Below are 57,163 nucleotides of genomic sequence, written 5' to 3'. Positions count from 1 at the left end.
GAAGACGATGTAGAGCAGGTAGGTGAAGCCCTGCGGCGAGAAGTAGTCCTGGCCGACCCAGCCGCTGAGCACGAAGATCCATACGCCGGTCCACTTGGCGCGCCAGCTCGCCCGCATATGGCGTACGAGGAGGAACATCGGGGCCAGGTAGAGGAGTTGCATGGCCGTCGGCCACCAGCGGATGACCTCGGTGAGGTCATCGACGCCACAAGCCTGCGCGACGAACGCGGCGGCCGCGAAGAAGCCAGGCCAGCTCCAGCGCGCGTCCAGGTCGGGCACGGCCGAACCGGTCCGGTCGATGTACTCCAGGAATCCGAGGTGCTGCCAGGCCGTCGCGAACCGCGGCTCCGTCTCGATCACCGCGGGCAGCGCGTGCAGTGACACCACGGTGGTCAGCAGGGTGACCAGGAGCAGCCCTCGGTGCTCGCGGTTTCGCCAGAGCAGCGAGGCGAACACCGTGACCAGCAGGGCGGCACCGGCCAGCGTGGGCACGGGCAGGACGGAGACCAGGCCGAGCCCGCCCATCCGGTCGAGATCCCGCTCGCCGAGGCCGAACACGGGCACCCAGTACAGGATGAGCGCGGCGGTCAGCAGACAGCCGAGGACGACGCCTACGCGGGTGGGGCGCAGCCGCTCCCACGGGGACGGGGAGGACGGGGCGGGGGAGGGGGCCGGTGGCGGTTCGGGTGGCGCACCGGTCCCGCGTTCCCGGAGTACGAGTGCGGAGGAGCCGGAGGACGGTGCCTCGGCCTCCGACGTGACCTCGGGCTTGGCTCCCGCCTCGGCCTCGGGCTTTGCCTCGGACGTGGCTTCGGACTTGGCCTCTGCGGCCTCTGTGGCCTCCGCTTCGGCTTCGGGTTTCGCTTCGGCCGGTCCCAGAGAGGCCTCGCTGCCCGGTTCTCGTTCCTCGACGGGCAGGCCCAACTCGGAGCCTGGCGCGGGGAGTTGGAGGGGTGCCTTGAGCGCCCAGGTGGGCCGATGGTCCTCCGGTTCATGGTCCTGCCCGTGCTCCGGCCGTTGGTCCGGTGGAACGGGCCACTTCACCGCCGTCCCGGTGGGCGGCGTCCCCGGCCCCGGTCGTACGTCCGGCCGTCGCTCCTGGTGGTCGAAGTCGAGGTGCACACCGAGCGCCAGAGTGTCCTGGTCGAGCCGATGCGCCCAGGCCGGGCCGCGGCCCTTCTTCGGCTCGCCCGTGGTCGGCGCGGGGACCTCGCGGGCGCCCAGGTCCGCCAGGTCGCCGTCGGGCGCCGCGTCCTCGGGCACCTCGGCCGGCGCGGTCCTGATGACCCGGTACAGCCTGGGCGAGGCGATCGCCACGATCACCGCGAGGGCGGCGACCTCCGCGACGCCCGCACCGGTCAGGCCCATGGTCGGAAGCAGAATCACCGTGAGGCCGAGCACCAGCACGCACAACAGGCCCTGCAGCCACGCGAGTCCGGCGGTACGGCTCTGCGCGCGCAGCACCGCGAAGTACGTCTCCATCACGACCCGCAGCACCCCGCCGACCGCGAACCAGCGCAGCAACGGGGTCGCCGCGTCCGCGTATCCCTGGCCGAACACGCCCAGGACGAACGGCGCCCCGAAGAACAGGATCGCGCCCACCGGCAGCATGATCCGCGCCATCCGGATCAGCGCGGCCCGGGTGTTCGCGGCGAGCCGAGCCGGGTCGTGCGAGCCTTCGACGGTGAGCGAGGCGCCCATGTTGATGGCCAGCAGGTTGACGGTGCCGCCGATGGTGATCGCGATGTAGAAGTACGCGTTGTCGGCGGAGCTGACCTGCGCGGCGACGATCACCGGGACGAGGTAGACCACGGCGAGCGAGAACAGCGAGCCGGTGTAGTCGCCCGCGAGGAAGCGGCCGATCTCCTTCATCGTCGGCGGCTCGGCGTGCTCCTCGGTCGCCTTCACATGCCGCGGCACCAGCCGCCGGAACACCAGCCAGCCCAGCGGCAGCACGGACACCGCGATGGCCGCGACCCAGGACACGAACACGCCCATGGTGGGGATCGCGGCGGCGAACAGCACCAGCAGCACCAGCTTGACCGCCGAGAACACCGTGTTGCCCACCGGCACCCACACCGCGCTGCGCAGCCCCGTCAGCACCCCGTCCTGGAGAGTGAGCACCGACCAGGCGACCACCGCCAGCACGAACACCAGTGCGTGCAGGGGATCGTGCAGGAAGCGGTAGGAGGGCCCCCACAGGCCCAGCGTCAGCAGGAACAGGCCTGCCGCCAGCGCCACGACCAGTGAACTTCCCGCGTACGTACGGAAGATCAGGCGGCCGGTGCCACGTCCCGCGACCGGGATGAACCGGGCCAGGGCGCCCGTCAGCGTCACCGCCGTCAGCCCCGCGAGGAGCTTCATCGCGGCGATCGCGGCGGAGCCCTGGCCGACCGCGTCCTCGGTGTAGTAGCGGGCGGCGGCCAGCCAGTAGCCGAGGCCGAGGACGGCGGAGATCCCGGTGTTGAGCATCAGGGCATAAGCGTTCCGGAACAGCGGGCTGCCTCCGGATCCCTTGGAACCCCTCCTCAGTCCGGGCAGCCTCAGCCGGCGGCCGGACTGCTTCTCGGGCGCCTCGGTCGTGGGCGTGTCGGGCTGGGCTGTGGTCGTGTCAGACACGGGTACGGATGGCCTTCCGGCGGATCTGGCGTGCTCTGCGGACCATGGCGTACCCCTTGGTGAGGGCATGGTCCTTGGCGAAGGTGCGGGTGATGGCCTGGCCTTCGACCAGCCGCTCGAACTCCTCGATGCGGGTGGAGCGGCGCACGGTGACGCGTTGCAGAGCGTACGGGCCCTGGCGGCGGTTCGACAGGCGGTTGCCGACCGCGAGGGACTGGGCGAAGCCCACCTCGCGCACCGTGCGGCGCACCCGGCGGCTGGAGTAGCCGTAGGGGTACGCGAACGAGGCGGGGCAGGTGCCGAGTTCGTCGGCGATGATCTCCTTGCAGCGCAGCACCTCGAACCACAGTGCCTCGTCCGTGAGCTGGTCGAGCTGTGGATGCGTATGGCTGTGGCCGCCGATCTCGACGTCCGCGCCCGCGAGTTCGCGCACCTGGTCCCAGTCGAGCATCGTGTCCAGGGCACCCCCGGTGTCGTACGAGCCGCGCAGCCAGCCCGTCGAGACGAACAGCGTGGCCGCGAAGCCGTGCTTGGCGAGCACAGGCAGCGCATGCCGGTGTACGCCTTCGTATCCGTCGTCGAAGGTGACGAGAACGGGCCGCTTCGGCAGCGGGCTCCCGAAGCGCCAACTGTCCGCCAGCTGGGCGGTGTTGACCGGCGTGAATCCGCGATCGTCCAGCAGAGCCATCTGCTCGGCGAACGCCTCGGGCGCGACGGACAGGGCACGAGTCGCCTCGTTGGGCACGGTGGAGACGGCGTGGTACATGAGGATGGGCACGGGGGTGTTCATGCGGAACCACCTCCGACCGCACGGCCGCGCCTGGCGCAGGGCGTCGCCGCGCCCCGCGCCGTCATCAGCAAGCGTCCCCTTCTCATGCTGCCGCCCCCTCGCGCCCGGGACTTTCCGCTATCTCGACCACCGAGAAAGTAGCGCCACCCCTGCGTGCCCGAACGCTCCCGAGTACGTACCCGCCCGCCGCCGTCACCACTCCGGCGACGATGGCGCCGGCCCGGCCCGCGCCGCCGGGGCGGGCGAGGAGGGCGTCGCGCAGGCCGCGGGCGACCCCGGCCGGCAGGACGCGTGTCGTGTAGCGGCGCTCGGACTCCAGGCCCTTGTCGGCGCCGACGCTCCGGGCGACCAGGGCCTTCGAGAGGCCTTCCGCGTACGTACGGGTGCGGAAGTAGGCGAAGTGCTCGCGCACCTCGGGCACCCGGTGGTGGATCACCGCGCGGTCGTCGATCAGCAGGATCGCGTCCGGCTGGGCGCGGGTGAGGCGGATGCACAGCTCCGTCTCCTCACAGCCCAGCGGCCGCTTGTCGCCGTCGCGCCCGATACCGGTCGCGAAGCCGCCCGCCACGTCGAAGGCGCTGCGGCGAAACGAGGCGTTGCCGCCCAGCACGTTCCGCACCTGTACGCGCCCCGGCGGCAGCCCCTTGTACGTACAGCCGACGACCCAGTCGAACTCCTCCGGGAACCAGGCGGGCCGGCGGCCCGACGCCCAGATCGGAAAGGTCCGCCCGCCGACGGCCATCACCCGTGGATCCGTGTACGCCTCGGCGAAGTGATGAAGCCAGTCGCGCTCGGCGACGGCGTCGTCGTCGAGGAAGGCGATGACCTCACCGCGGGAGGCCGCGATGCCGGTGTTGCGGCCCGCGGACAGGCCGCGGGGGCCCGCGTTGGCGAGCACCCGCACCTGACGCGTCTCCTTGTACTCCTTCGAAAGCCGGTCCAGGAGTGTCTGGTTGTGGTCCACGACCAGCAGCGTCTCCAGGGCGGGCCGGGACTGCGCCCGCACCGAGGAGACCGCCGCGAGGATGTCCTCCCAGCGGTCCTCGGTGTAGACGCAGATCACCACCGAGATGTCGATCGTGCTCAAGACACCTCTCCTCGCGTGGAGCTGAGCGCGACCGCGTGCGCACGCCGCAGCGAACGCCGGTTGGAGCGCTCCTTGAGGATCACCTTGAGCACTCGCAGCCCGTCCCGTACGGCCCGCAGATTGCTCGCGCCGTGGATCCGCAGATACTCGTGGCTCGGGATCTCCTGCACCTTCAGCCCGGCCTTGACCACCCGGATGTTCATCAGGGTCTCCACCTCGAAGCCGGTGCAGTCGAGGTCGATCTTGTCGAGGCAGTGCCGCCAGAACGCGTTGTAGCCGTAGCAGAGGTCGGTGTAGCGGGCGCCGAACTTGCGGTTGACGACCGTGCACAGCGCCCAGTTGCCCAGCTTGCGGATGGGTGTCATGTCGTCCGTGCCACCGCCGTTGGCGAACCGTGAACCCTTCGCGAAGTCCGCCCCGGAGACCAGCGCGGAGACATACGACACGATCTCGTTGCCGTCCGCCGAGCCGTCCGCGTCGACCATCACGATGATGTCGCCGGTGCAGGCCGCGAAGCCGGTGATCAGGGCATCTCCCTTGCCCTTTCCGATCTGCTTCACCACCTTGACGTCCGGCCACAGTTCGCGGGCCACTTCGACGGTGTTGTCGGTGGAATTCCCGTCGACGAGAACCACTTCGTGGATCCACGCCGGCAGTGTCTTGAACACGTAGGGAAGATTCTCCGCCTCGTTCATGGCGGGAATCACCACACTCACCGGTGGCGTGATCGCCAGGTGAGAAGAGATGGGCCGGTACTGACCGGCCGTGGACGGTTCCTGTCCCGAAACCGCTGGCTGCACAAAAGAACTCATGAGTCTGATCCCTCTCGTCCGGTGGACCGCCCGCCCCTGGGCGGTCCGGCTCTTTGTCCGGTTCGAAAAGGGGGTTCTCACTTACGGCATGCCGAAATGTATCTCCGTACATGTCGGGTGAGCTGGCAAAGCTGGCCGGCTGGATAAGCCGGTCGCGCGGCACGCACCCCGGAACCACTTGTGGACAGAGCCACTTGTGGACACCGGGCACGGCACCCCCCTACCGCGCCACGCACCGGAAACCATCGCGGTCCTTGAGCCCTCCCCTAGAGCCGCGAGTGATGGACCGGTGCGGGATGAAGACGTATGACGTTATTGACGATTGTGACGTTATGGCAAGACCTGGAACGAGACCTCACATTTTCTTTGGTTTGGTCGTTACCCGGCTCCCCGAACGGATTTGTCCCATCCGTTTGAGGAGTTTGTCGGCCGGCTCGAACAGCTCCGGCCGCGCCAGCACCGCATTCCGCAGCGCCCGGACCGGAGCGCGTCGCGCCCGGTGCCCGAGTGCCACCGGATGGCGGCGCGTCACCAGCCCTTCGGACACGAGGATTTCGCGTGTCTTCAGGGATTCCTTGTATTCCTTCTGCCCCCGGCCCAGATCCAGATAGGCGATACCGTCGGCGGCTGCCGCCTCGGCCATCCGCAGATGCAGGACAAGCCCGGGGGAGTATTTGGAGAATGCCGGATCGTACGCGGGGAACCAGCACGCCAGTACGCGCTCGGAACGCAGCCCGAAGTGCGCGGCGATCGGCTTGCCGTCCGCGTAGAGCACCGACAGGATCCCGGCGAACGACTCGGAGCGGCTGTGGAACAGCTGCCACACCAGCCGGGTGATCCAGTCGTGCGCGAAGCGGTCGCTGCGTCCGGTCCTGCGGTACTGCGCCGACTTCCACGCCATCAGCGTGCGCAGCGCCTTGGGGTCGCGCTCGTCGTGCACATAGCGCACCTCACCGTGGTCCCGGCCGAGCTTGCGCTCCTTGGCGAGCGTCGACTTCGTGAACTTCGGTGACTGGGCGCGCAGTTGGCTCAGATACGCCTCGTACCCCTGGTCGACGTCCATGACCGGGGACGGGAAGCTGCCGGTGGCCGCCGCCTCGAACGGCGTCTGACCCTCGGCCAGATGATCGAACTCCCACACCGCGAGTCCGCAGGCCCGCAGCAACTCCCGCGCGTCCCAGCCGAAGCCGGGCCGGTGCACCACGCCCTGGCAGTCCGAGACGCCGAGCCCTATCGCCCGGCCGACGCCACTCGCGCCGCGCTGGAACGGGAAGAAGGCCGCGGGCTCCCCGTTCTCCCGGACGACCGCTATCCGTACGCCCCGCCGGCAACGTCCTACCGCGAGCGCGAACTCCGGTGACAGGAACGGGTTCGCCAGCTCGGGCGAGCCGTTGAGGTGGGCCTTCGACTGCAGAGCCGACCACGCCACCCTGTCGGCGGCGCTCAGTTCGCCGGGGCGGTACACGCTGATGTCCACGTCAGGAAGCCCGTCTTCTCACCGTACGGCCGCGCAACCGCCGTACCACGACCAGCAGAAGCATGAGTGAGCTGAGCGCGGCAACGACCGCGATTCCGCCCCGGACCGACCACTGGTGGACCGCGAGCATGCCCTGGGCGACCAGGATGTTGACCGCTACCGCTGCGGACAAAGACGCCACGATGCGGCCGAACGGTTCCAGTCCGCGCAAATTGGCGGCAACCGCGGTCCCGGGCGCGGCCAGCAGGAAGAACAGCGTGAACGGCGCGCGCAGCGGTGAGTCGACGTCGACGAATGCCAGCACCGCACCGACCCCCGCGATCGCCGCGGCGGCCCCCGCGAGCAGTGGCAACAGGTCCCTCCCCGGATCCTGTCGCGACGGCCCGTCTCTGCCTGTGGAAGATGCGTCTGATGAAGATGGGTCTGATGAAGATGACTTGGTACGCATGGTCTGCATTGGCGTCTTTGCCCCCCGAAGCGCCGGATGCCGGGCTTCAATGTCGCTCAGCGGGCAGGGAGACGTCAAGATGCGGAAGCGCCAAGTACGAGTTCCCCGGAGGAAGGAATCCTCCGGGGAACTCGCGATCATCTGGGGTGAGTTGGGGCTACGGGACGAGCTTCAGCAGCTTGTTGGGAGAGCCGCTGCCGGGGCTGGTGACCACGTTCGAGGTCGCACCGGCCACCAGGGCCGAGGCCACCGCTGCGGGCGAGGCCGAGGTGTGGTTCGCCAGGTAGACCGCCGCGGCGCCCGCGACGTGTGGGGTCGCCATGGACGTACCGGAGATGGTGTTGGTGGCGGTGTCGCCGGTGTTCCATCCCGCGGTGATCGAGACGCCCGGCGCGAAGATGTCCAGCACGGAGCCGAAGTTGGAGAAGCTGGCCTTGGCGTCCGTGTTGCTGGTCGCGCCGACGGTGATCGCCGAGGCGACGCGGGCGGGGGAGTACGAGGAGGCGTTGGCGCCGGAGTTGCCGGCCGCGACCGCGTAGGTCACGCCGCTCGCGATGGAGTTCGCGACGGCCGTGTCCAGGGCGGTGGAGGCGCCGCCGCCGAGCGACATGTTGGCGACCGACGGGCCGCTGGCGTTCTCGGTGACCCACTCGATGCCGGCGACGACGCCCGCGGTGGTGCCGGAACCGGCGTTGTTGAGCACGCGCACCCCCACGATGTCCGCTTTCTTGGCGACGCCGTAGGTGGAGCCCGCGATGGTCGTGGCCACATGCGTGCCGTGACCGTTGCCGTCCTGCGCGGTCGTGTCGCCGTCCACGGCGTCGTAACCGTCCGCGGCCCGCCCGCTGATCTCGCCGTGCGTGATCCGTACGCCGGTGTCGATGACGTACACGGTCACACCGCTGCCCGCCGAGTCCGGGTAGGTGTACGTGGTCGACAGCGGCAGCGCGGACTGGTCGATGCGGTCCAGGCCCCAGGGGGCGTTGGACTGCGTGGTGTCGGCGAGTCGCACCCGCTGGTTCTGCTCGACCGAGGCCACGGACGGATCGGCGGCGAGTCTCTTGGCCTCGGCCGCCGTGAGCGTCGCCGTGTAGCCGTTGAGCGCGGTGTCGAAGGTCTTCTTCACCGTGCCGCCGTACTCGTTGATCAGTCCCTTGCCCTGAGTGGAAGCGGCCTTGAAGCCCGCGCTCTTCTTCAGCGTGACGATGTAGCTGCCCTTGATCGCGGTGGGGGAGTCCGCCGCGAGTACCCGGCCCTGGGCCGGGGCGGCCTGGGCGGGCAGCGCGGTGACCGCTGCCAGCAGGGCGGCGGTGGCGACGGTCGTGGTCGCGGCGATCCGGATCTTCTTGCTGCGCAGTTGTGCCATTACGAGGGAGTCCTCCTCTAGGCAGCGCGCGCCAGGGTGGGGGCGCACGTCTGTGGGGGGTGCGCGCGTGATCGCGCGCACAACCAGGAGCGTTGCGTTCCGCTACCGGCTGAGACACCAGCGTGATCCGAACCGCCGTGCAGCTCAAGGGAGTTGAGACTTTGTCATGTTTACGTCATGTGAAGGAAATGAAACGCAAGGTGATGTGCGGTGTGACTCCCAGTAAGTTCGGGAAAGTATTGGCATGGACACTTCCCGTCAACTGTGTGCGGTGGTACGCAAGTTGTGGCAGAGATCCTGCTATAGGGAGGTTCCATGAGACGTTCCCGACTTGCGGCATACGCCACCTCACTCCTCCTCGCCGCCGCTTCCGCCCTCACCGGGGCCACGGCGGCGCAGGCGTCCGAAAACGCCGCTGCGACCGGCTATGTGGCCCTCGGCGACTCCTACTCCTCCGGGGTCGGCGCGGGCAGCTACATCGGATCCAGCGGCGAATGCAAGCGCAGTACGAAGGCGTACCCGCACCTCTGGGCCGCCGCCAACTCACCCTCGTCGTTCCACTTCACGGCATGCTCGGGCGCTCGTACGGGTGATGTTGTGGCCGGTCAGCTGGGCCCGCTCGGATCCGGCACCGGTCTCGTCTCCATCACCATCGGAGGCAACGACGCCGGTTTCTCCGACGTCATGACGACCTGTGTGCTCCAGTCCGAGAGCGCCTGCGCCGCCCGCATCAACACGGCGAAGGCGTACGTCGACTCGACGCTGCCCGGCCGACTCGACTCCGTCTACTCGGCGATCAGCGCAAAGGCTCCGGCGGCCCATGTGGTCGTCCTGGGCTACCCCCGCTTCTACAAACTCAGCGGCAGCTGCGCGGCCGGCATGACCGAGGGCGAACGGTCCGCCATCAACAACGCCGCCGACTACCTGAACAGCGCCATCGCCAAGCGTGCCGCCGACCACGGCTTCACCTTCGGCGACGTCGTGCCCGCCTTCACCGGACACGAGATCTGCTCCGGCAGCCCCTGGCTGCACAGCGTCAACTGGCTGAACATCGGCGAGTCGTACCACCCGAAGGCGGCCGGACAGTCCGGCGGTTATCTGCCCGTGCTCAAGAGCGTGGCCTGACCGCCAAGTTGTGAGACGCGCCGCTTACGGCGTAGGGGAGGCCCCGTCCGTTGTCGGGGTCTCCGTCTCGCACGTCACCGAGAACGCCACCGAGTCGGACGTCGTATGCACGGGGCTACGGACCTCGACGCTCATCTCGTTCTCGTACGTACCGTCTTCGTTGTCCCCCGTCTCCACATGGTTGACCTGCTGGGACGTGTCGCCGTCGGAGAACGACAGCGTCTTCCAGCCCGGGTCCGAGGGTTCGCCGCTCTTCGTGACCCACCGGTAGTCGACCTCCGCCGGGGCGCGGCCCACCGTGATCGTCGCCGTGAACGTGGGCGCCTCTGCCTCCGGCGGCGGACAGGCGCCGCTGTACTGCGTGTTGTTGCCCGACAGCGACACCTCGACGGTCTGGGGAGGCGGAGAGCTCGTCCGGCCGCCGTCCGTCGAGCCACCGTTCGTGCCGTTCGTGCCCGAGGTCTCGCTGGTGGTCGTACCGCCGTCGTCCCCCCCTCCGCTCGTACCGCCGTTGTCACCGCCGCCGTTGGTGGAGCCGCCATCGCCGGTTCCGCCCGTGGCGCCACCGGTGGTGCTGCTGCTCTCTTCGCCCCCTCCGTTGTCGTTGAGCAGGGCGTACGTCAGTCCCGCGAAGGCGAGCGCGAGGGCGACCAGGCCCGCGATCAGGACGACCGTGGCGCGCCGCGGGTGTGCGGGCTCCGCGGTGGTGGTCGTGGAGGTCGGGGCACGGGACGGGACGGGAGCGGCGGGCGGGGTGTGCGGTGCGGGCGGGGTCGGCTGGGGGAGGGCCGCGACGGTCGGCGCGTAGGCGGCGGCTGCCGTGCGAGGCGTGCCATCCGCCGCGATGAGGCGCAGGTCCTCCTCGGCGGCTTCCCCCGAGAGCCGCTCGGCCGGATCCTTGCGCAACAGGCCCTCGATGACCGGGGCCAGCGGGCCCGCACGGCGCGGCGGCGGCAGCTCCTCGTCGACGACCGCGCGCAGGGTGCTGAGCGGGGTGTCCTGGCGGAACGGCGAGTTGCCCTCGACCGCCGCGTACAGCATCACGCCGAGCGACCACAGGTCCGACTCGGGACCCGGCGTGCGCCCCAGCGCCCGCTCCGGGGCGAGGAACTCCGGCGAGCCGATCACCTCGCCGGTCATGGTGAGCGCGGAGCTGCCCTCGACCATGGCGATGCCGAAGTCGGTGAGGATGATGCGGTCGTCGTTCGACATCAGTACGTTGCCGGGCTTCACGTCGCGGTGCAGCACCCCGGCCTCGTGCGCGGCGCGCAGGGCGGCCAGCACCTCGGCGCCGATGTGCGCGGTGCGCTGCGGCGACAGCGGACCCTCGGCGTCCAGGAGATCGTAGAGAGAGATGCCGCGGACCAGCTCCATCACGATCCAGGGGCGGCCCTCCTCCATGGCCACGTCGTACACCGTCACCACGTTCCGGTGCGCGACGCGGGCCGCGGCCCAGGCCTCGCGCTCCAGGCGCGCGTACATCCGCTCCACCTCGGGGGTGGGCAGCCCGGCCGGGGCGCGTACCTCCTTGACGGCGACCTCGCGGTGCAGCACCTCGTCACGGGCGCGCCAGACGGTCCCCATCCCGCCCTCGCCCAGCGGGGACAGCAGGCGGTAACGCCCCGCGATCACCCGTTCACTGCGTGCCTCATCCGACACGACGCCCCCATTCGCAAACGCACCATTCTGAACAAAAGTAGCTCAACCCAGTGCGGTTGCCGCCCCCTGGAGCACCAATCCAGCCCCAAGGGCCACGACGAGGCACGCGGAGCCGAGGGCGACGTTCCTGCGCACCAGCGCGGCCATCGGACCGCCGGTCCAGCGGGGGCCGTCGGCCAGCACGCGGCTGACCCTGCTGCCCAGCTTGACCACGGCGACCGCGGCCGCCGTCAGGGTCAGGGCGAGTCCGACGCCGTACGCGAGGACGAGCAGGAACCCGAACCAGGCCTTGCCGAGCGCGGCGGCCCCCACCAGGACGACGACAGCCGAAGGGCTCGGCACCAACCCGCCCGCGAAGCCGAGCAGGATCGTGCCGCGCAGGGTGGGCGCGATCTCGTGGGTGTGGGTGAAGCCGCCGTGGGTGTGCGTGTGGGTGTGGTTGGCGTGGGTGTGCTTGTGATCGTGGGTGTGGTCGTGACCGTGTGCGTGTTGGTGATCGTGTCGGTCTGCGTGCGAGTGGTGGTGTCCGGTCGTTCGGGGTTCGCTGTGCGCGGGGGCTTCCAGGAGCGCTGACGCATGGCCGTGCGCAGACGTGGTGTCCGCCTGGGCGTGTGCGAGCACGAGAGGTCGCTCGTGCCGCTCGGCGTGTTCGTGGGCGTCCCCGTGGTGATGGGCGTCGTCGTGCGCGTCCGTGTGGGGGTGGTCGTGCGGGCGCTCAGGTTCGTGATCGTGATCGTGGGTGTGGCCGTGTTCGTGCTCATGGTCGGGCACAGGAGGGTGCCCGTGCCCATGGGCCCGGTTCCGCCAGGCCTTTCGTACGAGCGTCAGGCCCGCCGCCGTCACCAGGACGCCGCTCGCGATACCCAGCCACGTCACCACCGAAGGAGCCGCTGCCGAGCCGGCCGTGACCAGCAGGCCCAGCGCGACCACGCCCAAGGTGTGGGTGACGGTCACCGACGCGGCCAGGGGCAGGACGTCGCGCAGGCCGGCCCGGCCGCCGCGTGCCGCGGCCGTCGCGGCCATCAGCGTCTTGCCGTGACCCGGCGCGAGCGCGTGCATGGCGCCCAGGCCCACCGCGATGACCAGGGCCAGCGCCGCGAAGCCCGTGCTCAGGTCGTGGCGGGCCACCAGGTCGTCCAGGGCGCGGGTGAACCGGTCGGCGCCGCGGGGCAGTACGGAGGAGGCGGGGGCGTCGGAGTTCTCCTCGGCGAGGGCGGGTCCGCCGGGGCGGGCCTTCAGGGACGCGGTCGCCGTGTCCTCCGGCGACTGCAGCAACTCCTCGGGGTAGCTGGTCAGTTCGCGGGACACGGACTTCGTGGGGACGTCCGAGGAGGTGAGGGTCATCCGGTCGCCGCGCGCGGTGACCTCACGCCAGCCGGGACCGTTGACGACGGAGGCGCGAAAGCCGACGGAGGCCTCTCCCGCCGGCAGCGGTGCCGTCCAACGGCACTCCACCCGGAGCGTGTCGAGCCCGGCCTGCCCGGGACGCACACGTACGCGGCTCTCGCCGACGTCCAGCGCGACCTCGCGCCCGGCCACGGTCACCCGGCTCTTCCCGGCCGCCGTCGCGCACCGCTCCCGGGCCCAGCTCTCCTTGCCCGCCTCCTTGATCCGGGGCTTGGCCTGGGTCGCCGGGATCTCCGCGAGGTCCTCCACGTGGTCGATCCGCAGCTTCTCGGGACCGATGACGAGTCCGTCGTACCGGTTGACGGTGAAGTTCCCGAGCGGGTGCGCGGCCGCGGTCCCCGTGGGGACGAGCAGCAGGGCGAGGGTGCCCATGAGAACGGCCACGCAGGCGGCGAACCGGCGACGGGGCAGCGAGTTCTTCAGGCTCTTGCGGCTCTTGAGGCCTGCGGCTGCGCTCACTTGGCACCGCCCAGCTCGTCCAGGGCCGTACGGGCCGCCTTCGCTCCCACCGGGGAGAAGCCCGGGTTGAGTTCCAGTGCCGACGACAGGCTGTCGCGGGCTTCCTTCTCGTTGCCGTTGGCGTGTTCGATCATGCCGCGGTGGTAGAGGAAGGTGGCGTCCCGGTAGCCGGTGGCCGTGGCGCGGCGGGCGTAGGGGAGGGCTTCCTCGTCGCGGCCGTTGACGTGCAGGGCCCAGGCTAGGGCGTCCGCGGTGTGCACGGTCTCGCGGCGGTCCCACTCCGCCTTCGCGGCGCGCAGGGCGGACTTGCGGTCGCCGTGGTCCGCCGCCGCGAGGGCCGTGTCGAGGTCGGCGTTGACGCCGTTCGCGCGGGCCAGCGCGGTCCACGCGTCGACCAGGGCGTACTGGTCGCGGGCCTTCGTCTTGTCGCCCTCGGCGCCGCGGGCCTCGTACAACTCGCCCAGCGCGACCAGCGGGCCGGGCAACGGGAAGCCGGCCACGACCTCCTCCATGCCGCGGATCGCCGCCGCCTGGTCGCCGCTCGCGGCCTGGGCGCGGGCGCGGCCCTCCAGAGCGGGGAGGTACGTGCTGTCGGCCCGCAGCGCCCGCGCGTAGTGCTTCAGCGCGGTCTCGTACTCGCCCTCACGCCAGGCGAGCTGGCCGAGCGAGGTCGCCACGTACGCCACGTCTCCGGGGGCGGTGGCACTGGTGAGCGCCTGCTCCAGGACGCGCCGCGCGGTGGGTACGTCGCCGCGCAGCTCGCGTACGTAGGCGTACCGGGTGAACACGGGGATGCCGGGGCGACGGGCGTCGGCCTCGTCGGAGGCCTTCGACGCCTCGTCGTAGCGGCCGAGTTCGACCAGGGCGTCGATCCGCGAGGACAACGCCCGCTCGTTGTACGGGTTCTGCTCCAGCGCGTCGTCCGAGTACCGCAGCGCCCCGGGGAAGTCGTGCCGCGCGGCGGCCAGCGCCGCCCGGCCCGCGAGCGCCGGGTCGTTGTCGGGCCGCAGCTTCAGCGAACGGTCCAGCGCGCGCTGCGCCTGCGGATACCGCGACGGGTCGCCGTTGGTGCGCGCCTGTTCGACGTACGCGACACCGAGCGTGGCCCACCCGCTGAAGTCCTTGGGCTGCGCCTTCAGATGCCCCTGAAGCGCGGAGATGCTGTCGTTCAGATTGCCCCCCGCCAACAACTCGGGCGCAGTCCCGGGCACGGAGGCCACGGCCCTCACCCCACCATCATCCCGGGACCCCATCACGACGGCTCCGGCGGTCATCGCAACGGCGAGGGCAACAGCACAAGCGGCCAGCCGCACCACCCGAGCCCTCCGCGATTCCGGCGCCGCCTCGGGGCGACCCGGGGCGGCGCCCGGTGTGGGCTCCTCCGTGGCTTGGGGAGTGTCCTCGCCCTCGGCGGGCGCGGAGGCATCGGTGGAAGCCGCCTGCTGGTCGGGCTCGGTGGCGCCGTCCTCGGTCTTGCGCGGGGACATGCCCTCTCCTCAATGTCCTGAAGGTGCGGTTGTACGGGGTGAAGGCGCGGCCCGCGCCGTGGGGGATGGTGGTTGCGGGCCGCGCCAGTTTGGGGGTGGCTAAGAAGTCCGGTGCGGTACCCGCGCCCCGAAGGAGGCCGCAGGCCCCTTCAGGGGCGCGGGGCTGTATCCGCTTTGCGGCTCCGCCGCGTGGGCGCGACCAGCCACAACGGACCCGCAGTTCCGAACCGCCCTTCCGCGGAGCGGCTAGTAGTAGCCGCTCATCCGCCGTCGGCTGCGCCACCACATGAGCCCCGTGCCGATCAGCAGGAAGCCGGCCGCGCCCGACACCGCCGACACGGCGATCAGCGTGGTGTCGTCCATGCCGCCGATGTTGCCGCTGCTCGTGCCCGCCGGCGTCAGCGCGTCGCCGAGCTGGTTGCGTACGTCGCCCTTGGTGCCGTCCGTACCCTTGGCCAGCGGACCGCGCGAACCCTCGGTCGGCAGAGCGACGTACGGGAAGGCCTTCTCGAAGTCCTTGTCGTTCTTGTCGACCGCGTCGCCCAAGTCGTTCTTGGCGCCGAGCAGTTCACCCTCGACGACCTGAAGCGAGGCGTCGATCACGTCGTCGGTGAGCCGACGCCCGTTGGGGAAGCCCGCGTTGTCGCCGTCCAGCACACCGAGCCGCTTCGGTTCGGCCGCCGGCTTGATCGAGGTGTTGAGCCGCAGCATCTCCGAAGGCCGTACGTGCGGCGGCTGGTTGAGGTCCGGAACACCCTTCAGGAAGACGTCCACGAGGTCGTTCCTGGGCTCGTCCGGCGCAGGGATCTTGTAGATCGCCTCGATGAGCTTCGGCAGCTCCGGTTCGGTCACGTTCTTGAGGAACTGCGCGTCGTCCCACGGAGCGGACGCGTTGAACGTGTCCTTGTCCTTGATCGGGTTGACGACCTCGTTCACCAGCGGGTTACCGAGCCGCGAGACCTGCCGGAAGTGCCCGTCCGCGCCCTTGCGGTTCGTGGTCGCCCAGATCCCGACGACCGGCTGCTTGGCCGACTCCTGGATGAACTCGTTCGGCAGCTGCAGGGCGATGGAGTTGACGTTGTATTCCTTGAGGGTGTCGTTGCCGACCTCCGACAGGTTCCCGCCGTACAGCAGGTCGAAGACCCGCAGGTCCGCGAAGAACGGGTCGTCCGCCTGACCCGCGAAGGTCTTGGCGTCGTACGACCCCAGCTCCTTGACCGCCTGGTCACGCAGCTTGGCGTAGTCCGGCATCGACGCCTTGCCGACGTTCGACGGCGCGACCGGCACATCGTCCGCGACGTACGTCCGCTTCACGGCCTTCTGGTCCTTCAGCTGCAGCAGCTGGAGGTCGTAGGTCTGCGTGATGTTCAGGTCGGGGTCGTCCAGGCTCTCGACCGGCCCCGTGTTGTACAGGAAGCTCTTGTCGTTCTTGACGTGCGTGTCGAACGTGTACCGGAACAGCAGATCGCCCTGCGCGTCCCCGTCCTTGTCGATGTGGATGTCGTACTGGGCGTCCTCCGCGAACGTGTAGAAGTTCGGTCCGCCCGCCGGCTCCTCGAACGGGATCACGTTCGCCACGATCGTCGTCGTGTCCGGGGTGTCGGGGCTCGCGAACGCGTACAGGTCCGTGTTGTCGAACTGCGGCGTCCCCGAGATCAGCGGGGCCTCCCGGTGGCTGGAGGCAGTCGCCTCTTCCGGTTCGAGCGCGGTCACGCCGGCGGCTGCTAGCCCCCCGGCAGCCAGCGCCCCACAGACGAGGGTCGTGAGGCTCCTGTGTCCCACGATCCTGCGGATGTTAGGTGTCATGCCGTCCGTCCTCTGTTACAAGCTGCGTTCCCGCGGTTCTGGCGAGAGGCGACGGACGGTGTGGTCCGCTCGGCCCTGGCGCTCGTTGCCGCGTGTTTTGTTGCCTGACACACGCCATTCGGTGCCGTCGGGCGGGCGGATTGGTTTGAGTTTCACCTGTGTTTTTCGACGAGTTGATCTGTGGACCCATCCGAACGGGTGCCCGCGCCGAATGCTTGACTGTCGGGACAGGCCGACACGCGGCCGGGAGAGGGGGTTACGGGTGCAGGCGGACGAACTTCTGGTGCTCGTGGCCAAAGGCGACCAGAAGGCTTTCGAGGATCTGTACGGACTGGTGTCCGGACCGGTCTTCGGTCTGGTGCGCCGCGTGGTGCGGGACCCGGCCCAGTCGGAGGAGGTGGCCCAGGAGGTGCTCCTCGAACTCTGGCGCTCCGCCGCCCGCTACGACCCCGGCCGAGGCAGCGCCCTCGCCTGGGTCCTCACCCTCGCGCACCGCCGCGCGGTCGACAGGGTCCGCAGCGCCCGCGCGGCCGGCGAACGCGAGATGCGTGAGGCCCAGCGTGCCAGCGGACCCGCCTTCGACCAGGTCGCCGAGGAGGTCGAGGCCGGTCTCGAACGCGAATGGGTACGCCGCTGCCTGGACCGGCTCACCGCACTGCAACGCCAGTCCGTCACTCTCGCCTACTACGACGGCTACACGTACCGTGAAGTGGCCGAGCGGCTCTCCTTGCCGCTCGGCACGGTCAAGACGCGCATGCGCGACGGACTCACGCGGCTGCGCGAATGCCTGGGAGGTGCCGTATGACCGTCCTCTTCAGGCGCAGCGAAATGCACTCGCTGGCCGCCCCGTACGCCCTCGACGCGCTGGAACCCCGCGAACACCAGCGTTTCGAGAAGCACCTGAAGCGCTGCGACAGCTGCGCCGCCGAGGTGCGCCTCCTGCGCGAGGACGCGGTCCGCCTCGCCTGGAACACGGCCGCCCCGGCCCCGGCCGCGATGCGCAACCGGGTCCTCATGGCCGTACGGACCACACCCCAGGAGGCCGCGCCGGGGCAGACCGCCCTGGGGCCGCAGCCGCACCCGCGCGCCGCACAGCAGCCGCTGCCCGGGATGCGTGCACAGCGGCCGCGCCCCTCGCGGCTGCACGGCCTGTTGTCCCCGCTCGCCGCCACCACTGCCGCGGCGGCGCTCGTCGTCGCCGCGCTGTTCGGCGTCCAGGCCTCCCGCACCCAGGACCAGCTCGACCAGGAGCGGACCCAGGCACGTGAGATCGCCAACATTCTCGCGGCGCCGGACGCCGCCGCGAGCGCCGGACAGGTCGCGAACGGCCAGAGCATCAACGTCGTCGCGTCCGCCTCGGAGCGCGCCGCCGTGGTCACACCCGCGGGCCTCGGCAGACCTACGAACGGAAGGGTTCACCAACTGTGGCTCATGCGACCAGAGGTCCAACCGCGCTCCCTGGGCCTGTTCGACGGCGACACGCCCTTGCTCGCCACCGACTTGAATCCGGACGCGACCTCACTCGCCGTCACCGTCGAGCCGCAGGGCGGCTCTCCACAGCCCACATCTGCCCCAGTTGTCCAACTCGCCCTGAATTCGGTTGGATTCGGAGAGTAATCGTCAGAGTAATCGTCAACGGCCTTACGAAGAAGGTGAATCCTGCGCCCGGGATACACGAGTGTCATGAGGGAGCGATAGGGTTAACCTGCCCGGGCCGGGTGCCCTCGTATGGGTGGGAGTGACATGGAACAGATAACAGTGCGTGGCAGGGCGCGAGTCCCTGCGATCACCTGCGGGAGCAGCGCGACCAGTTCGCGCCTCGACCGCCATCTCTCGGTGCTGGGTGGCCCCGCCATCCCGCAGGGAGAGACGACCGAGGCGACCTCACTGATGCGTGAGCTCACCGCACGTGATCACACACAGGAGCGCAACAGCAGGCGCGCACGAGTGCGGCGGGTCTCGCTCTTCGCCCCCCTGCGTCGACTGCGCCGATCCCTGTTCGGCGGCCGCTGATCAGCGACCCCGGTCACTGACCGGCAACCGACCCGAACACCTTCGCACCCGCTTCCCACCCGCGGTGCGAACGCATCACGCAGGCACAGGAGTTGACGCTCAGCGTCCGCCGGTCGCGTACCGGCGGACGGCGAGCGGCAGGAACACGGCGATCAGTACCGCGCACCAGGCCAGCGATCCCGCCACCGGATGCGCCACGGGCCAGGCGGCACCCTCCGGCACCGGCGCATTGCCGAACAGATCCCGCACCGCCGTCGTCACCGCACTGATGGGATTCCACTCGGCCGCCGTGCGCAGCCAGCCCGGCAGGTTGTCCGTCGGGATGTACGCATTGGACAGCAGCGGCAGGATGAAGGTCGCCCCGCCCAACTGCCCTGCTGCCTCCTCGCTCTGGGACGCGAGCCCGAGCAGGATCCCGATCCACGTCATCGCGAACCGGAAGAGCATCAGCAAGGCGACGGCCGCCACAGCCTCAGCCGCTGTCCCCTCGATCCGCCAGCCCACCGCGAGCCCGACCAGCAGCAGCGGCACCATCCCCGCAGTGGTCAGCACCAGATCGGACGCCGCCTGGCCGAGCGGCACCGCGGCCCGGCTCATCGGCAGCGTACGGAAGCGGTCCATCACGCCCCGGTGCGAGTCCCGGGCCGCCTCGAACATCCCCGTCATGATCCCGTTCGCCGCGGTCGCCACCAAAAGCCCCGGCACCAGGAATGAGCGGTACTCGGCGCCCGGCATGGCGAGCGCGCTGCCGAATACATAGCCGAAGAACAGCAGCATCGTGATCGGCATCGTCTGAGTGAGAATCAGCAGCCCGGGATTGTGCCGGACCCGCTGAAGCTGCCGGCCGAGCATGGCCGTCGTGTCGTACGCGAGGGCGCTCATGCCACCAGGTCCTTACGGTCGGTCGGGCTGTCGGTCAGTCGCAGGAACACGTCGTCGAGGCTCGGCGGACGCAGGCTCGCGTCGAGCAGCGGCACGCCCGCGGCGTCGAGTTCGCGTACCAGGCGGGGGAGTGTGAGCGTCGGATCGGTGGTGACGGAGCCGACGGCGTGCCGTTCGTGGTCGAAGTGTGGTTCGCCGCCGGTGAGCTGGTCGAGCACGACCGCCGCCTGGGGCATGGCGTCCGCGTGGGCGACGACGACTTCCGCGTACGAGCCGATGAGTGCTTTGAGCGTGGCCGGTGAGCCGCTGTGGGCGACCCTGCCCTCGTCCAGCAGTGCGATGTCGTCGGCCAGTTGATCGGCCTCCTCCAGGTACTGCGTGGTCAGCAGCACCGTCGTACCGTCCGCGGCGAGGTCACGTACCGCTTGCCAGATCTGGTTGCGGCTGGCGGGGTCGAGCCCGGTAGTCGGCTCGTCCAGGAAGAGCACCGCGGGCCGCGTGATCAGGCTTGCGGCCAGATCGAGGCGGCGCCGCATGCCGCCCGAGTAGGTGGACGCGAGCCGGCCCGCGGCTTCGGTGAGCTCGAAGCGGTCGAGGAGGTCGTCGGCGCGGGCGTGCGCCTTCGGGGCGCGGCGCAGCTTCGCGAAGAGCCGCAGGTTCTCCCGCCCCGTGAGGTCGCCGTCGACCGAGGCGAACTGGCCCGTCACACCGATGGCGCGACGGACCGCGTCCGGCTCCCGTACGAGGTCGTGCCCCGCGATCCGCGCGGACCCCGCGTCGGGCCGCAGCAGCGTGGTCAGGACCCGTACGGCCGTGGTCTTGCCCGCGCCGTTCGGTCCGAGCAACCCGCAGACCGTGCCCTCGGCGATCGCGAGGTCCAGCCCCCGGAGAGCGTGGACCTCCCCGAAACGCTTCTCGAGCCCTTCACTAAGTACAGCGTACGTAGAAGTCATGGGTCGACCATAGCGCATTACGTACGGTGTACGTAACTAGGATGGTCACGAGGTGATCGACCCATGGCAGGGCGCAAGGCCGTACCCGAAGTGATCTGGAACCGCCCCGAGCGCACGGGACGCGGTCCGCGTCCCGCGTACACCCGCGTGGACATCGCGGCCGCCGCGGTGCGGATCGCGGACGCGCAAGGGCTGGACGCGGTGTCGATGCGGCATGTGGCGGCCGAGTTGGGCTGCGGCACGATGTCGCTGTACAACTACGTGCCGCGCAAAGAGGACCTGCACGAGCTGATGATCGACGCCATCGGCGCCGAGCACGACTTCAAGGGGCCCTCGGGCGACTGGCGCGCCGACATGCTCCGGAACGCCCATGAGTCCCGCGTCCTCATGCACCGCCATCCCTGGGTGCCGCGTCTGATGTCGGGGGTCTACGGCTTCGGCCCCAACACCCTGCGCTATCTGGAGCACTGCATGGCCTGCCTCGAACCGCTCGACCTCCCGTACGGCACGAAGATGGAGATGGTCGCGTTGCTCAACGGCGTCGTGACGATGTACACCGCGAACGAGCTGGCCACCGCCGAGCGCACCCGCTCCATGCCCTGGTCCGAGGAGGAGGAGAACGCGGTCCGTATCGCCTACCTCGGCAGTCAGGTGGCCACCGGCGAGTACCCGCGGCTGGCCGCGGCGTTCATGGAGGACTCCGGGCCGATCGACCTGGAGGCGGTGTTCGATCGCGCGCTCGGCAGGGTCCTGGACGCGTTCGACCTCAAGCGCTGAACCCTGAGTGCTAGAGCAGTGCGAACTGCCCCTCAGGCCCCTCCTCGTGGTGGTCGAGGACCGAGGCGGGCCTGCGTGCCGCCGCCGGGACCGGGAGCACGCCCGCGCGGCCCAGCTCGGCCGCGGTGACCGGCGCTGTCATGGTCAACTCGGCCCGCTGAGGCGTCAGTTCCGCGAGCAGCGCCAACACCGTGATCAGCTCGAGCAGTTCGGAGGTCCAGGTCTGGGGCCACGTGGCAGGGCGGATCGCCTCCAGCGTGCCGGGCTCCGGGGGAGCGGTCCGGGTGGTGAACCACTGGTCCAGGACCCGGGCGCCTCCCACCTCGAAGTCCCAGGCGGCGGGCGGTACGGGGGAGATGCGGCCCTCGTCGAGGTGGAGGGTCTCCTCGTCGCGGTCGTAGTGGAGTTCGAGAGGGCGGGCGGGGAGCGGGGCGCGTACGTACGGGCGCCGCCCGCCGGGGAGTTTGGGACGGTCGCCGTCGCGGCGCATCAGCCTGAGCATGCGGTGGCCCAACTCGGTGCCGTATGCCCAGAGTTCGGGGGCGGCGGTGAGCGGGACGGCGCAACCGCCGGGGCCCGTCCGCGCCACCGCCACCGTCCAGGCGAGGACGTCGAGCGGGGCGGGGGAGTGGCCCAGGCGTTTGGCGAGGTGGTCCACGAGGCCGGGCGCGAGGTTCGGTTCGAGGCCGCCGGGGCGGCGGTACAGGGGGTGGATGCGGCCGGGGCGGGCCGCGGGGGCGTTCTTCGGCTGCCGCGGCTGCGGCGGGAGCACGGGCAGCGCGGACGCGACGAGCAGCGCGGGCCCCTCTGGCGCGGGCGCCTGCTCGACGGCGAACACCTGCCGCTCGTCCGCCACCCGCCACAGCTCCGGGCGGGCCGCGTCGATCAGCCGGTGGTCCGGTATCAGCCACTGCTCGTCGAACGGCCCGTGCAACACGCGTACGGGCTCCGCGCAGGGCCCCGACGCACGGGCCAGCCGACCCGTTCCACTGGACTGGCCCGGCAGTTGTGCCACCGCCGAGTGCAGGTTCCGCGCGCGCGTGACGCCGAACAAAGCCTCCCGGTCGGGCCCTTCGGCCTTCACAAAGGCGTCCCAACGCGCTTTCAGGGACGCCGCATCGGGCGCCGTCGGCCACCCCCGGCCCAGCCGAGGCGGTGCGACGGACCACGGCATGAGGTCCGCGAGCAGCGGAGCGTCGTGCGTCACGCTCGGCATGGTACGACGTGCCTCCGGCGGTTGAGCAGGTTGCCTACGGCGGTTGGGCGGGTGCGGGGTTCGTTGTGGCTGGTCGCGCCGTTCCCCGCGCCCCTGGGGTCCGTGCGTGAGTCGGGGTCGTGGGCCGGTGCGTCAGCCCGTCGCAGGCCGGGCATACGGCCCTGGCCTGGTACAAGGCCCTGGTCCTCCGAGACAGAACCTAAGCGACGGGCATACGACGCACCGGCCCACGCCCCCTCCCGCCGGAGGGAAGCTGCGGGCAGTTGAGGGTGCGGGCTTACCCAGGGCGCGGGGAGCCGCAGGCTTTTGCTTTTCAGGGGCGCGGGGAACTGCGCGACCAGCCACAACGAACCCGCAGCTTCAAACCGCACCCAGCGCGGAGCGCCTACGCATCGAGCGTGACCGTGAACGAGAAGCGGTCCCCCCGGTAATGGATGACCGCCACATCCAGCACCTGGCCGGATTCACCATGGGCGACACCCGTGTAACGCAGGATCGGGCTGAGCAGCGGCACCTCAAGCAGCCGAGCCGTCTCCGGATCGGCCAGCCGCGCCTCGACGGTGTCGGTGATGCGGCTGATCCGCATACCGACAACGTCCCGCAGCACCTTCGTCATCGGCCAGCGGGCCAGATCGTCCAGGTCGATGCGCTCGGCCAGTTCGGGCCGCACGTAGTTGCGGGCGTGGTTCGTCGGCTCACCGGTCTTCTCGTCGCTGCGCAGCCGGTGATACGTCGCCACCTCGGCCAACTCCGGGAAGTACTCGGCGAGTTCGGCCGACACGGGCGCCGTGCCGTGGCCGAGCAGCTGAGTCGTCATGCCCGACTGCTGGGCCACGATCGCGTCCACCGAACCCAGCAGCCGCACGGGCGCGCCCCGCCTGGCGCTCGGCTCGATGAACGTGCCGCGCCGGCGATGGCGGGTGATCAGGCCCTCGTCCTCCAGTTCCTTGAGCGCCTGCCGCATGGTCAGCACGCTCACCCCGTAGTGCCCCGCCAGTTGTTCCTCGGTGGGCAGGCGCAGTGGGTCCTCCGGCGAGCGCCCGAGTATCGAGGCGCGCAGGGACTGCGACACCTGATACCAGAGCGGCAGTTTGCGGTTCAGGACGATCGAGTCCGGGGCGAATGAGGTCACGAAGGTATCCGTACCGGTCAACGGGCGTTCAGTGCAACGGGCCGAAGTGACGTTCGAGGCCCTGCCACACATCGTCGTACGCGCGTTGCAGGTGTTCCGCTCGTGCCGCCTGTGCCGTGAGGGTCACCGGCCAGCGCGTCTCGAACATGAAGGCCAGGCCGTCGTCGACCTTCTGCGGACGCAGCTCGGCGGCGCTCGCGCGGTCGAAGGTCTCCCGGTCGGGCCCGTGCGCCGACATCATGTTGTGCAGCGAACCCCCGCCCGGAACAAAGCCTTCCGCCTTCGCGTCGTACGCGCCCTCGATGAGCCCCATGTACTCGCTCATCACGTTCCGGTGGAAGTACGGCGGCCGGAAGGTGTCCTCGCCGACCAGCCAGCGCGGCGCGAAGACGACGCAGTCGACGCTCGCGAGGCCCGGCGTGTCCGTCGGCGAGGTCAGGACCGTGAAGATCGACGGGTCCGGGTGGTCGTAGCTGATGGAGCCGAGCACATTGAAACGGCGCAGGTCGTAGACGTACGGCAGATGGGTGCCGTGCCAGGCGACGACATCGAGCGGCGAGTGGTCGTACGTCGCGGTCCACAGGTTCCCGCAGAACTTGTTCACCACCTCCACCGGGCCCTCGACGTCCTCGTACGCGGCGACGGGCGCCCGGAAGTCCCGTGCGTTGGCAAGGCCGTTGGCGCCGATCGGGCCGAGCTCGGGGAGCTGGAAGGGGGCTCCGTAGTTCTCGCACACATAGCCGCGTACGACGTCGTCAAGGAGCTCCACACGGAAGCGCACCCCACGCGGAATCAGCGCCACATGCCCGGGCTCCGCATGCAGCAGTCCGAACTCGGTGCGCAGCAGCAGCCCGCCGCGCTCCGGCACGATCAGCAGCTCGCCGTCGGCGTCGCTGAACACGCGCCGCATCGAGGAGTTGGCGTGATAGAGGTGCACGGCCGTGCCGGTGCGCTGCGTGGCGTCGCCGTTGCCGCCGAGGGTCCACAGGCCCCGTACGAAATCCGTGCCCGGCTCGGGCTCCGGCAGGGGGTTCCAGCGCAGCCGGTTCGGGTCGGGCGCCGTCTCCGTGAAGGGCGCCGTGCGGAGAGTGCCGTTGTCGGTGCGGGCGAAGGCCGGGTGGGCGGCGGACGGGCGGATCCGGTACAGCCACGAGCGGCGGTTGTACGCCCTCGGTTCCGTGAACGCCGAACCGCTCAGCTGCTCCGCGTACAGCCCGAGCGGTGCGCGCTGCGGCGAGTTGCGGCCGATCGGCAGCGCGCCCGGCACCGCCTCCGAACTGTGCTCATTGCCGAATCCCGAGAGGTACGTCAATGCCTCGGCGGTCTTCCGCGCGTCCCCGTTCATGGTCGCTCCCTTGCGCCCTCGCTCCTGATTCCTATGTAACACCGTAGGATTCAGGATTTCCCTTCGCAAGACGTGGGTGAGGCGAACGGCGCGATCACGCCGACCCCGCAGGTGAGCGGGCAAGGCGCAGACCGGCGTACTGGGGGGCGCGGTTCCCCGAACCTCGGCGGAAAGGCATGATGATGCCTGTGCCCCAAGCGACCTCGCTGCGCCGCGCTCCCGTTCAGCGCCGGAGCGCGGAACGACTGACCAGGATCCTCGACGCCTGCGCCGACCTCCTCGACGAGGTGGGCTACGACGCCCTCAGCACCCGAGCCGTCGCCGTGCGCGCCGGCGTCCCCATCGGCTCCGTGTACCGCTTCTTCGGCAACAAGCGCGCCATGGCCGACGCACTCGCCCAGCGCAACCTCGACCGCTATGCCGAGCGCGTCACCCACCGCCTCGAAGCGGCCGGCGGGGAGGGAGGCTGGCGCGCGGCCATGGACGCCGTGCTCGAGGAGTACCTCGTCATGAAGCGCACCGCGCCCGGCTTCGCCCTCGTCGACTTCGGCAACCAGATACCCGTAGGCACCCGCGACGCCGAACCCAACACCCGCGTCGCCGACCGCCTGACCGACATGCTCTCCGCCTACCTCGACCGCGAACCCGACGACGACCTCCGCCGCACCTTCCTGGTTGCCGTCGAGGCCGCCGACACCCTCGTCCAACTCGCCTTCCGTCTCGACCCGTCGGGCGACGAACGGATCATCGAGGAGACGCGGGAACTGCTGCGGTCGTACCTGGCGCGAGTGCTCGACTGAAGCGCGATCCGCAGCTGAAGGGCACGGGAGTGTCCGAAGCGACTCTCGCGGGACTCCCCAGATGACATACCGGTCGGTATGCTCGACGCCAGTTCGCGTGCCGACGTCGCCACCCCTCCGGAGGACCCGTGTCCACCACCACCGACTCCCGCACCGCCCTGCGCATCTGCCCCCTGTGCGAAGCCACCTGCGGCCTGACGCTCACCATCGAGGGCACCCGGGTGACCGGCGCCCGAGGTGACCGCGCCGACGTGTTCAGCCAGGGGTTCATCTGCCCGAAGGGCGCCTCCTTCGGAGCCGTGGACGCGGACCCCGACCGGCTGCGTACGCCTCTGGTGCGCAAGGACGGTGAACTGCGCGAGGCGACCTGGGACGAGGCGTTCGACGCGGTCGCGGCAGGGCTGCGGCCCATCGTCGAGACGTACGGACCGCACGCCCTCGGCGTCGTCCTGGGCAACCCGAACGTCCACACCATGGCCGGCGCCCTCTACCCGACCGTCCTGCTCGGCGCCCTCGGCACCCGCAGCATCTTCACCGCGTCCACGCTCGACCAGATGCCCAAGCACGTATCCAGCGGGCTCCTCTTCGGCGACGCGAACGCGATCCCCGTACCCGACCTCGACCGCACCGACCACCTCCTCCTGATCGGCGCCAACCCCCTGGAATCCAACGGAAGTCTGTGCACCGCACCCGACTTCCCCGGCAAGCTCAGGGCCCTCAAGGCACGCGGCGGCACCCTCACCGTGATCGACCCACGCCGCACCCGTACCGCCAAACTCGCCGACCGGCACGTCTCGATCCGCCCCGGCACCGATGCGCTGCTGCTCGCGGCCATGGCGTACGTCCTCTTCGAGGAGAAGCTCACCGATCTCGGCGAACTCGCCGAGCTGGTGCAGGGACTCGATGAAATCCCCGACGCGCTACGGGACTTCACCCCCGAAGCCGCCGCCGGGGCATGCGACGTGGACGCCGCTACGATCCGTACGCTCGCCCGCGAACTGGCCGCCGCGCCCACCGCCGCCGTCTACGGCCGCATCGGCAGCTGCACGGTCCCGCACGGCACTCTGGCCAGCTGGCTCGTCGACGTGCTGAACATCCTCACCGGCAACCTCGACCGGCCCGGCGGCGCCCTCTTCCCGCAGGCCGCCACCGACAAGACGCCCCGCCCCGCCGGACCCGGCCGCGGCTTCGCCCTCGGCCGCTGGCACAGCAGGGTCAGCCGCCACCCGGAAGCCAAGGGCGAACTGCCCATCGCGGCGCTCGCCGAGGAGATCGACACCGCCACCGCCGAGGGCGAACCCGTCCGCGCCCTCATCGCCATCGCCGCGAACCCCGTCCTGTCCGCGCCCGACGGCGACCGCCTCGACAAGGCCCTCGGCTCGCTCGACTTCATGGTCAGCGTCGACCCGTACCTGAACGAGACCTCACGCCACGCCCACGTCGTGCTGCCCCCGCCCCCGCCCTCGCAGAGCCCGCACCACGACTTCGCCTTCAACGCCCTCGCCGTACGCAACCAGGTCCGCTACACCCGCGCCGCCGTCCCCCTCGAACCCGGCCGCATGGCCGAGACCGAGATCCTCGCCCGGCTCGTCCTCGCCGCGACCGGCATGCACGGCGCCGATCCCTCCGCCGTGGACGCCATGGTCATCGACCAGACCCTCGGCAAGGCCGTCAAGGAACCGCACTCCCCGGTGCACGGCCGCGACCCCCACGAGCTCGCCGCCGCACTCACCGGCGACAACGGCCCCGAGCGACGGCTCGACATGATGCTGCGCCTCGGCCCGTACGGCGACGGATTCGGCGTACGACCGGAAGGGCTGAACCTGGACAAGCTGCTGGACCAGCCGCACGGCATCGACCTCGGCCCCCTCCAGCCGCGCCTGCCCCAGCCCCTCAAGACCCGCAGCGGACGCGTAGAGCTACTGCCGCAGCCGATCGCCGACGACCTGCCACGCCTCAGGGACGCTCTGCGCCGGCGCCCCGACGGCCTCGTCCTCGTCGGCCGCCGTCATCTGCGCTCCAACAACAGCTGGATGCACAACATCCCCGCCCTCACCGGCGGTACGAACCGCTGCACCGTCCACATCCATCCCGACGACGCCGCACGTCTCGGGATCGCGGACGGGGACGCCGTACGGATCAAGGGCGCCGGGGGAGAGGTGACGGCTCCGGCCGAGGTCACCGACGGCATCCGGCGCGGGGTCGTGAGCCTCCCGCACGGCTGGGGTCACGACCGGCCGGGCACCCGTATGAACCACGCCGCCGCCGAGCCCGGAGTCAACGTCAACCAGCTTCTCGACGGCTCTCTGCTCGACCCGCTGTCGGGCAATGCGGTCCTCAATGGCATACCCGTCGAGGTCGCGCCAACAGGGACAACGCCCTGACCAGTAGTTTTGCGCTTATTGCTCTCGCGTCAACATCTTGTTAACGCTTCCACGAGCGCCCTAACGTCGCCCCAACCGCCGGCCCTGGTGGCTGTTCAAGGGCGAACGTTAGGTATCCACTCATGCTGACCATCCTCGGCTTCGCCATGATCGCGACCTTCCTGGTCCTGATCATGATGAAGAAGATGTCGCCGATCGCGGCGCTCGTACTGATCCCGGCACTCTTCTGTGTGTTCGTCGGAAAGGGTGCCCATCTCGGCGACTACGTCATCGAGGGAGTGGGCCAACTCGCGCCCACCGCCGCGATGCTGATGTTCGCCATCGTGTACTTCGGCGTCATGATCGACGTCGGGCTCTTCGACCCGATCGTGCGGGGCATCCTGAAGTTCTGCAAGGCCGACCCCCTGCGCATCGTCGTCGGTACGGCCCTGCTCGCCGCGATCGTCTCGCTCGACGGCGACGGCTCGACCACCTTCATGATCACGGTCTCGGCGATGTACCCGCTCTACAAGCGCCTCAAGATGAGCCTGGTCGTGATGACCGGCGTCGCCGCCACCGCCAACGGCGTCATGAACACCCTGCCCTGGGGCGGCCCCACCGCCCGCGCCGCCACCGCGCTCAAGCTCGACGCCGGCGACATCTTCGTCCCGATGATCCCGGCCCTCGCCGTCGGCCTGCTCTTCGTCATCTTCCTCTCGTACGTACTCGGCCTCCGCGAGCGCAAGCGGCTCGGCGTGCTGAGCCTCGACGAGGTCCTGGAGACGGAGAAGGGCATCCTGGAGAAGGAGGAGCAGCCGGAGACGGAGACGGTGCTGGTCGGCGCCGGTGCCGGTTCCGCCGGCTCTGGTGACGGCAAGGGCCGTACGGGCAAGACCACCGGTGGCGCGGGCTCCGGAACGGACGCCTCCGAGGCCGCGGGCGACGACGAGGACGACGTACGACTCCAGGGCCTGGACCCCAACCGCCCGACGCTGCGCCCCAAGCTGTACTGGTTCAACGCGCTGCTCACGGTGGCCCTGCTCACCGCCATGATCATGGAATGGCTGCCGATCCCGGTCCTGTTCATCCTCGGCGCCGCGCTCGCGCTCACTGTCAACTTCCCGCACATGCCCGACCAGAAGGCCCGCCTCGGCGCCCACGCCGAGAACGTGCTCAACGTCTCCGGGATGGTCTTCGCCGCCGCCGTCTTCACCGGCGTCCTCCAGGGCACCGGCATGGTCGACTCCATGGCGAAGTGGCTCGTCGACGGCATCCCCGAGGGCATGGGCCCGCACATGGCGATCGTCACCGGCTTCCTGAGCCTGCCGCTCACGTACTTCATGTCGAACGACGGCTTCTACTTCGGAGTCCTGCCGGTCCTCGCCGAGGCCGGCGCCGCACACGGGGTCTCGCCGCTGGAGATCGCCCGCGCCTCGCTCGTCGGCCAGCCGCTGCACATGTCCAGCCCGCTCGTGCCCGCCGTATACGTCCTCGTGGGGATGGCGAAGGTGGAGTTCGGCGACCACACCAAGTTCGTGGTCAAGTGGGCTGCGCTCACTTCCCTCGTGGTACTCGGAGCGGGAATCCTGTTCGGAATCATCTGATCCCCTTCTTCCGACCCCCATCTCTTGGAGGACACCGTGAAGCCCGGTGGGAACCGCGGCTGGCTGCTCCGCCTCGTCATCGCCTTCAGCTTCGCGCAGGGGGCGGTGTCGATGGCCCGGCCCGCCGTCTCCTACCGGGCCCTCGCGCTGGGCGCGGACGAGCGTGCGATCGGTGTGATCGCGGGCGTGTACGCGCTGCTGCCGCTGTTCGTCGCCGTACCCCTGGGCCGCAGGACCGACCAGGGCCGGTGCGCGCCCCTGCTGCCCATCGGCGTCGTACTGATCGCGGGCGGCTGCGCCCTCAGCGGCATAGCGAACTCGCTGCTCGCGATGGCGGCGTGGAGCGGGGTGATGGGCCTCGGTCACCTCTGCTTCGTGATCGGCGCCCAGTCGATCGTGGCCCGCCAGTCCGCCCCGCACGAACAGGACCGCAACTTCGGCCACTTCACCATCGGCGCCTCCCTCGGACAGCTGGTCGGACCGATCGCCGCGGGCGCCCTGATCGGCGGCCCCGACATGGCGGGCACCAGCGCACTGGCGCTGCTCGTCGCGGGCGCGGGAGCCGCGGTCGCGTTCACCTCGCTGTGGCGTATCGAGCACCGTAGGCCGGGCAAGTCCCGTACGCCGCAAGGGGAACGCGTCCCCATACATCGCATCCTGCGCACCCGGGGCGTACCCGCGGGCATCTTCATCAGCCTCGCCGTCCTCTCGGCGACGGACATCCTCACCGCGTACCTTCCGGTGGTCGGCGAGCACCGCGGCATCCCGCCGTCCGTCATCGGCCTGCTGCTGAGCCTGCGCGCGGCGGCGACGATCGCCTGCCGCCTGGTGATCACACCGATGCTGCGCCTGCTCGGCCGAGCCGCCCTTCTCGCCACGACCTGTCTGCTGGGGGCCGTGCTGTGCGCGGGCATCGCGCTGCCGGTCCCGGTCTGGGCGCTTGCCCTGATCCTCGCGGCACTCGGCTTCTGCCTGGGCGTGGGCCAGCCCTTGTCCATGACGACGGTGGTCCAGGCGGCCCCCGAGGACGCCCGCTCCACAGCCCTCGCCCTGCGCCTGACCGGCAACCGCCTGGGCCAGGTCGCCGCACCGGCCGCGGCGGGCCTTGTGGCGGGAGTCGCGGGGGTGGCGGCGCCGTTCGTGATGCTCGGCGCGCTGCTGGTGATCGCGTCGGGGCTGGGGCTGCGGCAGGGGCGTACGGCTGCCGGGTCCGAACCGGAAGAGGAACGTGCCGGGCGTACGTCGTCCACACCGCACCCCGAGAGACGCTGATCCGGCGCACAGTGAGCGCGCTCCATGCGGAAGACGAATCTCCTCTTCCGCGTGGCCGACAACCGGCCTGTATCAATCCCTCCGCTGCTCTTCCCCAGCGCATACGCAGTCCGTTAGCTTCCGTGACTCTCACGACTTATCCGCGCAAGAGCACCGGAAGCCCCGGGAGCACCGCATGACACGCGCCATTTCTCTGAAGAGTGTCAGCAAGTCGTACCTGCGCGGCACTCGCGCGGTGGAGCAGTTGTCGCTCGACATCAGGCCCGGCGAGTTCCTCGTCCTGCTCGGCCCTTCGGGCTGCGGCAAGTCGACCGTGCTGAGAATGATCGCCGGACTGGAGGAGCCCACCGAGGGCGAGGTGTACCTCGACGGCGAGTACGCCACCGACCTGCAGCCCAGCGAGCGCAACATGGCCATGGTCTTCCAGAACTTCGCCCTGTACCCGACCATGACGAGCCGCGGGAACATCGGCTTCCCGCTGCGCCTGGAGGCCCGCGGGGAGGACCCCGCCCCGCGCGTGGACGCCACGGCCCGGATGCTCGGCATCCAGGACCTGCTGGGCCGCTATCCCGGCCAGCTGTCCGGCGGCGAACGCCAGCGGGTCGCCATGGGGCGTGCCATCGTCCGGAACCCGTCCGCCTTTCTGATGGACGAGCCGCTGTCCAACCTCGACGCCAAGCTCCGCAATCACCTGCGGGCCGAAATCTCCAGGATCACCAGGGAGCTGGGCGCCACCACGGTGTACGTCACCCACGACCAGGCCGAGGCGATGTCGCTCGGCGACCGGGTCGCGGTGCTGCGCGGTGGCATCCTCCAGCAGGTGGACACCCCGCGCAGGGTCTACGCGCTGCCCGTGAACGTCTTCGTCGCCGCGTTCATCGGCACCCCGCGGATCAACCTGCTGCGCGGCGTCGTCCGCGCGCCGCTCGACGGAGCGATGTCGATCAGCCTCGGCCGCCAGGCGCTGCGGCTGCCCGAACCCCTGTGCCTGGACCACCAGTTGCTGCGGGTCCAGCAGGGCCGCGAGGTCATCGTCGGCCTGCGCTCGGAAGCCGTACGCCTGGCCCCGCGCTCCGCGGCCGGACCCGGCGAGGTGCCGATCAGCGGCCTGGTGGAGCACGTCGAGTACCAGGGGCACGAGGTGCTGGTGCACTTCAACACCGGCTCGCAGCCCGCCGTCGTACCGGAACTGGAGGCGCCCCGCCCGCAACAGCCCGGGCGCCGCCGCAGGGAGAGTCCGGTGGGCGTGCTCGGCCGGCTGAGGGAACGCGCGGGCTCCCTGCGGGCCGGACCCGTGGTCACCCTGGACCGCGACCGCGACGCGTACGCGTCCGCCGAGGAGCGACTGCCCACCGACACAGGCGATCTGGTGGTGCGCACCACCCCCGACCATGACCTCCGTCACGGCATGCAGGTTCCCCTCCTGGTCGACATCGACCACCTCTTCGTCTTCGACCAGCACGGGGAGCGCATCTCCCCGGCCCCGGAGCACCTGCCGGACCTGGGGGAGTGAAAACGGTCGCCGCGGATCCCCACCGCGCCTGCGAGCCGATTCGGGTGTACTCCTGAGCACGTGAGGGCTCAGCCGCCCCTGGCGTATGAAAACTAACACCGCTAGTTTGGGCGGCGGACGACGGAACAGCCCGGGAGGAAGCCATGAAGGCCCACGACGGCATGTACATCGGCGGCGAGTGGCGCGACGCTGCCGGCACGGATACCGGCATCGCGGTGGTGAACCCCGCCGACGAGCAACTCATCGCCACGGTTCCCGCGGGCACCGCCGAGGACATCGATACCGCCGTACGCGCCGCCCGCGCCGCACTTCCCGGCTGGGCGGCGACCGAGCCCGCCGAACGCGGGGCCCGCCTGGCGGCCCTGCGGGACATCCTCGTCGCCCGCAAGGACGAGATCGCCGAAACCGTCACCGCCGAACTCGGTTCGCCGCTGCCGTTCTCGCAGAGGGTGCAGGTGGGGCTGCCGATCCTGGTGACGGGTTCGTACGCCGAACTGGCCGCCACGTACGCCTTCGAGGAGAAGGTGGGCAACTCGACCGTCTGCCTGGAGCCCGTCGGAGTGGTCGGCGCGATCACGCCGTGGAACTACCCGCTGCACCAGATCGTCAACAAGGTCGCCCCCGCGCTGGCCGCGGGCTGCACGATCGTCCTCAAGCCCGCGGAGGACACCCCGCTGACCGCCCAGCTCTTCGCCGAGGCGGTACACGAAGCGGGCGTACCGGCCGGCGTCTTCAACCTGGTCACCGGCCTCGGCCCGGTCGCGGGCCAGGCCCTCGCCGAACACCCCGGTGTGGACCTGGTCTCCTTCACCGGCTCCACGGCGGTCGGCAGGCAGATCGGCGCGACCGCGGGCGCGGCCGTGAAACGGGTCGCCCTCGAACTCGGCGGCAAGTCCGCCAACGTCATCCTGCCGAGCGCCGACCTCGCCAAGGCGGTCAACGTCGGCGTGGCCAACGTGATGTCCAACTCCGGCCAGACCTGCAGCGCCTGGACCCGCATGCTGGTGCACACCTCGCGATACGACGAGGCGGTCGAACTGGCCGCCGACGCCGCCGCGAAGTACGGCGACCGCATCGGCCCACTCGTCAACGCCAAGCAGCAGCAGCGCGTGCGCGGCTATATCGAGAAGGGCGTCGCGGAGGGCGCGCGGCTGGTCGCGGGCGGCCCCGAATCCCCACGCGAACAGGGCTACTTCGTCAGCCCCACCGTCTTCGCCGACGTGACTCCGGAGATGACGATCGCCCAGGAGGAGATCTTCGGACCCGTCCTGTCGATCCTCCGGTACGAGAACGAGGCGGACGCCCTGCGCATCGCCAACGGCACGGTGTACGGGCTCGCCGGCGCGGTATGGGCGGGCGACGAGACCGAGGCGGTCGCCTTCGCACGCCAACTGGACACCGGGCAGGTGGACATCAACGGCGGGCGCTTCAACCACCTTGCGCCGTTCGGCGGTTACAAGCAGTCGGGCGTGGGCCGGGAACTGGGCTCACACGGGCTCGCCGAGTACCTCCAGACCAAGTCCCTCCAGTTCTGAGGAGCGCCGACGTGGCTGACGTGGTTCGCGCTGCCGTACTGCCCGCCGTAGGTGCTCCGCTGGAGATCACCGAGATCGAGCTGCCGGAGCCCGGCCCCGGGCAGGTGCGGGTGCGCCTCGCCGCCGCCGGGGTCTGCCACTCCGACCTGTCACTGTCCGACGGCACCATGAGGGTGCCGGTACCCGCCGTGCTCGGTCACGAGGGCGCGGGCACGGTCGTCTCCGTCGGCGAGGAAGTCACGCATGTCGCGCCCGGCGACGACGTCGTGCTCAACTGGGCGCCTTCCTGCGGGAGTTGCCACGCCTGTTCGCTCGGCGAGGTGTGGCTGTGCGCGAATGCGCTGACGGGAGCGGGGGCCGTGTACGCCCGGCGCTCCTCCGACGGAACGGACCTGTATCCCGGTCTCAACGTCGCCGCGTTCGCCGAGGAGACCGTGGTGGCCGCCGGATGCGTGCTGCCCGCGCCGGCCGGGATTCCGCTCACCGACGCGGCCCTGCTCGGCTGCGCCGTGCTCACCGGGTACGGGGCCGTCCATCACTCGGCCCGCGTTCAACCGGGCGAGTCCGTCGCCGTGTTCGGGGCCGGCGGAGTCGGTCTCGCCGCGCTCCAGGCCGCGCGGGTCGCGGGCGCGTCGACGATCGTCGCGGTCGACGTGTCGCCCGCGAAGGAGTCCCTCGCACGCGAGGCCGGAGCGACGGAGTACCTCGTCGCCTCCGAGAACACGGCCCGTGAGATCCGCGCCCTCACCGGCAAACAGGGCGTCGACGTGGCCGTCGAGTGCGTGGGCCGCGCCGTCACGATCCGTACCGCCTGGGAATCCACCCGCCGCGGCGGCCGCACGACGGTCGTCGGCATCGGCGGCAAGGACCAGCAGGTCACCTTCAACGCCCTGGAGCTCTTCCACTGGGGCCGAACCCTGTCGGGCTGCGTATACGGCAACTCCGACCCGTCCCGCGACCTCCCGATCCTGGCCGACCACATCCGCGCGGGCCGCCTCGACCTGAGCACGCTGGTGACGGAACGGATCGCCCTGGAGGGGATCCCGGCGGCGTTCGACAACATGGTGGCGGGCAAGGGCGGACGGGCGTTGGTGGTGTTCTAAAGGCGAGGCGACCCACGGGACAACCCGTGCGTGCACGACCGTTGACCTCCATACCGTCCGGTCGGTACGTTCCCCCGAACGTCCCCGCACCCACCGGAGTGTGCACGCCATGGACACCGCACCTTCCGCGCTCCCCGGCGCGACCACCAGCCCAGACACCAGACACCGCCGCAAGGTGGCGACCGCCGCCGCCCTCGCCTCCGCCGTCGAGTGGTACGACTACTTCGTCTTCGGCATCGCCGCGGCCCTCGTCCTCGGAGACCTGTACTTCCCCGCAGGCAGCCCCTCCGCAGGAGTCCTCGCCTCGTTCGCCACCTTCGCCGTGGGCTTCCTCGCCCGTCCGCTCGGCGGAGTCATCGCGGGCCACCTCGGCGACAAACGAGGCCGCAAGCCCATGCTCGTACTGGCCCTGACCCTGATGGGCGTGGCCACGACGGGCATCGGCCTCCTCCCCACGTACGCGACGATCGGCATCGCCGCCCCCATACTCCTCGTCGTCCTGCGCGTGATGCAGGGCATCGCGGTCGGCGCCCAGTGGGGCGGCGCGATGCTCCTCGCCACGGAGTACGCCCCCGAAGGCAAGCGCGGCGTCTACGGCAGCGTCGTCCAACTCGGCGTCCCCATCGGTGTGGTGACCGCCAACTCCGTCTTCCTGCTCGCCGGCGCCCTCACCAGCGAGAGCGCGTTCGCCGCCTGGGGCTGGCGGGTGCCTTTCCTGGTCGGGCTGCTCGTCCTCGTACTCGCCTGGTACATCCACACCCGCGTCGAGGAGACCCCGGAGTTCCGTCAGGCCGAACAGGCGCTGGCCGAGAAGGAGAAGGGCGAGAAGAACTCCCCGCTGCGCACGATCCTGCGCGGCCATCTCGGCACGGTGCTCCTCGCGGGCGGCTCGTTCGCCGTGAACACCGCGACCTTCTACATCCTGATCACCGGCGTCCTCGACTACACCACCCGCGAACTCGACATGGAACGCAGCGCCGTCCTCACCGTCTCGCTCTGCGTCAGCCTCACCCAGCTCGTCCTGATCCCCGCCTCGGCCGCGCTCTCCGACCGCGTCGGACGCATCCGGATCTACGGGTTCGGCGCGGCCGGGATCGCACTGTGGGCCGTACCGATGTTCCTGCTGATCGACACAGGCTCGCTGCTGTGGCTGGCCGTCGGCACGTTCGTCGCCAGTTGCTTCCTCAGCATCATGTACGGGCCTCAAGCCGCCCTGTTCGCCGAGCTGTTCACGCCCGAGATGCGCTACACGGGCGCCTCGCTCGGCTACCAGATCGCGGCCGTGTTCGGCGGCGGACTCGCACCCTTCGTGATGGTGCTCCTGCTGGAGGCCACGGACACGTCGATGTCCGTGTCCGCCTACATCATCGGGCTCGCCGTGATCGCGCTCGTGTCCATCAAGGTCCTTGCGGACAGGGCACGTTCGGCCTCGGCCAAGTCAGAGGGCTCAGAGGGCTGAGTCCGGGGCCCGCTCGGGTCGTGGCTCCGGAACCGCTCCCGGGGCCGCGACCTCGGCGGTCCGTGGCCGGGACCGCGACACGGCGACGCCCGCCAGACACACCAGCCCGCCGACGAGAGTGATCCAGCCCGGCACCTCGTCGAGCGCCAGCCACGACATCAGCACCACCAGGGCGGGCACAGCGTAGGTCGTCGCGCCCATCTTCCCGGCCGTCGTACGGGCCAGCGCGAACGCCCAGGTCGTGAACGCGAGCGCGGTCGGGAAGACGCCCAGATACAGCATGTTGAGCGTCGCGGACAGCGGGGCGTCACCGGCCTCGGACACCAGCTGACCGGCGAACGGCAGACAGGCCACCGCACCGATCACACAGCCGTACGTCGTTACCTGGAGCGCGGAACCATGTCGCAGGGCCGGCTTCTGGGCGACGACCCCGCCCGCGTACGCCACTGCCGCGAGCAGACAGAGCAGGACGCCGAGTACGGACGCGCCGCCCTCGCCGGACATCGACAGACCGACGATCGCCGCGCCCACGAACGACACCGCCATCCCCGCCAGCAGCCGCGGCGGCAGTCCCTCCTTGAGCAACCATCCCGCGAGCAGGGCCATGACCAGCGGACCGACGTTCACCACCAGGGCTGCCGTGCCCGCGTCGACCTTCTGCTCACCCCAGTTGAGCACCACCATGTAGAGCCCGAACCAGAGCAGCCCGGAGACCACGATCCCGGGCCAGGCGGCACGCGGCGGCAACCCCTCCCCGCGTACGAGACAGATGACCCCGAGCACCAGCGCCCCGGCCAGCAGCCGCCCGAGCGCCAGCGCACCGGGCGAGTACGCCGATCCCGCACTGCGGATCGACACGAACGCGGACGCCCACAACACGACGGTCACCGCCGCCGCACCGGCGGCCAGTAGGTCCGTACGACGGGCGGACAGGGGAGACTTCATCACGCTCCAGAGGTTAGGTGGGTGGGGGAGGAAGGGCTCGCGAATTTCGGACGGGGTGCTGAGCGAACAAGGGGGAAGGTCAGTGGAGCGTCGTCGGCTCGATTCCCAGCAGCTCCGCGAAGACCCGCTCGCCCTTGTCCGTGACCTTCACGGCCCGCTCCGAGCCGATACGTACGCACCAGCCCGCGTCCAGCGCGTGCCGGCACAGGGCGGCGCCCGCGACGCCTGCGAGGTGCGGTCGGCGTTCGGTCCAGTCGAGGCAGGCGCGGGCGAGGGGCCGCCGACCGGTGCGTACGAGGGGAATGCCCTGCTCGTCGAACCAGGCCAGCCCGTCGTCCGTGAGCGCGAACCCCGTGTCCCGCCGCAGCAGTTGGAGCCCGGTCAGGGCGTCGGTGACCGCGATGCCCAGGCGCCCGGCGAGGTGGTCGTAGCAGGTGCGGCCACGCGCCATCGCGGAACCGGCACTGGACTCCCGCAAGCCGCGTGGCCGCTCGGTGCCCGGAGGTGTGATGTACGCGGCGAGATCCTCGACGAGCTGCGCGACCCGGGCGTCGGCCAGTCGTACGTACCGGTGCCGTCCCTGCCGTTCCTCGGCGAGCAGCCCGCCCGCGACGAGCTTGCCCAGATGTTCGCTGGCCGTCGACGCGGCGACGCCCGCGTGCCGCGCCAGCTCGCCGGCCGTCCAGGCCCGACCGTCGAACAGGGCCAGCAGGAAGGCGGCCCGTGTCTCGTCGGCGATCAGTCCGGCAAGCGCCGCGAGTCCCGGGGCCTGGGCGGTCCCGGACCGCGTGCGAGGCGTGTTCCTGGTGCTCATGGCCTCAGCATGCGATACGGACGGTTCGGTGGCCGCCGAACCGTGGCGTCGTCTCCGCGCGAGCGCGCTACACCGCTCGCGCCAGCTGCTCGTACTGCTGGGTCAGCCCGTCCAGCAGCGCCATGAGCCCCGTCTCGAAGGCCCGCTCGTCGATCTTCTCCTGCTGCTCGGCGAGGAGATGGGCCTGTCCGAGATGCGGGTAGTCGGCGGGGTCGTACGCGCTCTCGTCGTCCACGAAACCCCCGGCGAAGGAGCCGAGCGCGGAGCCCATGATGAAGTACCGCATCAGCGCGCCGATGGACGTGGCCTGCGCGGGCGGCCAGCCCGCGGCGACCATCGCACCGAAGACCGCGTCCGCCAGGCGGAGACCGGCCGGTCGGCGGCCGGGGCCGCGGGCGAGGACCGGCACGATGTTCGGGTGCTCGCGCAGGGCCGACCGATAGGAGACGGCCCAGTCGTGCAGCGCGGTGCGCCAGTCCCGGCCGTCCTCGAACATCGACAGATCGACCTGCGCGCTCACCGAGTCCGCGACCGCCTCCAGGATCTGGTCCTTCGTACGGAAGTGGTTGTAGAGCGAGGGCCCGCTCACTCCCAGTTCGGCGGCGAGCCGACGCGTGGAGACGGCCGCGAGACCCTCCGCGTCGACGAGCGCCCGCGCCGTCGCGACGATGCGGTCGGTGCTGAGGAGGGGCTTGCGCGGTCGGGCCATGGCGCACATGGTATGACTGCGCTCAGAAACCAGGAGTGCTCATCCCCAGGTGCATGCAGTAGTGATTCCACGGCTTCCTGAGTACGCGACTGAGTATCCGAGCGGATGTGGTGCCCGCCACTTTCGCCGATTCTCTTCCCCATGAGTGAGACACCTGTCAAGCAGCAGTCCACCGCGGCCTTCTACGGCCAGGCGGTCATCGCGTTCGCCATCGCCATGGCGGCCACGGCCATCGGCATCTTCAACCTGCAGGCCGACGCCTGGGTGCGTGGCTTCCTGGGGATCGCCGTCCTCTACCTCGTCACTTCGGCCTTCACGCTGGCCAAGGTGATCCGCGACCGGCAGGAGGCCGGGCAGATCGTCAGCCGGGTCGACCAGGCCCGGCTGGAGAAGCTGCTCGCGGAGCACGACCCCTTCGAGAAGCTTTGACCCTTCGAGAAGCTCTGAACCGCTTGCGGCTCCGGGGCCCTGAGCGGGCAGGCTAAGCGCTCGCTCAGGCCGCGAGGTATGGTGGTTCGTCCTGCCAGTGGAGAACTGACAGCGGAGAAGGGGCGGACAGCGATGAGTACGGCGGAGGAAACGGCCGGCGGCGAGATGCCGCCATGGGCCGAGGTCACCCCGGACGCGGCCCGGCGGCTGCTCGTCGCCGCGGTGGAGGCCTTCGCCGAGCGCGGGTACCACGCGACGACGACCCGCGACATCGCGGGCCGCGCAGGCATGAGCCCGGCCGCGCTCTACATCCACTACAAGACCAAGGAAGAGCTGCTCCACCGGATCAGCAGAATCGGCCACGAGAAGGCCGTCGAGATCCTGCGGACGGCAGCCCAGGGTGAGGGCAGCGCGACCGAACGGCTCGCGGACGCCGTGAGTTCCTTCGTGCGCTGGCACGCCGGGGGGCGCACCACCGCGCGAGTCGTGCAGTACGAACTGGACTCGCTCGGCCCGGCCGCCCGCGCCGAGATCATCGCGCTGCGCCGCCAGGTCGATGCCGAGGTACGCGGGATCATCGAGGACGGCGTGGCGAGCGGCGAGTTCGACGTACTCGACGTCCAGGGCACCACACTCGCCGTGCTCTCGCTGTGCATCGACGTCGCCCGCTGGTTCAACGTGAACGGCCCTCGGACGCCGGACGAGGTCGGCGCGCTGAACGCCGACCTCGTGCTGCGGATGGTGGGGGCGAGGAAGTAGCCCTGGGTCGTCGACGCCTTCGTACCGATCAGAAGTAGTGGCGCGACTCAGAAGTAGTAGCGCGACACCGACTCCGCCACGCACACCGGCTTGTCGCCGCCCTCGCGCTCCACGGTCACCGCGGCCGTGACCTGCACACCGCCGCCCGCCTCCGTGACCTCCTTGAGCACCGCCGTGGCGCGCAGTCGCGACCCCACCGGCACAGGCGCAGGAAACCGCACCTTGTTGCTGCCGTAGTTGACGCCCATCTTCATCCCCTCGACCCGCATGACCTGCGGCACGAGTGCGGGCAACAGCGACAATGTCAGATATCCGTGCGCGATGGTCGTCCCGAAGGGGCCCGTGGCCGCCTTCTCCGGGTCCACATGAATCCACTGGTGGTCACCCGTCGCGTCCGCGAACAGGTCGATCCGCTTCTGGTCGATCTCCAGCCAGTCGCTGTACCCCAGCTGCTCGCCCACCGCTGCCTTCAGCTCGTCGGCGGACGTGAAGATCCTCGGCTCTGCCATGCCCCTGGCCTCCCGCGTGGTCAATGTCTAAGCGACTGCTTAGCATGGTCGGGTACGGGGCCCATGTCAACGGACCGAGATGCTACGTACCGCAGTGTGACGAGGTGGGTAGGCTTGAAGGAATGCCCCAGATTCCAGAGAAGATCCATGAACTCACGGTCGGCCAGTTGTCGGCCCGCAGCGGCGCCGCCGTATCCGCCCTGCACTTCTACGAGTCCAAGGGCCTGATCAGCAGCCGCCGGACCACGGGCAACCAGCGCCGCTACGCGCGTGACGCACTGCGCCGGGTCGCTTTCGTGCGGGCTGCCCAGCGCGTCGGCATTCCGCTGGCCACGATCCGCGACGCGCTCGCCGAACTCCCCGAGGGGCGCACTCCGACGCGGGAGGACTGGGCCCACCTCTCGGAGGCCTGGCGCTCCGAACTCGACGAGCGCATCAAGCAGTTGAGCCGTCTGCGTGACCACCTCACCGACTGCATCGGTTGCGGCTGTCTCTCTCTGGAGAACTGCGTGCTGTCCAACCCGGACGATGTCTTCGGCGAGAAGCGGAGCGGTTCTCGACTCATGGTGGAACGCAAAGGCGCTCCGCTGGGGTGAGCAGGGCGCCTACCGGGTGGGTGGGTTCGGTTTGTTGGCGACTGCGGGCCGTCTGTGGCTGGTCGCGCCGTTCCCCGCGCCCCTGGGTGGGTGGTGGGTCGGGGTCGTGGGCCGGTGCGTCAGCCCGTCGCAGGGCGGGCATATGGCCCTTACCTGGTACACGGTGCGGGTTCTCCGAGACCGAAGCTAAGCGACGGGCATACGACGCACCGGCCCACGACCCCTCCCGCCGGAGGGGAGGGTGCGGGCACGTCGTGGCTGACGGCAAGACAGGATTTGCGCGACGGGCATTTGTCGCACGGGCCCACGCCCCCTCCCGCCGGAGGGCAAGTGCGAGTGGCTGGGGGTGCGGGCTCCCCTTCAGGGGGCTCGCCCGGGGCGCGGCTCATGCCGGTTGACGGAGGCGTGCTCCGGTAGCACGGTCCACTCGTGGATTTGTGTGAGGGGAGAGCCCATGAGTGTCGCCATCTGTTCCCTGATGTGGCAAGCCGCCCACTCGGGGCCACAGAGGATCACCTACGACCAGGACGGCTACCACTTGATGCGCTTTCCGTACGTGACCGGCGAGGAGCAGTACGACCCCTGGAACATGCACGACCCGGCGCACGGCGGGGACACCGCGTCGAAGTTCCCCGACCCGCGCTCGGCGCTGATCTGGCCCAGCCACGACGGCTGGGGCGTGCTGTCCGCGATGGTGTTCTGGCAGGCGGATGCCCGCGCTCACGAGTACCGGGCGCGCTTCGTCCGCGACCCGCTGAATGCCACGACGGGTTATGACTCGACGGCCACCACCGACATCCAGGCGACTCGTGGCGGCCAGTACCGCACCTACGTCTGGCAGATGTTCGTCCGTCCGGGGACGCCGCTCGGCCTGAAGATCTCGGCGCGCGGAACCGGTGACACGAAGATCGCCGTGCCGATGTTCCACGCCCAGTTCAAGCTCGCCATTCACACGGACGTCATGCAGCCGTAGGCGCCACTTGTCTCGGCTTCACTCGCCCTGACCATCACGTGCACGGGGGTGCGCCGCCGTGCAAGCCGCACCCCCGTCGTGCTTACGCCGACACCAACAACCGCCCCCGCCTGGTCTCCGCCAGGGCCTCGGGCGTCAGAACGGGACGCGGAACCACTATTCCGCAGTCCGTGCAGACCGGGCCCGAGGACGGTTCATGGGCCAGGTCGTACTTCCATGTGAGGCGGTCGCCCGAGCACACCGGGCAGACCGAGCCGGGTTCGCGCTCCAGGGCCGCGATGAGCCGGCGGAGGACTTCCGCCAGGGGCTCATGGGGATGGACCCGGGGGTCGTCGCACCACGCGACACCACAACCGCCCCAGGTCAGCCGGTGCCAGTCGTCGACACTGCCCGGCCTGCGCAGCCCGTCGTGCTTTTCCTTCCTGCGGCGCTCGGCGAACGCGTCCTCGTAGGCGAGCCACACCGAGCGCGCCTCTTCGAGTTCGTCGAGCGCGGCCACCAGCCGGGCCGGATCGGGGGAGCGGTCCTCGGGACCGAACCCGGCCCGGGAGCACAAATGGTCCCAGGTGGCCCGATGTCCGTAAGGGGCAAACCTTTCAAGGCACTTGCGCAGTGAATAGCGCCGCAGTGCCAGGTCGCACCTCGGATCGCGCACCTGTCTCGCCAGACTCCGGAAACCGGCCATCGCCCTGCACCTCCGTCACACCTGTACCTGTACTTCGGTCACTTCGGCGTCGTCGTACGAACGTTGCCGAATAGACGTATCGACAGCCGATTCGGCTCCATCCAATTTCCGATGACCGCCATCAACCCTCTGAGGAACGACATTTCAGCCGCACGCCGGGCTCCTTTCGGCCAATACTCCTCAGTCGCCCAGCCGTCGCGACGTCAAAAGGTGACTCCTGCTCATCTTCAACTTCTGGGCTACCGGCGGTAACCTCCAGCGCATCAATGTCGGGAGGAGCACTAATGCGACGGCGCACCCCACGCACCACCCCCCACGGCCTGAGAACTCCCCGCAGATTCGCGGGGTTCCTGAAGGCCGCATCAGTGTTCGTTCTCACTGTCGGCCTGCTGTCACCGCTGCAACAGTCGGCTGCCGCCGATCCGGAGCCGAAGGCGACCGACTACTGCGAGGGGCAGTGCGCGGACATCCTGCCGCCGGGTACCAACGGCAGTGCCACGCTCGCCGAGATCCTCGGCAATCAGCTGTTCGGTTCGCAGCCGGCGCACGCGGACGATCAACTCGGCCCGTACGACGCGCTGTCGTCCGGGTACCCGTCCCTGACCAACGACACCCTCAAGAATTTCTACGCCGACGCCTCCTTCGGCGTCGCCTCCGACCAGGTCGCCTCCGTCACCAAGCCCCGTGACGACGTGACGATCACGCGCGACAAGAAGTACGGCGTCCCCCACATCAAGGGCACCACGCGCTACGGCACCGAATTCGGCGCGGGCTACGCGGCCGGCCAGGACCGGATGTGGCTCATCGACCTGTTCCGGCACATCGGACGCGGCGAGTTGACCCCGTTCGCGGGCGGCGCGGAGTCCAACCAGGGCCTGGAGCAGCAGTTCTGGCCGCAGGCCCCGTACACGGAGGCCGACTTCCAGAAGCAGGTCGACTGGCTGCTCAACAACTCCGGAGAGCGCGGCAAGCAGGCCATGGAGGACGCGCAGGCCTATGTCGACGGCCTCAACGCCTACCGGGTGGCAGCGAAGAACGGCCGCTACTTCCCCGGCGAGTACGTCCTCACCGGCAAGATCGACTCGGTCACCAACGTGGGCGAGATCGAGCCCTTCAAGGTGACCGACATGATCGCGCTCGCCTCCGTCGTGGGCGCCCTCTTCGGCACCGGCGGCGGCGGAGAGGTCGAGTCCGCGATCTCCCTCCTCGAGGCCCAGCAGAAGTACGGCGTCGAGGAAGGCAGCAAGGTCTGGGAGTCGTTCCGCGGACGAAACGACCCCGAGACCGTACTGACCCTCCACGACGGCAGCAGCTTCCCGTACGGGAAGAAGCCCGAGGACCCGAAGGGCATGGCCCTTCCCGATCCGGGCTCCGTGGAGAAGGAGCAGCTGATCCACGACCGCACGGGCGCCGCCCGGTCGGGCGCGCAGAAGACCACGTCCTCGGTGAAGACGCCGAGCAAACTGAAGCCCCTGAAGGGCGCCTTCAACGAAGGAGTCCTCCCCGAGGACCTCTTCAGCGGCGGCGCGACCAAGAAGGGCATGTCCAACGCCCTGATGGTCTCCGGGAAGCACACGGCCAGCGGCCATCCGATCGCCGTCTTCGGCCCGCAGACCGGCTATTTCGCCCCGCAGTTGCTGATGATGCAGGAGCTCCAGGGCCCCGGCATCAGCGCACGCGGCGTCTCCTTCGCGGGCGTCGGCATGTACGTACAGCTCGGCCGCGGCCAGGACTACTCCTGGTCGGCCACCTCCTCACACCAGGACATCACCGACTCGTACGCCCTTCAGCTGTGCGAGCCGGGCGGCGGCACGCCCACCAAGCAGTCCACGTCGTACCTCTACCGCGGCGTCTGCACCCCCATGGAGAAGATGGAGAAGACCAACGCCTGGAAGCCGTCGGTCGCCGACTCCACAGCCGCCGGCTCCTACCGGATGCAGGTCTTCAGAACGAACTACGGCGTCGTCACGCACCGCGCGACCATCGACGGCAAGCCCTACGCGTACACCTCACTGCGCTCCACCTACCGTCACGAGGCCGACTCCGTCATCGGCTTCCAGATGATGAACGACCCCTCGTACGTGAAGGACGCGAAGTCCTTCCAGAAGGCGGCACAGAACATCTCGTACGCCTTCAACTGGTTCTACGCGGACTCCCGTGACACCGCCTACTACATGAGCGGCAGTCACCCGGTGCGCGCGAAGGACGTCGACGGATCCTTCCCGGTGAAGGCCGAGAAGGCGTACGAGTGGCGGGACTTCGACCCGGAGCACAACACGGCCGCGCTGGCGCCACCCGCCGAGCATCCGCAGTCGCTCAACCAGGGCTACTACGTCTCCTGGAACAACAAGCAGGTCAAGGACTTCAGTTCCGCCAACTTCAGCATGGGCGCGGTCCATCGTGGTGATCTCCTCGACGACCGGGTGAAGAAGCTCGTCGACAAGGGGGGTGTCACCAGGGCGTCCCTGACCAAGGCGATGGCCGAGGCCGCCGTCGTCGATCTGCGCGGCGAGCAGGTGCTGCCGGAACTCCTCAAGGTCCTGCGCAGCAAGCCGATCAGTGATCCGGCACAGGCCAAGGCGGTCGACCAGCTGGAGGCCTGGCTGAAGGCGGGTGCTCAGCGCAACCAGACGTCCGCGAACTCCAAGAAGTACGCGCACACGGACGCGATCCGGGTCATGGACGCATGGTGGCCACTGCTCGTCGAGGCCGAGTTCAAGCCGGGGCTCGGGCAGGAACTGTGGGACGCGCTGACCGCGCAGCTCACGGTCGACGAGTCACCGTCCGCCGGCCACGGCGCGACCGGCGCGCACGCGGGCTCGGCCTTCCAGTACGGCTGGTGGGGCTACGTCGACAAGGACCTCCGTACGGTCCTGGGTGACCCGGTGGAGGGCAGGCTGGGCCGCACGTACTGCGGCGACGGCGACCTCGACGCCTGCCGGACAGCTCTGCTGACGAGCCTGGGCCAGGCCGCGGCCAAGCCCGCGAACGAGGTCTATCCGGGCGACGACGTCTGCTCGGCCGGCGACCAGTGGTGCTCGGACGCCATCGTCCAGCGAGCGGTGGGTGGCATCAAGCACCGGCCGATCCAGTGGCAGAACCGGCCCACGTATCAGCAGGTGGTGGAGTTCCCGGGGCATCGGTAACAGCTCCCGGTAGCGGTTCCCTCCGGCGGTGGGGGCGGGGTTTCCTCGCTTCCACCGCCGCTTTGTGCGACTGCGGTGACTGATGGCTTCGGGGCCGTGTCCTACAGGGTGTTCCTTCCCTTCCCTCCCCACATACCGACCGGTTAGTCTGACCGTAGTGTCGCGTCGTGTCGAAGGAGACCGAGGGTGGAAGCCGTGCGGGATGCCGGGGTGGTCGTCACCGGAGCGGGGGGCGGGATCGGGGCCGCGTTGGCTCGTCGGTTCGCTGCCGCGGGGGCTCGGGTTGTCGTCAATGATCTGGACGGTGTGAAGGCCCGGGTTGTCGCCGAGGAGATCGGTGGTGTCGCGGTGCCGGGGGATGCCTCCGCGATCGTGGCCGAGGCTCGGGACGTGCTCGATGGCAGGGTCGATGTCTACTGCGCCAATGCGGGGCTCGCTTCGGGCGGTACGGAAGCGGCCGATGAGAAGGTCTGGGCGTTGGCCTGGGATGTGAACGTCATGGCGCACGTGCGGGCGGCGCATGAGCTGATTCCTGACTGGCTGGAGCGGGGCAGTGGCCGTTTCGTTTCGACGGTCTCGGCGGCGGGGCTGCTCACGATGGTCGGTGCCGCGCCCTACAGCGTCACCAAGCACGGTGCGTACGCCTTCGCCGAGTGGCTCTCACTTACGTACCGCCATCGTGGCGTGAAGGTGCACGCGATCTGCCCTCAGGGCGTACGGACGGACATGCTGGCCAACACGGGCAGTGCGGGCGACCTTGTGCTCCAGCCGACCGCGATCGAGCCCGAGGCGGTCGCGGACGCGCTCTTCGCGGGGATCGAGGAGGACCGGTTCCTGATCCTGCCGCATCCGGAGGTCGCCGGGTACTACCAGGCAAGGGCCACCGACCCGGACCGCTGGCTGACGAACATGAACCACATCCAGCAGAAGTGGGAGGCGGACGACCGGTGACGACTCGCCTGTACGCCGTCAAATCGGACCCCGGCGCGCTCGCCTCGCACCGCAGGGAGAGACTGGCCCCGTACACACCCGCGTGATCCTGCTCTGCTTGCCGAAAACAGACAGTGAGAAGATCCTCCGCGGGGACGCGCTCGGACAGTGCGGGCGGCAGGGACAACGGTCGGTGACTTTCGAAAGGCAGGTGGCGGCGGTGCCCAGGACGATGGAAGGGGACGGTACGCCCGTCCCGAGGCGGCTGCTGGCGGCAGCCACCAGACTCTTCGCCGAGCAGGGATACGACCGCACCTCGGTGCAGGAGATCGTCGAGGCGGCGGGCGTCACCAAGGGCGCGCTGTACCACTACTTCGGTTCCAAGGACGATCTGCTGCACGAGGTGTACGCGCGCGTGCTGCGCCTGCAGCAGGAACGGCTGGACGCTTTCGCGGGCGCCGACGCACCCGTCGAGGAGCGGCTGCGGGGGGCCGCTGCCGACGTGGTCGTCACAACGATCGAGAACCTCGACGACGCGGCGATCTTCTGGCGGTCCATGCACCACCTCAGCCCCGAGAAGAACAAGCAGGTGCGTGCCGAGCGCCGCAGCTACCACGAACGTTTCCGCGCCCTGATCGAGGAGGGCCAGGAATCGGGTGTCTTCTCCAAGGCGACGCCCGCCGACCTGGTGGTGGACTACCACTTCGGTTCCGTCCACCATCTGCCGACGTGGTACAGCCCCGACGGCCCGCTGAGCCCGCAGCAGGTGGCCGACCATCTCGCCGACCTGCTGCTGCGGGCTCTGCGCCCCTGAGGGAACTACAGATACTGCTTGATCTCCCGGCGCGCCAGCGACCGCTGGTGCACCTCGTCCGGACCGTCGGCGAGCTTCAACGTGCGGGCGCTCGTCCACAGTTCGGCCAGCGGGAAGTCCTGGCTGACGCCGCCCGCGCCGTGCAACTGGACGGCCTTGTCGAGGATGTCGACGACCGTCCGGGGAGTCGCGATCTTGATCGCCTGGATCTCGGTGTGCGCACCGCGATTGCCGACGGTGTCCATCATCCAGGCCGTCTTCAGGACCAGCAGCCGCAGCTGCTCGACGGCGACGCGCGCGTCCGCGATCCAGTTCTGCACGACGCCCTGCTGGGCGAGCGGCTTGCCGAAGGCGGTGCGTGAGACGGCCCGCCGGCACATCAGCTCGATGGCCCGTTCCGCCATGCCGATCAGCCGCATGCAGTGGTGGATACGGCCCGGACCGAGCCTCGCCTGGGCGATGGCGAAGCCGCCGCCCTCCTCGCCGATCAGATTGCTCACGGGGACCCGCGCCCGGTCGAAGACGACCTCCGCGTGGCCGCCGTGGGAGTGGTCCTCGTAGCCGTAGACCTGCATAGCGCGGCGGATCTCGACGCCCGGGGTGTCGCGGGGCACAAGGACCATGGACTGCTGACGGCGGATGTCGGCTCCGTCCGGGTCCGTCTTGCCCATCACGATGAAGATCCTGCAGTCCGGGTTCATCGCGCCGGAGATGTACCACTTGCGGCCGGTGATGACGTACTCGTCGCCCTCGCGCTCGATGCGAGTGGTGATGTTCGTGGCGTCGGACGAGGCCACCTCGGGTTCCGTCATCGCGAACGCCGAGCGGATCTCACCCGCGAGCAGCGGCTGAAGCCACTGCTTCTTCTGCTGCTCGTCGCCGAACTGCGTGAGCACCTCCATGTTGCCGGTGTCAGGCGCCGCGCAGTTCGTCGCCGTCGGCGCCAAGTGGGGGGAGCGGCCGGTGATTTCGGCCAGCGGCGCGTACTGGAGATTGGTCAGCCCGGCACCGTACTCGCTGTCCGGGAGGAAGAGGTTCCACAGCCCCTGCCGCCGCGCCTCGGCCTTCAACTCACCCACGACAGCGGGCGTATCCCACGGCGAGGCGAGCCGGGCGCGCTGCTCCTCGGCGACGGCTTCAGCCGGATAGACGTACTCGTCCATGAAGGCGAGGAGCTTGCCGCGCAGTTCCTCGGTGCGCGCGTCGAAAGCGAAGTCCATGGCTGGTCAGCCTTCCTGAAGTGTGGTCAGGCCGTTCTCGACGAACACGGGCACCAGCTCGCCGATGCGGTCGAAGCCCGCGCCGACCGTCTGGCCGAGCGTGTAGCGGTAGTGGATGCCTTCGAGGATCACGGCCAGCTTGAACCAGGCGAACGCCGTGTACCAGGCGACGGCGGACACGTCGCGCCCCGAGCGCGCGGCGTACCGCTCGATCAGCTCGGCGGGCTGAGGGTGCCCGGCGGCCGAAGCGGTGGTGGAAATGGGCGAGTTGGGCAGCGTCAGCGGGATGCTGTACATCACCAGCAGCCCCAGGTCGGTGAGCGGATCGCCGAGCGTCGACATCTCCCAGTCGAGGATGGCCGTGATCCGGTCACCCTCACCGATCAGTACGTTGTCGAGCCGGTAGTCGCCGTGCACGACCGTGGCCGTGGGGGAGTCCGGCAGCTCGCGCCCCAGCGCGGCGTGCAGTTCGTCGATCCCGGCCAGCTCCCGATTGCGGGAGGCGTCCAACTGCTTGCCCCAGCGCCGCAGTTGCCGGTCCAGGAAACCCTCAGGGCGCCCGAAGTCCGCGAGCCCCACCTCGGCGGGGTCCACCGCGTGCAGTTCGACCAGCGTGTCGACGAGGCTCAGCACCGCGTCGCGGGTGCGCTCCGGGCCGAGCGGGGCGAGCTGCTCGGCCGTCCGGTACGGCGTGCCCTCCACGAAGTCCATGACGTAGAACGGCGCGCCCAGCACCTCCTTGTCCTCGCACAGCAGCACCGGACGCGGCACCGGCACGGCTGTCGGATACAGCGCGCTGATCACCCGGTGCTCGCGCTTCATGTCGTGCGCGGTGGCCAGCACATGGCCCAGCGGAGGCCGCCGGACGACCCACTTCGCGCTGCCGTCCGTCACGGCGTACGTGAGATTCGACCGTCCGCCCTCGATCAGCCGGCCCGTCAGCGGGCCGTGGACCAGACCGGGCCGCTCGGCATCGAGCAGGCCGCGCAGTCGGTCAAGATCAAGACCTGGCGGGTGGTCTGGGCTCATCGTGTTCCTCCGTACGCCGGTGTATGGGGTTCTCATCATGATGCCGACCGGTCGGTATGTCGTCCAGTGCGGCGGCGAAACGTGATCGGTCTCTCGATCGCGCGGGGTCTGCTGTCGGCTACCCGGCCTGGGCGAATGTACGCGAACGGGCCCACTCCCCGGCTCTTCACAGGACGAGCGCCGCCGCGCAGACGGCCAGGGCCATGGTGTACCCGGCGGCGGCGGTCGCGTGCTTCGGGGTGAGCGCCGGGGGGCCGCCGCTGCCGACCGTCGTCAGGGTGCGGATGCGGTGATGGGCGACGGTGAGGAAGCCCAGCCAGAGTGCCGCGCACAGGGCGCAGGTGAGGACCCTTGCGGCCGTCGGACCGCTTTGGAGGGCGGTTCTGGCGGCCAGTACGGCGACGACGGTGCCGGCGAGGGTCGTACGTCGCCATGCCAGCCGCGTACGTTCCGGCTGCAGGCCGGGGTCACGGGAATCTCGGTCGGGTTCGGTCACGTCGCTGTCAGCCTTCCCAGCCGAAGAGTACGACCATGACCATCGCGACGGCGACGATCGCGATCACGATGCTCAGCAGGGCCGGAAAGCGGGACACGGGCAGGTCCTCGCCTCTGCGCATCGCCCGCTCGCACCGCACCCAGTGGTTCACCGCCCGCAACGAACACAGCACGCCGGCGCCCAGCAGCCCGAGCGCCAGCCCTACGCGCCAGCCCCACCGCAGATCCGGCAGAAACTGATCCACCGCGAAGCCTCCGCCGATCAGGGCGAGGGCGGTGCGCAGCCAGGCGAGGAACGTGCGCTCGTTGGCGAGCGAGAACCTGTAGTCGGGCGTCGCGCCGTCCTCCCTGATCCGCCCGGGGGCGAACCACAGGCGGACGTTCCGCACGAATTCGATCACGTTGGGACCCTATGCCTCCGGCGGTTGGGCGGGGACTACGGGGGTGATGGGTTCGGTTCGTGGGCGAGTGCGGGTGCGTTGTGGCTGGGGGAGTGGAGCCGCAGGCTTTCAGGGGCGCGGGGAACGGCGCGACCAGCCACGACGGACCGGTAGTCGACAACGAACAGTTGACGCGGTCACCGCGCGTGCCCAAAGATCTGACCGACCAGTAACAATGCCGAGGAGGACCTGCTCATGGCGTACGACGCAGATGTGATCGTGATCGGGGCAGGCCTCGCCGGCCTGGCGGCGACCGCGGAGCTCGTCGACGCGGGCCGCAAGGTGATCCTTCTCGACCAGGAGCCGGAGCAGTCGATCGGCGGTCAGGCGCACTGGTCGTTCGGCGGACTGTTCTTCGTGAACTCGCCGGAGCAGCGCCGTCTGCGGATCAAGGACAGCCATGCGCTGGCGCTCCAGGACTGGATGGGCACCGCCGCCTTCGACCGTTCCGAGGACCACTGGCCGCGGAAGTGGGCAGAGGCGTACGTCGACTTCGCGGCCGGTGAGAAGCGGTCCTGGCTGCACGGTCAGGGCGTGCGGTTCTTCCCGGTGGTGGGCTGGGCCGAGCGCGGTGGTTACGACGCGAACGGGCACGGCAACTCCGTACCGCGCTTCCACATCACCTGGGGCACCGGGCCCGGACTGGTCGCGCCCTTCGAGCGGCGGGTGCGGGAAGGGGTGGCGCGGGGGCTCGTACAGCTCAAGTTCCGGCACCGCGTCACCGGGCTTTCGCGCAGCGCGGGAACGGTGGACACGGTCACCGGGGAGATTCTCGACCCCTCGGACATCGAGCGTGGCCAGGAGAGCAGCCGTACGGTCACCGGTGCCTTCGAGCTGCGGGCCCAGGCGGTGATCGTCACCTCGGGCGGTATCGGCGGCAACCACGATCTCGTACGTGCCAACTGGCCTCAGAGCCTTGGCAGTCCGCCGGAGCGGATGATCTCCGGCGTGCCCGCGCACGTCGACGGCAAGATGCTCGCCATCGCCGAGGACGCGGGCGCGCGCCTCATCAACCGCGACCGCATGTGGCACTACACCGAGGGCATCCAGAACTGGAACCCCATCTGGAACAACCACGGCATCCGCATCCTGCCCGGACCGTCGTCGCTGTGGCTGGACGCGCGGGGCAAGCGACTGCCCGTGCCGCTCTTCCCGGGCTTCGACACGCTCGGCACGCTGGAGTACATCATGAAGAGCGGCTACGACTACACGTGGTTCGTGCTCAACCAGCGGATCATCGGCAAGGAGTTCGCGCTCTCGGGTTCGGAGCAGAACCCCGATCTGACCGGCAAGTCCGTCAGGGACGTCTTCGTACGTGCGCGGGCGGACGTGCCCGGTCCGGTGAAGGCCTTCATGGACAACGGAGTCGACTTCGTCGTCGAGAAGGACCTGGGCGCGCTCGTCCGCGGCATGAACGCGCTCACGAAGGAGCCGCTCGTCGAAGAGGCCGCCCTGCGCCGCGAGATCACCGCGCGCGACCGGGAGGTCGCGAACCCGTTCACCAAGGATCTCCAGGTCACGGCGATCCGTGGGGCCCGGAAGTTCCTCGGGGACAAGCTGATCCGTACGGCCTCCCCGCACCGCATCCTCGATCCCAAGGCCGGGCCGCTGATCGCCGTACGCCTGAACATCCTCACCCGCAAGACCCTCGGCGGCCTGGAGACGGACCTCTCCTCGCGGGTGCTGACGGAGGGCGGGGATCCGCTGCCCGGTGTGTACGCGGCGGGGGAGGCGGCCGGGTTCGGCGGCGGTGGAGTGCACGGATACCGGTCCCTGGAGGGCACGTTCCTCGGCGGCTGTCTGTTCTCGGGCCGCACGGCGGGCCGCGCGGCGGCGAAGTCGGTGAGCTGAGGGGGGAGTTGAGGGAGGAAGTTGAGGCCCGGAGTCCAACTCCGGGCCCTCGATGCCCGCTTCCGGAGGCGTTTGACACAAATAAGTAACCTGTCAGGCTTGACGTAAGCGTTGGGTGGAGGTTGGCTGTGCGTGATCAATCGCTGATGTGACAGCCGTGTGAGGAAGTCCAGCGGTGTCCCCACCACCCCTCGGCCGCGGGCGTAAGCGCGCGGCTCATGCCTTCGACGGTGCTCTTGGCGACACCGAACTCATCACAGCCCGGGCCGCGTTGGCGCAGGGCCGGTGGGCCGCCGTACGCGCGCTGCTCGTGGCGACCGGCGACGACTGGGACCGCCGAGGGCATCGCGTCACCGTGCTCGCGCAGGAGTCCAGTACGCAGGCCTGGGCCCGCGACTGGCTGCTCGCCGAACCCGAGTCCGCCGACGCCGCCGTGCTGCTCGCCGTCGCCTCCGTGCAACGCGCCCTGAACGGCAAGGAGAAGCCGGACCAGGCGCGCAAGGCCTGCCACAGCGCGGTGGCGCTCGCGCCCGCCGACCCCACGCCCTGGCTCGGCCTGCTGATGCTGGAGCGCACCCTGGGCAGCGACGAGGACGTGGTCCGGCTCTTCGACGAGGTACGCCATCGCCACCCCGACCACCACCATGCCCACCATCTGATGACCGCCCGGCTCGCCGAGCGCAGGCCGGAAGCGGGCCAGGATCCGCTGCACGAGGTGTACGACTTCGCCGGCTGGTCCGCCGAACAGGCGCCCGCCGACTCACCATTGGCGATCCTGCCGGTCGTCGCGCACGCCGAGCGCTATCGCGTGCTGGCCGCCGCCGGCTGGGAGCCGGCCGATCCGGTGGCCTCCGGGCACTGGGCCGGCCGCCGGGCCCGCCAGGTGATGAAGGCCGCCTTCGACTGGTGGCTGGAGTGGGAGCGCGACGACCATCCGCGCAGCTACGTGGACCTCAACTTCCTTGCCCACGCCAAGTTCTGCGAAGGCCGGGGCGCCGAGGCCGCCGCCCTGTTCCATCGCATCGGGCCGCACGTGACCCCGGCCCCGTGGGGATACCCCGACCGAGATCCGTACACCGCCTTCCGTGCCGCACGCGACAGCGTGCTCGGCGCGGCGTGAGACGCCATGACAAGCGACCAGTGAACGACCGCACATGACATCCGAGATACCCGAAAGGACAACCCCGCGATGACGACGGGCAGTTCGAAAACCTCGAGCACTCCGAGCGCGAGCAGACCGGCAGCCGACGGTGGCGGCATCAGCACCTTCAAGGGGCAGGAGCGCGCGCTGCGCGCCGACCGGCTCGGCACGGCGGGCCTGCTCCTGTCCGTGCTCGCGGCCACCGCCCCGCTCATGGTGGTCGCGGGTGTCATGCCCACGGCATTCGCGGTGATGGGCATCGTCGGCCAGCCGCTGCTCTTCGTCATCCTCGGCGTGGTGCTCGTCCTCTTCAGCGTCGGATACGCGGAGATGAGCCGCCACGTCCACAACGCCGGCGCCTTCTACGCGTACGTCGCCCGCGGCCTCGGCGGCACCGCGGGGGCGGGCGCCGCCCTCGTCGCACTCGCCGCCTACAGCGCGCTCCAGGTCGGCATTTACGGCATCTTCGGCTTCGAGGTGTCCGGGCTGTTCGCCACCTATCTCGAAGTCGAAGTCGCCTGGTGGATACCGGCGTTGGCAGCCGCGCTGGTCGTCGGCGTGCTCGGCTGGCTGAAGATCGACGTGAACGCGCTCGTGCTCGGCGTACTGCTGCTCATCGAGGTGGCGCTCGTCGTGATCTTCGACGTCGCGGCCGTCGCGGACCCCGCCGCGGAGGGCCTGTCGCTGCACGCCTTCAACCCGGACACGCTCACCGGGGCAGGCGTCGGCACGGCGCTGTGCTTCTGCATCGCGGCCTTCACCGGATTCGAGCAGGCGCCGGTGTACGCCGAGGAGACCAGCCGTCCGCAGATCCTGGTTCCTCGCGCGATGTTCCTCGCGATCGGCTTCGTCGCCGTCTTCTTCGCGTTCAGTTCCTGGGCGCTGACCGTCGCCGCCGGACCCTCCGGGATCGTGGGGGCCGCGCAGAAGCAGAGCGCCGGGCTGCTGTTCTTCCTCACCGAGCCGCGGCTCGGTGAGACGTTCACGGATGTCCTCCATGTCCTGTTCGTGACCGGCATGTTCGCGGCGTTGCTCAGCTTCCACAACGTCGTCGCGCGGTACGCCTTCGCCATGGGCCGGGAGGGGCTGCTGCCCGCCGCGTTCGGCCGGACGGCGGGCACGAGCGGTGCCCCCGGCACGGGCTCGCTCCTGCAGACCGTCGTCGCCGTGCTGGTCGTGGCCGGCTTCGCGGTGGCCGACGACAAGCCGACCGGTGACCCGACCGCGCCCGTGCTGCAGCTGTTCACCTGGTTCGGCAACATCGGAGCGCTCGGCGTCATCCTGCTCATGGCGACCGCCTCGCTCTCGGTCATCGTCTTCTTCGTCCGCCGTGGCGCGGCCGGTGCGCAGGCCTGGCGGCTGGCCGCGTCCGCGGTCGCGGGTGTCGCGCTCCTGGTCATCGCCTTCTACACCGTCACGGACTTCGACGTACTCGTGGGCGCGGGCCCCGGTTCCGTGCTGACCTGGGTGCTGCCGGGCATCATCCTGCTGGCCGCCGTCCTCGGCCTCCTCCAAGGCTTGCTGCTGCGCGTCCGCAACCCTGAGGCGCACGCGCGCATCGGGCTCGGGAACGAGGCGTTCCAGCTGGACAAGGCGGCGGAGTCCGGCACGGATTAGTGTTACGGATTACTGACGAGCACCCTTGGCCCCTGGCTTTCCGGGGGCCAAGGGTGCTCGAATCAGTGCGTGAACTCGGAACAGCCAGCGGCCTCGGAACCGGAGCCGGGCGGCACCCCCATAGGGCGGCGGCTCCTGCTCGGCACGCTCGGACTCGGCGCACTCGGCGTCGCCGCCGCGCCCGTGCTCCAGCGCGGCCTCGAGTCCTTCCTCGGCGGCGCCGCCGACAAGGACCCCACCGGACTGACCGGCCTCCTCCCCAACGGAGGCGGCTTCCGCTACTACTCGGTCACCTCGTCCGTCCCGAAGAAGGGCGAGGACGACTACCGCCTCACCATCGACGGCCTGGTGGACCGCCCCACCACGTACACGCTCTCCGAGCTGCGCGCCCTGCCGCAGACCCGGATGGTCCGTGACGTCCAGTGCGTCACCGGCTGGCGGGTGCCGGACACGCCCTTCGAAGGCGTACGGCTCTCCCAGCTGCTGGACGCCGCCGGGGTACGGTCCTCGGCCGGGGCCGTGCGCTTCACGTGCTTCGACGGTGCGTACTCGGAGAGCCTGACGCTGGCCCAGGCCCGCCGCGACGACGTCCTCGTCGCGCTCCGTATGCAGGACAAGGACCTGTCCCACTCCCACGGCGGCCCCGTCCGCCTCTACGTCGCCCCCATGTACTTCTACAAGTCCGCGAAGTGGCTCTCCGGCATCACCCTCACGTCGGACGTCCGTCCCGGCTACTGGGAGAAGCGCGGCTACGACGTGGACGCGTGGGTGGGTCGCTCGAACGGACGTGACGATGAAGCCACGTGAGACGACGTCGTCGGCGGCAGCGGCGTCGGCGGGTCCGGCACTGCCCGACGAACCCGGCGCCTCCGCCGCGTCCGCGCGGGTACGCCGGTTCAGCCGGGGCGAGCGGTGGGTGCATCGCGCGACGGCTGTGTTGATGGGGCTGTGCGTGGTGACCGCGGCCTGCCTGTACGTGCCCCAGCTGGCGGAACTGGTCGGTCGCCGTGCGCTGGTGGTCGTGGTGCACGAGTGGTCGGGGCTGCTGCTGCCGGTTCCGGTGCTGGTGGGTCTCGCGTCCCGCGCGTTCCGCGCGGACCTGCGGCTGCTGAACCGGTTCGGGCCGCATGACCGGGTGTGGCTGCGGGCGGCTCTGCGCCGTGACGCCCGGCCGGCCTCGCGTCCGGCCGGGAAGTTCAACGCGGGTCAGAAGACGTACGCGGCCTGGATCGCCGGGGCGACGCTGGTGATGCTCGGCACGGGGCTGTTGATGTGGTTCACGCACCTGACGCCGCTCGTCTGGCGTACCAGCGCGACGTTCGTCCACGACTGGTTGGCCCTGACGATCGGTATCGTCCTGGCCGGGCACATCGGGATGGCGCTGGCGGATCCGGAGGCGCGGCGGGGGATGCGGACGGGGGCGGTTGGCAGGGAGTGGGCGGAGCGGGAGCATTCGCTGTGGCGTCCGTAGTCGGGTGCGGGTGTGTGGGTGGCTGGTCGCGCAGTTCCCCGCGCCCCTGGGTGGGTGGGGGGTGCGGGGTCGTGGGCCGGT

Annotated in this window: 50 protein-coding genes (1 of these 50 cut by a window edge); 25 read left to right on the top strand and 25 right to left on the bottom strand. The window is 70.0% G+C overall.

Annotation, left to right across the window (positions count from 1 at the left end; all coding sequences use genetic code 11):
• The 7 genes from IEZ21_RS40665 to IEZ21_RS40635 form a co-directional block, all read right to left on the bottom strand.
• A protein-coding gene (locus IEZ21_RS40665) for a lipopolysaccharide biosynthesis protein (protein WP_189326852.1) crosses the window boundary here: on the bottom strand, positions 1 to 2,619 show its 5' portion. Its footprint begins 1,386 nt before the window's first position; the window shows 2,619 of its 4,005 coding nt (coding positions 1–2,619); it begins with the start codon at positions 2,617 to 2,619; its stop codon lies beyond the left edge, outside the window.
• Positions 2,612 to 3,409, bottom strand: coding sequence for a polysaccharide deacetylase family protein (locus IEZ21_RS40660; RefSeq protein WP_189326851.1), 798 nt, complete (start codon positions 3,407 to 3,409; stop codon positions 2,612 to 2,614). The genes IEZ21_RS40665 and IEZ21_RS40660 overlap by 8 nt, the downstream gene beginning before the upstream one ends.
• An 82-nt stretch (positions 3,410 to 3,491) precedes the next feature.
• The gene (locus IEZ21_RS40655) at positions 3,492 to 4,496 is read right to left on the bottom strand and encodes a glycosyltransferase family 2 protein (RefSeq protein WP_189326850.1); all 1,005 of its coding nucleotides are present in this window, start codon (positions 4,494 to 4,496) and stop codon (positions 3,492 to 3,494) included.
• Entirely contained in the window at positions 4,493 to 5,308 is an 816-nt protein-coding gene (locus tag IEZ21_RS40650) for a glycosyltransferase family 2 protein (RefSeq protein ID WP_189326849.1), read from the bottom strand. The genes IEZ21_RS40655 and IEZ21_RS40650 overlap by 4 nt, the downstream gene beginning before the upstream one ends.
• A gap of 355 nt (positions 5,309 to 5,663) precedes the next feature.
• A complete protein-coding gene (locus IEZ21_RS40645; RefSeq protein ID WP_189326848.1) occupies positions 5,664 to 6,785 on the bottom strand; it encodes a GNAT family N-acetyltransferase in 1,122 nt (373 codons plus the stop codon).
• A 1-nt stretch (position 6,786) separates the two neighbouring features.
• Positions 6,787 to 7,137 carry a hypothetical protein gene (locus IEZ21_RS40640; protein ID WP_246568694.1) on the bottom strand — a complete coding sequence of 117 codons (351 nt, stop codon included), beginning with the start codon at positions 7,135 to 7,137 and terminating at the stop codon, positions 6,787 to 6,789.
• Between the two features lie 253 nt (positions 7,138 to 7,390).
• The gene (locus IEZ21_RS40635) at positions 7,391 to 8,599 is read right to left on the bottom strand and encodes a S8 family peptidase (protein ID WP_189326847.1); all 1,209 of its coding nucleotides are present in this window, start codon (positions 8,597 to 8,599) and stop codon (positions 7,391 to 7,393) included.
• 315 nt (positions 8,600 to 8,914) lie between these two features.
• On the opposite strand from IEZ21_RS40635, the gene IEZ21_RS40630 reads away from it, so the two are divergent.
• A complete protein-coding gene (locus IEZ21_RS40630; protein ID WP_189326846.1) occupies positions 8,915 to 9,724 on the top strand; it encodes an SGNH/GDSL hydrolase family protein in 810 nt (269 codons plus the stop codon).
• Positions 9,725 to 9,748: 24 nt separating this feature from the next.
• On the opposite strand, the gene IEZ21_RS40625 is transcribed toward IEZ21_RS40630, so the two are convergent.
• From IEZ21_RS40625 to IEZ21_RS40610, 4 genes are all read right to left on the bottom strand, one after another.
• Positions 9,749 to 11,383, bottom strand: coding sequence for a serine/threonine-protein kinase (locus IEZ21_RS40625; RefSeq protein WP_189326845.1), 1,635 nt, complete (start codon positions 11,381 to 11,383; stop codon positions 9,749 to 9,751).
• Positions 11,384 to 11,425: 42 nt separating this feature from the next.
• Positions 11,426 to 13,162 (bottom strand): urease accessory protein UreH domain-containing protein, encoded by a 1,737-nt coding sequence (locus tag IEZ21_RS40620; RefSeq protein ID WP_189326873.1) that lies wholly within the window; start codon positions 13,160 to 13,162, stop codon positions 11,426 to 11,428.
• Positions 13,163 to 13,245: 83 nt separating this feature from the next.
• Positions 13,246 to 14,736 (bottom strand): tetratricopeptide repeat protein, encoded by a 1,491-nt coding sequence (locus IEZ21_RS40615; RefSeq protein WP_189326844.1) that lies wholly within the window; start codon positions 14,734 to 14,736, stop codon positions 13,246 to 13,248.
• 246 nt (positions 14,737 to 14,982) lie between these two features.
• Entirely contained in the window at positions 14,983 to 16,542 is a 1,560-nt protein-coding gene (locus IEZ21_RS40610; protein ID WP_189326843.1) for a DUF4331 domain-containing protein, read from the bottom strand.
• Between the two features lie 262 nt (positions 16,543 to 16,804).
• Between IEZ21_RS40610 and IEZ21_RS40605 the strand changes: the two genes are divergently transcribed.
• From IEZ21_RS40605 to IEZ21_RS40595, 3 genes are all read left to right on the top strand, one after another.
• Positions 16,805 to 17,347 carry a sigma-70 family RNA polymerase sigma factor gene (locus IEZ21_RS40605; protein ID WP_189326842.1) on the top strand — a complete coding sequence of 181 codons (543 nt, stop codon included), beginning with the start codon at positions 16,805 to 16,807 and terminating at the stop codon, positions 17,345 to 17,347.
• On the top strand, positions 17,344 to 18,159 hold the full coding sequence (locus tag IEZ21_RS40600; protein ID WP_189326841.1) for an anti-sigma factor: 816 nt from the start codon (positions 17,344 to 17,346) through the stop codon (positions 18,157 to 18,159). Before IEZ21_RS40605 ends, IEZ21_RS40600 begins: the two co-directional genes overlap by 4 nt.
• A 126-nt stretch (positions 18,160 to 18,285) precedes the next feature.
• Entirely contained in the window at positions 18,286 to 18,555 is a 270-nt protein-coding gene (locus tag IEZ21_RS40595; RefSeq protein ID WP_033324109.1) for a hypothetical protein, read from the top strand.
• 99 nt (positions 18,556 to 18,654) lie between these two features.
• On the opposite strand, the gene IEZ21_RS40590 is transcribed toward IEZ21_RS40595, so the two are convergent.
• Complete coding sequence (locus IEZ21_RS40590) at positions 18,655 to 19,437, bottom strand: ABC transporter permease (RefSeq protein ID WP_033324110.1); 783 nt, start codon at positions 19,435 to 19,437, stop codon at positions 18,655 to 18,657.
• Entirely contained in the window at positions 19,434 to 20,390 is a 957-nt protein-coding gene (locus IEZ21_RS40585) for an ATP-binding cassette domain-containing protein (RefSeq protein WP_189326840.1), read from the bottom strand. Before IEZ21_RS40585 ends, IEZ21_RS40590 begins: the two co-directional genes overlap by 4 nt.
• A gap of 63 nt (positions 20,391 to 20,453) precedes the next feature.
• On the opposite strand from IEZ21_RS40585, the gene IEZ21_RS40580 reads away from it, so the two are divergent.
• Positions 20,454 to 21,167, top strand: coding sequence for a TetR/AcrR family transcriptional regulator (locus tag IEZ21_RS40580; RefSeq protein ID WP_189326839.1), 714 nt, complete (start codon positions 20,454 to 20,456; stop codon positions 21,165 to 21,167).
• A gap of 10 nt (positions 21,168 to 21,177) precedes the next feature.
• Here IEZ21_RS40580 and IEZ21_RS40575 read toward each other — a convergent pair whose 3' ends face one another.
• The 3 genes from IEZ21_RS40575 to hmgA form a co-directional block, all read right to left on the bottom strand.
• Positions 21,178 to 22,383, bottom strand: a complete 1,206-nt coding sequence (locus IEZ21_RS40575) for a type ISP restriction/modification enzyme (protein WP_189326838.1) — start codon at positions 22,381 to 22,383, stop codon at positions 21,178 to 21,180.
• A gap of 385 nt (positions 22,384 to 22,768) precedes the next feature.
• Positions 22,769 to 23,515 (bottom strand): GntR family transcriptional regulator, encoded by a 747-nt coding sequence (locus IEZ21_RS40570; protein ID WP_189326837.1) that lies wholly within the window; start codon positions 23,513 to 23,515, stop codon positions 22,769 to 22,771.
• 28 nt (positions 23,516 to 23,543) lie between these two features.
• On the bottom strand, positions 23,544 to 24,860 hold the full coding sequence (hmgA, locus tag IEZ21_RS40565; RefSeq protein WP_189326836.1) for a homogentisate 1,2-dioxygenase: 1,317 nt from the start codon (positions 24,858 to 24,860) through the stop codon (positions 23,544 to 23,546).
• A 179-nt stretch (positions 24,861 to 25,039) separates the two neighbouring features.
• Between hmgA and IEZ21_RS40560 the strand changes: the two genes are divergently transcribed.
• The 8 genes from IEZ21_RS40560 to IEZ21_RS40525 all read left to right on the top strand — a co-directional run bounded on the left by IEZ21_RS40560 (position 25,040) and on the right by IEZ21_RS40525 (position 36,509).
• Positions 25,040 to 25,660, top strand: coding sequence for a TetR/AcrR family transcriptional regulator (locus tag IEZ21_RS40560; protein WP_189326872.1), 621 nt, complete (start codon positions 25,040 to 25,042; stop codon positions 25,658 to 25,660).
• 128 nt (positions 25,661 to 25,788) lie between these two features.
• Complete coding sequence (locus IEZ21_RS40555; RefSeq protein ID WP_189326835.1) at positions 25,789 to 28,044, top strand: molybdopterin oxidoreductase family protein; 2,256 nt, start codon at positions 25,789 to 25,791, stop codon at positions 28,042 to 28,044.
• 122 nt (positions 28,045 to 28,166) lie between these two features.
• Complete coding sequence (locus IEZ21_RS40550; protein ID WP_189326834.1) at positions 28,167 to 29,627, top strand: CitMHS family transporter; 1,461 nt, start codon at positions 28,167 to 28,169, stop codon at positions 29,625 to 29,627.
• Positions 29,628 to 29,663: 36 nt separating this feature from the next.
• Entirely contained in the window at positions 29,664 to 30,899 is a 1,236-nt protein-coding gene (locus IEZ21_RS40545) for an MFS transporter (RefSeq protein ID WP_246568698.1), read from the top strand.
• A gap of 175 nt (positions 30,900 to 31,074) precedes the next feature.
• Positions 31,075 to 32,412: an ABC transporter ATP-binding protein gene (locus IEZ21_RS40540; protein ID WP_189326833.1), complete on the top strand. Its 1,338-nt coding sequence runs from the start codon at positions 31,075 to 31,077 to the stop codon at positions 32,410 to 32,412.
• 143 nt (positions 32,413 to 32,555) lie between these two features.
• Positions 32,556 to 33,947: an aldehyde dehydrogenase family protein gene (locus tag IEZ21_RS40535; RefSeq protein ID WP_189326832.1), complete on the top strand. Its 1,392-nt coding sequence runs from the start codon at positions 32,556 to 32,558 to the stop codon at positions 33,945 to 33,947.
• A gap of 20 nt (positions 33,948 to 33,967) precedes the next feature.
• Positions 33,968 to 35,050: a Zn-dependent alcohol dehydrogenase gene (locus IEZ21_RS40530; RefSeq protein WP_189326871.1), complete on the top strand. Its 1,083-nt coding sequence runs from the start codon at positions 33,968 to 33,970 to the stop codon at positions 35,048 to 35,050.
• Between the two features lie 109 nt (positions 35,051 to 35,159).
• Complete coding sequence (locus IEZ21_RS40525) at positions 35,160 to 36,509, top strand: MFS transporter (RefSeq protein WP_189326831.1); 1,350 nt, start codon at positions 35,160 to 35,162, stop codon at positions 36,507 to 36,509.
• Here the strand turns inward: IEZ21_RS40525 and IEZ21_RS40520 are convergent.
• The 3 genes from IEZ21_RS40520 to IEZ21_RS40510 all read right to left on the bottom strand — a co-directional run bounded on the left by IEZ21_RS40520 (position 36,498) and on the right by IEZ21_RS40510 (position 38,977).
• Complete coding sequence (locus IEZ21_RS40520) at positions 36,498 to 37,454, bottom strand: DMT family transporter (protein ID WP_189326870.1); 957 nt, start codon at positions 37,452 to 37,454, stop codon at positions 36,498 to 36,500. The two genes, IEZ21_RS40525 and IEZ21_RS40520, sit on opposite strands and share 12 nt — an antisense overlap.
• A gap of 79 nt (positions 37,455 to 37,533) precedes the next feature.
• On the bottom strand, positions 37,534 to 38,268 hold the full coding sequence (locus IEZ21_RS40515) for an ArsR/SmtB family transcription factor (RefSeq protein WP_189326830.1): 735 nt from the start codon (positions 38,266 to 38,268) through the stop codon (positions 37,534 to 37,536).
• A gap of 67 nt (positions 38,269 to 38,335) precedes the next feature.
• Positions 38,336 to 38,977 (bottom strand): TetR/AcrR family transcriptional regulator, encoded by a 642-nt coding sequence (locus tag IEZ21_RS40510; RefSeq protein WP_189326829.1) that lies wholly within the window; start codon positions 38,975 to 38,977, stop codon positions 38,336 to 38,338.
• Positions 38,978 to 39,118: 141 nt separating this feature from the next.
• Here IEZ21_RS40510 and IEZ21_RS40505 point away from each other — a divergent pair, with 141 nt between their 5' ends.
• The gene (locus tag IEZ21_RS40505; protein WP_033328540.1) at positions 39,119 to 39,406 is read left to right on the top strand and encodes a YiaA/YiaB family inner membrane protein; all 288 of its coding nucleotides are present in this window, start codon (positions 39,119 to 39,121) and stop codon (positions 39,404 to 39,406) included.
• Positions 39,407 to 39,538: 132 nt separating this feature from the next.
• Positions 39,539 to 40,165 (top strand): TetR/AcrR family transcriptional regulator, encoded by a 627-nt coding sequence (locus IEZ21_RS40500; RefSeq protein ID WP_033328541.1) that lies wholly within the window; start codon positions 39,539 to 39,541, stop codon positions 40,163 to 40,165.
• A gap of 47 nt (positions 40,166 to 40,212) precedes the next feature.
• On the opposite strand, the gene IEZ21_RS40495 is transcribed toward IEZ21_RS40500, so the two are convergent.
• Positions 40,213 to 40,674, bottom strand: coding sequence for a MaoC family dehydratase (locus IEZ21_RS40495; protein WP_189326828.1), 462 nt, complete (start codon positions 40,672 to 40,674; stop codon positions 40,213 to 40,215).
• Between the two features lie 122 nt (positions 40,675 to 40,796).
• On the opposite strand from IEZ21_RS40495, the gene soxR reads away from it, so the two are divergent.
• Entirely contained in the window at positions 40,797 to 41,270 is a 474-nt protein-coding gene (gene soxR, locus IEZ21_RS40490; RefSeq protein WP_189326827.1) for a redox-sensitive transcriptional activator SoxR, read from the top strand.
• A gap of 454 nt (positions 41,271 to 41,724) precedes the next feature.
• Positions 41,725 to 42,243 (top strand): hypothetical protein, encoded by a 519-nt coding sequence (locus IEZ21_RS40485; RefSeq protein ID WP_189326826.1) that lies wholly within the window; start codon positions 41,725 to 41,727, stop codon positions 42,241 to 42,243.
• A gap of 82 nt (positions 42,244 to 42,325) precedes the next feature.
• On the opposite strand, the gene IEZ21_RS40480 is transcribed toward IEZ21_RS40485, so the two are convergent.
• Positions 42,326 to 42,928: a hypothetical protein gene (locus IEZ21_RS40480; protein ID WP_189326825.1), complete on the bottom strand. Its 603-nt coding sequence runs from the start codon at positions 42,926 to 42,928 to the stop codon at positions 42,326 to 42,328.
• 284 nt (positions 42,929 to 43,212) lie between these two features.
• Between IEZ21_RS40480 and IEZ21_RS40475 the strand changes: the two genes are divergently transcribed.
• The 3 genes from IEZ21_RS40475 to IEZ21_RS40465 all read left to right on the top strand — a co-directional run bounded on the left by IEZ21_RS40475 (position 43,213) and on the right by IEZ21_RS40465 (position 47,818).
• Positions 43,213 to 46,074, top strand: a complete 2,862-nt coding sequence (locus IEZ21_RS40475) for a penicillin acylase family protein (protein ID WP_189326824.1) — start codon at positions 43,213 to 43,215, stop codon at positions 46,072 to 46,074.
• Between the two features lie 186 nt (positions 46,075 to 46,260).
• The gene (locus tag IEZ21_RS40470; protein WP_189326823.1) at positions 46,261 to 47,025 is read left to right on the top strand and encodes an SDR family oxidoreductase; all 765 of its coding nucleotides are present in this window, start codon (positions 46,261 to 46,263) and stop codon (positions 47,023 to 47,025) included.
• Between the two features lie 199 nt (positions 47,026 to 47,224).
• Positions 47,225 to 47,818, top strand: a complete 594-nt coding sequence (locus tag IEZ21_RS40465; protein WP_033328567.1) for a TetR/AcrR family transcriptional regulator — start codon at positions 47,225 to 47,227, stop codon at positions 47,816 to 47,818.
• Between the two features lie 5 nt (positions 47,819 to 47,823).
• Here the strand turns inward: IEZ21_RS40465 and IEZ21_RS40460 are convergent, their stop codons facing one another.
• The 4 genes from IEZ21_RS40460 to IEZ21_RS40445 all read right to left on the bottom strand — a co-directional run bounded on the left by IEZ21_RS40460 (position 47,824) and on the right by IEZ21_RS40445 (position 50,963).
• Positions 47,824 to 49,038, bottom strand: a complete 1,215-nt coding sequence (locus IEZ21_RS40460) for an acyl-CoA dehydrogenase family protein (RefSeq protein ID WP_189326822.1) — start codon at positions 49,036 to 49,038, stop codon at positions 47,824 to 47,826.
• 6 nt (positions 49,039 to 49,044) lie between these two features.
• Entirely contained in the window at positions 49,045 to 50,067 is a 1,023-nt protein-coding gene (locus IEZ21_RS40455) for a phosphotransferase family protein (protein WP_189326821.1), read from the bottom strand.
• 166 nt (positions 50,068 to 50,233) lie between these two features.
• A complete protein-coding gene (locus IEZ21_RS40450; RefSeq protein ID WP_189326820.1) occupies positions 50,234 to 50,563 on the bottom strand; it encodes a DUF202 domain-containing protein in 330 nt (109 codons plus the stop codon).
• Between the two features lie 7 nt (positions 50,564 to 50,570).
• Positions 50,571 to 50,963 (bottom strand): YidH family protein, encoded by a 393-nt coding sequence (locus tag IEZ21_RS40445; RefSeq protein WP_033328551.1) that lies wholly within the window; start codon positions 50,961 to 50,963, stop codon positions 50,571 to 50,573.
• Between the two features lie 234 nt (positions 50,964 to 51,197).
• On the opposite strand from IEZ21_RS40445, the gene IEZ21_RS40440 reads away from it, so the two are divergent.
• The 5 genes from IEZ21_RS40440 (at position 51,198) to IEZ21_RS40420 (ending at position 57,082) form a co-directional block, all read left to right on the top strand.
• A complete protein-coding gene (locus IEZ21_RS40440) occupies positions 51,198 to 52,853 on the top strand; it encodes an FAD-binding dehydrogenase (protein WP_189326819.1) in 1,656 nt (551 codons plus the stop codon).
• Between the two features lie 175 nt (positions 52,854 to 53,028).
• Positions 53,029 to 53,973: a hypothetical protein gene (locus IEZ21_RS40435; protein WP_189326818.1), complete on the top strand. Its 945-nt coding sequence runs from the start codon at positions 53,029 to 53,031 to the stop codon at positions 53,971 to 53,973.
• A gap of 69 nt (positions 53,974 to 54,042) precedes the next feature.
• A complete protein-coding gene (locus IEZ21_RS40430) occupies positions 54,043 to 55,611 on the top strand; it encodes an APC family permease (RefSeq protein WP_189326817.1) in 1,569 nt (522 codons plus the stop codon).
• Between the two features lie 69 nt (positions 55,612 to 55,680).
• A complete protein-coding gene (locus IEZ21_RS40425) occupies positions 55,681 to 56,418 on the top strand; it encodes a molybdopterin-dependent oxidoreductase (RefSeq protein ID WP_189326816.1) in 738 nt (245 codons plus the stop codon).
• Positions 56,405 to 57,082, top strand: coding sequence for a cytochrome b/b6 domain-containing protein (locus tag IEZ21_RS40420; protein WP_189326815.1), 678 nt, complete (start codon positions 56,405 to 56,407; stop codon positions 57,080 to 57,082). Before IEZ21_RS40425 ends, IEZ21_RS40420 begins: the two co-directional genes overlap by 14 nt.
• Positions 57,083 to 57,163 lie beyond the last annotated feature (81 nt).

It is taken from the genome of Streptomyces flaveus, assembly GCF_014647675.1.
GTDB classification, from domain to species: Bacteria; Actinomycetota; Actinomycetes; order Streptomycetales; family Streptomycetaceae; genus Streptomyces; species Streptomyces flaveus.
Note: the sequence above shows the minus strand (reverse complement) of the source record. Positions and strands in the feature narration are given on the sequence as shown.

Excerpts from the sequence above, each read along its gene's own strand:
- IEZ21_RS40585 (WP_189326840.1), bottom strand. The coding sequence starts at position 20,390 with ATGACTTCTACGTACGCTGTACTTAGTGAAGGGCTCGAGAAGCGTTTC.
- IEZ21_RS40515 (WP_189326830.1), bottom strand. The coding sequence starts at position 38,268 with ATGAGCACCAGGAACACGCCTCGCACGCGGTCCGGGACCGCCCAGGCC.
- IEZ21_RS40615 (WP_189326844.1), bottom strand. The coding sequence starts at position 14,736 with ATGTCCCCGCGCAAGACCGAGGACGGCGCCACCGAGCCCGACCAGCAG.
- IEZ21_RS40650 (WP_189326849.1), bottom strand. The coding sequence starts at position 5,308 with ATGAGTTCTTTTGTGCAGCCAGCGGTTTCGGGACAGGAACCGTCCACG.
- IEZ21_RS40525 (WP_189326831.1), top strand. The coding sequence starts at position 35,160 with ATGGACACCGCACCTTCCGCGCTCCCCGGCGCGACCACCAGCCCAGAC.
- IEZ21_RS40475 (WP_189326824.1), top strand. The coding sequence starts at position 43,213 with ATGCGACGGCGCACCCCACGCACCACCCCCCACGGCCTGAGAACTCCC.
- IEZ21_RS40485 (WP_189326826.1), top strand. The coding sequence starts at position 41,725 with ATGAGTGTCGCCATCTGTTCCCTGATGTGGCAAGCCGCCCACTCGGGG.
- IEZ21_RS40575 (WP_189326838.1), bottom strand. The coding sequence starts at position 22,383 with ATGCCGAGCGTGACGCACGACGCTCCGCTGCTCGCGGACCTCATGCCG.
- IEZ21_RS40460 (WP_189326822.1), bottom strand. The coding sequence starts at position 49,038 with ATGGACTTCGCTTTCGACGCGCGCACCGAGGAACTGCGCGGCAAGCTC.
- IEZ21_RS40635 (WP_189326847.1), bottom strand. The coding sequence starts at position 8,599 with ATGGCACAACTGCGCAGCAAGAAGATCCGGATCGCCGCGACCACGACC.
- soxR (WP_189326827.1), top strand. The coding sequence starts at position 40,797 with ATGCCCCAGATTCCAGAGAAGATCCATGAACTCACGGTCGGCCAGTTG.
- IEZ21_RS40505 (WP_033328540.1), top strand. The coding sequence starts at position 39,119 with ATGAGTGAGACACCTGTCAAGCAGCAGTCCACCGCGGCCTTCTACGGC.
- IEZ21_RS40520 (WP_189326870.1), bottom strand. The coding sequence starts at position 37,454 with ATGAAGTCTCCCCTGTCCGCCCGTCGTACGGACCTACTGGCCGCCGGT.
- IEZ21_RS40590 (WP_033324110.1), bottom strand. The coding sequence starts at position 19,437 with ATGAGCGCCCTCGCGTACGACACGACGGCCATGCTCGGCCGGCAGCTT.
- IEZ21_RS40580 (WP_189326839.1), top strand. The coding sequence starts at position 20,454 with ATGGCAGGGCGCAAGGCCGTACCCGAAGTGATCTGGAACCGCCCCGAG.
- IEZ21_RS40495 (WP_189326828.1), bottom strand. The coding sequence starts at position 40,674 with ATGGCAGAGCCGAGGATCTTCACGTCCGCCGACGAGCTGAAGGCAGCG.
- IEZ21_RS40420 (WP_189326815.1), top strand. The coding sequence starts at position 56,405 with ATGAAGCCACGTGAGACGACGTCGTCGGCGGCAGCGGCGTCGGCGGGT.
- IEZ21_RS40660 (WP_189326851.1), bottom strand. The coding sequence starts at position 3,409 with ATGAACACCCCCGTGCCCATCCTCATGTACCACGCCGTCTCCACCGTG.
- hmgA (WP_189326836.1), bottom strand. The coding sequence starts at position 24,860 with ATGAACGGGGACGCGCGGAAGACCGCCGAGGCATTGACGTACCTCTCG.
- IEZ21_RS40560 (WP_189326872.1), top strand. The coding sequence starts at position 25,040 with ATGATGCCTGTGCCCCAAGCGACCTCGCTGCGCCGCGCTCCCGTTCAG.
- IEZ21_RS40500 (WP_033328541.1), top strand. The coding sequence starts at position 39,539 with ATGAGTACGGCGGAGGAAACGGCCGGCGGCGAGATGCCGCCATGGGCC.
- IEZ21_RS40620 (WP_189326873.1), bottom strand. The coding sequence starts at position 13,162 with ATGGGCACCCTCGCCCTGCTGCTCGTCCCCACGGGGACCGCGGCCGCG.
- IEZ21_RS40610 (WP_189326843.1), bottom strand. The coding sequence starts at position 16,542 with ATGACACCTAACATCCGCAGGATCGTGGGACACAGGAGCCTCACGACC.
- IEZ21_RS40600 (WP_189326841.1), top strand. The coding sequence starts at position 17,344 with ATGACCGTCCTCTTCAGGCGCAGCGAAATGCACTCGCTGGCCGCCCCG.
- IEZ21_RS40595 (WP_033324109.1), top strand. The coding sequence starts at position 18,286 with ATGGAACAGATAACAGTGCGTGGCAGGGCGCGAGTCCCTGCGATCACC.
- IEZ21_RS40550 (WP_189326834.1), top strand. The coding sequence starts at position 28,167 with ATGCTGACCATCCTCGGCTTCGCCATGATCGCGACCTTCCTGGTCCTG.
- IEZ21_RS40630 (WP_189326846.1), top strand. The coding sequence starts at position 8,915 with ATGAGACGTTCCCGACTTGCGGCATACGCCACCTCACTCCTCCTCGCC.
- IEZ21_RS40480 (WP_189326825.1), bottom strand. The coding sequence starts at position 42,928 with ATGGCCGGTTTCCGGAGTCTGGCGAGACAGGTGCGCGATCCGAGGTGC.
- IEZ21_RS40540 (WP_189326833.1), top strand. The coding sequence starts at position 31,075 with ATGACACGCGCCATTTCTCTGAAGAGTGTCAGCAAGTCGTACCTGCGC.
- IEZ21_RS40440 (WP_189326819.1), top strand. The coding sequence starts at position 51,198 with ATGGCGTACGACGCAGATGTGATCGTGATCGGGGCAGGCCTCGCCGGC.
- IEZ21_RS40510 (WP_189326829.1), bottom strand. The coding sequence starts at position 38,977 with ATGGCCCGACCGCGCAAGCCCCTCCTCAGCACCGACCGCATCGTCGCG.
- IEZ21_RS40430 (WP_189326817.1), top strand. The coding sequence starts at position 54,043 with ATGACGACGGGCAGTTCGAAAACCTCGAGCACTCCGAGCGCGAGCAGA.
- IEZ21_RS40535 (WP_189326832.1), top strand. The coding sequence starts at position 32,556 with ATGAAGGCCCACGACGGCATGTACATCGGCGGCGAGTGGCGCGACGCT.
- IEZ21_RS40455 (WP_189326821.1), bottom strand. The coding sequence starts at position 50,067 with ATGAGCCCAGACCACCCGCCAGGTCTTGATCTTGACCGACTGCGCGGC.